Genomic DNA, 57,671 nt, shown 5'->3' on the forward strand with positions numbered 1-57,671 from the left:
GCTCCAGAAAGAAATCGGGAGCACAGCATCGGACATCAGGTTTCGGCTTGGAATGTGGGCTTCATGGAGCGCTTACGGTCGGCCTGCGGGGCAGGTCTTCTGCACGATGCCCCGCATACCGTTTACAGCGACTGTCGGTAAACCTCAGTCAGGCACGACATAACAATAACAACGGGCAGGGCCCAGGCGGTGTCCCGTGAGGAGAGGGCGATGGATAATAGCGGCTTGAGTGTTCAGACCCTGGCAGACATGGGCTTGAACCTGACCGAGTATGACAGCCTTATCGGCGAGTTTTACGACGGCTCGCTGGAGCCCAGGCTGATGGCCAAGACCCTGCGCCATGTGCGCAATCTGTACCAGGCCAACTATGTCATCCTGATCTTGCGCGTCCCCGAGCAACCTGACCTGGGCCTGATGATCGTAGTGGGTGACATTGAGCGCGAAGGCGAGGTGAGTTACTGGGCCTACCCACAAGCGCTCACGCCATTCAACAACCCGCCAATGGACCGGGTGTTCACTGTCGACGACCTGATGAGTGAGGAACAGTGGACCCGCTCGGCTTACTTCAAGACCTATGGCACCGTGCACGACACCTACCACATCATGGCTGCCGATATTTCCACGCCTGATGGCGGCAAGCTGCGCTTTCGCATTACCCGGCCAAAATCCGCGCCCAACTTCAGTGCCAGTGAACGCAGCCTGTGTGGCATGTTCATACCGCATTTGCGCCGTGCCATGCATGTGCACAACCTGATCGACCGCAGCGAGTCGATGACCGAGCTGTACTCGCAGGCGATCAGTCGCCTGTCGGTGGCCACCATTGTGCTGGATCAACAGGGCAAGGTCCTGAGCCTGAACCCGATGGCCAGCGAACTGCTGGAGCAGGCAGACGGCCTCAAACTGGTTGGCGGACACCTTGAGGCGACTTACCCCAGCGACAATCGCGAACTGCAGCGCCTGGTCCGCAACGCCTTTACCCGTGACACCGGCAATGTGCAGGAAGGCACGCAGGCTGAAGCCATGTCAGTCTCCAGGCCCTCGGGGCAGATCAACCTGGGGGTGGTGGTCGAGGCCATTGCGACCCAGGACTGGGCCGAGGGCAAAGGCACCCCAGGGGTGGTGGTATACATCCGCGACGCTGCAGGACGGTCCATGGCCAGCGAAACCCTGACCAAGCAGCTGTTCAACCTGACCCGGGCTGAAACCGCCCTGGCGATGGAACTGGCCAATGGCCTGTCCCTGGAAGAAGCCGCCGAGGCGTTGAATGTGCGTCGTAATACTGCAAGGGCACACCTGCGCTCGATTTTCTCGAAGACCGGTGTGCGCCGCCAGACCGAACTGGTGCGCATCATCCTCAACAGTGTGGTTGCCCTGGGCAAGCCAGGGCTGGCGTTATTGCCCGGCGCCAAGGCCAGCAGAAAAAAAACCGGATTGACGCAAAACAGTGCCTGAAAGCAGGCATTGTTAGTCCATGCGGAGGATGAGGACGGCAGCGGGTTCGGTGAAAATCCAGCGGGCATAGGATCGGGGATTTTCACACGAGGACAATAACAATGACCAAACTCGCTGCAATCAATGTTGACAGTATTCTGGCACCTCGCTTTGGCCGGGGCTGGCATTGCCTGGGTGATGCGGCCGACTACCGTGATGGCCAGCTCCATACACTGAATATTTTCGGCACACGCTTGCTGGCGTTTGCCACGGCCAGTGGCGAGATCAGCGTGATCGATGCCCATTGCCCGCACATGGGCGCCGATCTGTCACAAGGCACCCTGGAAAACGACCGGGTTGTGTGCCCCTTTCACCATTGGCAATACGACGCCAGTGGCAAGTGCGTCGAGATTCCATATTGCAAGCGCATCCCGCCCAAGGCCAAAACCCGCCGCTGGTTGACCTGTGAAGAAAACAACCTGCTGTTCGTGTGGAACAACCCTGAGGGCAAGGCCCCGGCAGACAATGTGGTGATCCCGCATTTGCCGGAGCAGGACAGCGATGAATGGCTGCATGACTGGCACATGGACAAACTGGTCATTGAGACCAATCCCCGGGAACTGGTCGACAACCTCGCGGACGCCCAGCACTTCGGCCCGGTGCATGGCACGCCGACCAAGTACTTCGCGAATATTTTCGAAGGCCATATTGCCCAGCAGATTTTCCACGGCGACTCGGACCGGCTGGGCGGGGACCTGGTTGCCGAGTCTGCCTATTACGGCCCGGCGACGCATTTTACCCGCATGCGCGCAGTGTTCGAGGGCATGGAAATTCACTCGATCCTGCTCAACTGCCACGTCCCGATCGACGCCAACAGTTTCGAGCTGCGTTTTGGTTGCATGGTGAAAAAGATCCCGGGCTGGAGCGAAGAGCAGAGCAGGGCGCTGGCCCAGGATTATGTGCTGCGTAATCGCGATGCTTTCTATCAGGACGTGGTGATCTGGCAGCACAAGATCCGGGTCGACAAACCGGTGCTGGCTGAAGGTGATGGTCCGGTCTATCAACTGCGCGACTGGTACGCCCAGTTCTTTATGGACGAAGACAGCGTGCCGGCATCGACTGCCGGGCGCAGTGAAATCATCACCGTCGACCATCGCTGATCAACTCCGGGCAGGAACGCGCAATGAACATGAGTGGCCGCAAGACAATGGCGATCATGCTGGCCGCCAGCTTCGCCTCGACCATTGGCGGCTTGCCGTTCAATACCTTGCCGATCCTGCTTGGCTCGATGGTTGACAGCCTGGGCTTCAGTGTCGAACGGGTCGGCCTGCTGGGTGCCGTTTGTTTTGCCGGCTACCTGCTGGGCACCCTGATGGCCGTCGTGCTGATCGACCGTTTGAACTGGCGCTGGCTGACGCTGGGCTGCGCCACTGGCGCGGCTGCAGCGTACTGGATGACGTCATGGCTGCCCGCCACGGCGCAGTTGCCGTTGTGGGCGCTGATTGGCTTTTTTGCCGCACTCATGACCTGCCTGGGCATGCGTATCATGGGCGAAATGGCCAACAAAGAGCGCGCCCTGGGCTTGCGCCTGGGCATTGAATTGGGGTTGGTGGCAGCCGTGTTATTCGCGCTGCCTTCGCTGGTCATCGCGTATTTCCACTACACCGGTGCCGTAGTAATGCTCGCAGCGATCATCCTGCTGCTGAGCCTCAGTGCCCTGGCATTGCCCAGGCGCGAGGACTTTATCGGAAGAGACACACCACCGCGGGATGGTTCGGTGTTGTCACGTTTTCAATTACCGCCAGCGGCTTATGCCGCGCTGGGGTTTTTCTTCCTGTTCGGCGCCGGGCAAATCGGCCTGTGGGCTTTCCTGGAGCGACTGGGCCATGGCCTGGCACTGCAACCGGGCGAACTGGGTATCGTTTTTGCCGTATTGAAACTGCTGGGAGGGGCCGCAGCACTAACTCTGGCCGCGGTCGGTGACCGCCTGGGCGTACGCGTGCCGCATCTCATCGTCATGCTGGTGCTGGGCACCGGGCTGTTGTTGCTGGGCAATGCCGAAGGCTTTGTGATGTATGCCGCGGGCGCATGGATCTGGGAAGTAGGTTTCACCTGGGGCTGCGTTTATCAGACAGCAGCAATTGCACGGCTGGACCGTAGTGGCCGCTCGATCATGCTGATCCCCGGCGCGTTTGCCTTGAGCTCCATGGCCGGGCCGGCACTGGCCGGGCAACTGGTGGGTCAGGGTTACACGATGCTGTTGTGGATAGCCGCTGCCTGTGCCGTGATTCCGGTACTGGCGTTCACCTGTTTGCTGGCCCGACGCTTGGATGGGGAGGGTGTTGCGGTCGAGCGGGTGGTGGTGGCGGTGTGAAACGCGATGATTGCTGGTTGGCGGCTTTGGCTGCAGCGGCTGTAAGCCTGTAATTTTCAGGCCCGTTGGTACCTATTCAGGTTAGAGTGCTCATCAATGAATCAATTGTTAAGTGAAGAATGAACCGTGCGCTGTTTGTTTCTCTGGATGGGCCCAAGGGCGCTGGAAAAACCACACTGCTGGAGGCCGTCACCAAAGCTCTGAGGGCAGACAACAAAAAGGTGATCCGGCTTTGCGAGAAAAAAAGCGATCCCTATCGAGGTGAAACAATGGCCCTCGTCAACAAACTCGTCAGAAATCCCGGCCGGGAATTAGAGTTGCGGGTTTGTGAACGCCTTGCTGACAGCCGTACCTGGATATCCCGGCACGTATTGGCTAAGCAGCCACCCGACAGCATCATCCTGATTGATCGCTGGTACCCCTCTGATGCCGCATTTCGCCGGATAATCCCGTTTGCAGAGATTCTGCAGTTGAACATTGATCGAAACGTGCAAGTCCCGGACCTGCATGTCGGGGTTGTCACCGACCCTGATATTTCATGGGCGAGGGCAGCGGCCCGCTCGCGAGGGCTGAACAGTACGGTGATCCATAAGCTGGAAGAACATGTTGCCTGTACCCAGGCGTTCGAGCGGGCGATTGCAGATCACGGCTGGGTTTTATGCCGTAATGAAGGAACCATCGAAGACGCAACGATGCAGGTGATTTCGCAGATCCATAGAGTGCTTCGATAGCCCGGTATTCACCGAAAGCAACTATTTGCAGTTGCCTGCCTTTCGATATCCTGCTGCCTGAGCCTCAGATTCGGAGTCAAAGGTTACTTGGTTTTTCGCTGACACCTGGCCATAACCAGGGCACCCCATCGAGAGGTGGTAAAGCTGGCTTTTGCGGTTACCAATGATCGAACTCACGCCACTCGCGCTCGCCAGGATCGGCTGTGCGGGTACACGAGTGGGTTGAGCAGGAATGGCACCGACTACCCCCTCACCGACGGTCTTGTACCCTTGCGTCCAGCGACGATCACCGGTTACGAAAGGATTGGAGTGCCCCATGATTGCTGCAATGCGGCGATCTCGCTCTTTCTCCCAGGGCGAAACCGGATATTGCTTGTCCCAGGCCATCAGTAGCTGTTGCTGCTGACGAGACATGTTCAGTTTATATCTGTCGAACATGTAAAAAGTTGTCCTCGCGACCAGGCCTTTGACCTCGTCACGCGGCTCCGCAGCACGTTGATTGAAATCAACCCGCGTCTTGCATTGCCCATATTGCGGCGCTACCCCGGTGGCCATGCCGTAGTTGAAATTACTACGGTCGCCGTTCACCTCGCCAACAGAGGGGTAGAGGTTGAACAGATCGGCTTCCATCGCCCGGAATACGGGATCATCATCCACACAATGTTCTCGACCACCGTTCTTCCAGCATTGACGTTGGTTACCGAATGTCCAGGCAGGAACAATGTGTTCCCATTCAGTGCGTTGCGCGCGACTCTGTTGTTTCCTGGTTTGAAGGCCGCAAGACTCCGCATCAATACGGCCCCCCGACTTGCCTACCCATGTCCATTTGCAGCCGCAATACAGCTCGCCCATGGCACTGTTCGCTTGGTCGAGGTAGATCTTCTGCTTTGCGATGACCTTTGCTTCGGAAAATGTCGATGGAGGGCTTGAAAAGGCGGGGGTAATTACCGAGAGGGTCAGCGCTACTACAGAAAACAGTTTTTTCATTGGACAGCTTAAGCGATTGATAGGAAACACATTGTACTCGAACGCCTGCAGCTTTTAGCCCGGAATGTATCCGGAATATTGTGCAAAGGCGCCCAACCACAGCTGGGCGCCATTTGAATCAGCCCGTGTGGTGACTCTTTGCAAGGCCGTAGACGGAGGTATTGATCCCTTCGAAGCGCGCTTTTAGCTGCAGCGCCAGATACAGCGAATAATGCCGCGACTGATGCAGGTTGCCACCGTGGAACCAGAGGTTTTCCTGCTGTGTCGGCTTCCACATGTTGCGCAGTTCGCCCTCGTAAGGGCCAGGATCATTCGTGGTGCCAGAACCCAGGCCCCAGCAGCGCCCGACTTTGTCAGCTACTTCCTGGGAAATCAGCTTTGCCGCCCAACCATTCATTGAGCCATAGCCTGTGGCGTAGACGATCAGATCTGCCGGTAGGCGGCTGCCATCGTTGAGTACGACGGCATCGGCTTCGATACATTCGACACCAAGGCCAGGTGCGCTCTTGAGCTTGATCGTGCCGTTAGCGATCAGTTCGCTGGCGCCGACATCGATGTAGTAACCCGAACCACGGCGTACATACTTCATGAAAAGGCCAGACTCATCGTCACCGAAATCGAGCATGAAACCAGCCTTGGCCAGGCGCTCGTAGAAGTCCTTGTCACGCTCCTTGATCGCCGCAAAGATGGGTTGATGAAAGCCTGGCATCACCTTGTACGGGATCGAGGCGAACAGCATGTCGGCCTTGTCCGTGGTCAAACCCGTCTCCAGGGCGTCTTCCGAGTAGAGCCCGCCGAAGACCAGCTCCATCAGACTGTCGGAACGCACGATGTGGGTACTGGAGCGCTGCACCATGGTCACCTCGGCGCCGTTCTCCACCAGGTCGGCGCAGATGTCGTGAGCCGAATTGTTCGCACCGATGACCACCGCGCGCTTGCCGCTCCAGGCGTCGCCACCGAGATGGCGGCTGGAATGATACTGCTGGCCATTGAAAACCTCGGCTCCCGGATAACGTGGCACATTGGGTACGCCAGACATGCCGGTGGCGAGAATCAACTGGGTCGGTTGTAGCGTCACAGGTTCGCCATCACGCTGTACTTCAACCTTCCAGGTGCCACTTTGCTCGTCAAAGCTGGCGCTCACGCATTCCGTACGCGGCCAGTAATTGAGCTCCATGACTTTGCTGTACATTTCCAGCCAGTCGCCAATCTGGTCTTTTGGGGTGAAAACCGGCCAATGATCGGGGAAGGGCAGGTAAGGCATATGGTCGTACCAGACAGGGTCGTGCAGACACAGCGACTTGTAACGTCCACGCCACTGATCGCCGGGTCGGTCAGCCTTGTCGATGATCAGGGTAGGCACGCCCATTCGCTTGAGCCGCGCAGCGAGCCCCAGCCCCCCCTGACCGCCGCCCACGATCAGGCAATAGGGTTGAGTGGTGATCCCCAGCGATGCTTCTTCATCGCGGCGGCGCTCCAGCCAGTTGCGCTTGTCAGCGTGGGCGTGACCATGACTGGCACCCATCGGACGACGGCGACCACTGGGTTCTTCAAAACCTTTGAGCTCGCGCATGGCCGTCAGCAGCGTCCAGCACAAACCATCCTTCAGCCGCACATAGCCTTTACCCCGCGCCGCTTGTGTTTCCAGGCTGATCCAGCCTTCGAGCACACCGTTATTCAGCGCCGCTTCACCTTCCACTTTCCACCGCTCGGGGCGAGTCTGGTCGAGGCGTGTTTCAAGCAGGTCGCGAATGGCAGGTTTGCCTTCCAGGGTCACCAGGTTCCAACTGAAAAGCAGCAGGTCGCGCCAGTGACACTCGCTGGCAAACAATGCCAGCGTGCCGTCCAGATCACGCTGGGCGAGACGTTCGTTGAGGCTCTCGACCCAAGCGGCAAGCTGAGCCGTAGGCGTGTGCAGGGGGGTTTCGACAGCGATGTTCATGGGGCTTCTCCCGATCTTGTTGTTTTAGTAACAACTTACCCAGAGCAAGGCCCGGGCCATCTCTATCAAAACCCCGTTGCAGAGCCGTTGCGGCATTACGGCTCAGATCTTGATCCGGATCTCTGTCACGTTTCTGGAAATGCTGATGACAGAGTGTCACCCGGTGCAAAAAGCGCTCGTTGCAATCTTTTCATATAAGCTGCCAACAGACCCGTGTCCTGACCGTAACGGAGAACAAGAATAATGAAGCCGGCCTTGATCAACGCCCATGCACAACAAGTGCTACAAGCCGTGCAGGGCACTGTCGCCAGCCACAGCCCTGGTGCTGACCTGGCCATTACACGCTCCTGGCGCCGCTGCCTGGACCAGTATCAGCTCGACCCTGCCAGTCGCCGCGCACCTAACGTGGTTGAGCATCCACGCTTGCAGGATCACCGCGCGCCACTGGAGCACATCATCGCCGTGGCGCATTGGCAGATGAGCAACTTGCACCAACAACTCGGGCGTGACGGCCATGTGGTACTACTCACCGATGCACGGGGGGTGGCCATCGACAGCGTGTTCAACGAATCCGAGCGAGCAGAGGTTCAGCGTTCCGGGTTGTGGCTCGGCTCGGTATGGAGTGAAGATTGTGAGGGCACCAACGGTGTCGGTACCTGCCTGGTCGAGCGACAGCACGTCACCATCCGCCGTGATGAGCATTTCCGTGGCAAGCACGTCGGACTTACCTGCTCGGCGAGCCCGATATTCGATGCGAGTGGAGAGCTGCTAGCCGTACTCAACCTTTCATCCGTGAGGGATGACCACAGCCTTCAGCAACACTTCCAGGCCATGGCATTGACCAGCTTGTCAGCCAGGCTGATCGAGAGCTCGTTTTTCCTGGGGCATGACCCGCATCGCTACTTGCTGCGCTTGCACCCTGAGGCTGGTTTCGTCGGGCTGCTGGGTGAAGGTCTGCTCAGTTTCGACGAGAGTGCCCGTATCTGTTCAATCAATCATGCTGCGCTGGATCTGCTGGGCCTCAGCCGTGACCAGGTGGTTGGGCAGCCTCTGACAATGCTGCTGGAAACACCTGTGGATCAGATAATGAGTCAGGCCAGCGCTCAGACGAGTGTCTGTTGGCCAATGCGGCTGGTGGACGGGCGCCTGATCTACGGACAGTTGCGGGAACCCGTGCACCGATCGCCTTTGCTAACGCCGCCAGCGCCCATCATCAACGACGTGCATGTATGCCTGGAAGACCCGCGTCTGCAACGCGGCTTTGCCCGCGCATTACGGGTTTTGGAGCGAGACGTTCCCGTATTTTTACAGGGCGAAACCGGTACCGGCAAAGAAGCTTTTGCGGCAGCGCTGCATCGTGCCAGCTCCAGAGCGGGCCAGCCGTTTGTGGCGATCAATTGCGCGGCCATTCCGGAAACGCTGATCGAAAGCGAGCTGTTCGGCTATCGTGGTGGCAGCTTCACCGGCGCACGCAAGGACGGGATGGTCGGTAAACTTGAGCAGGCCCATGGCGGCATTCTATTTCTCGATGAAATCGCCGATATGCCCCTGGCGCTTCAGACCCGACTGCTGCGAGTGCTGGAGGAGCGTCAGGTGATGCCGCTAGGTGGCGCGACAGCACGTCCCCTCGACGTACGCCTTATCAGTGCCAGTCACCAGGATCTGAACGCCGGTGTGGTCGGGGGGCGCTTTCGCGAAGATCTGTTTTATCGCATTGCCGGGTTCACCGTGCAGCTCCCACCGTTGCGTGAACGATCAGACAAGGGCAGTGTGCTCGACCTTCTGCTGCTCGAAGAGACAAAAGGTACAAGAATCCGGCTGGAGGCCGGCGTCAGAGAGCGCTTGCTGAAGCAACCCTGGCCGGGCAATGTCCGGCAGCTGCGTACGTGCCTGCGCACGCTAGTAGCGTTGTCATTGGAGGGGCGTGTCACTCTGGACGATTTGGCGGAGTTGCTGCCGGCAGTAGCAGTGCCAGTCGCGTTGGCCGAAGATCCGCTTGGCGTATCCGAACGGCAGACGCTACTGGCATTGATCGAGGCAGAACATTGGTATATCGCCCATGTTGCAGCCCGCCTGGGGATTAGCCGAAATACGCTCTATCGCAAATTGCGACACCACGGTATTGCACGGCCTGGTTGAAAGGAAAGCGACAGTGCCGCGCTTCCTGTCTCTGTGTACCTGCACCGGGGATACAAACGATAAATGTTCTCGAGCTTTCCACTCGATCAGCGTTTTTAATTCGATCTATAGTCTCTGTTCCTGAAAATGCTTACGGAACGTTCGATATGAGGCTTAAATCTGCCAGGTCCAATACGCGTTTTACACCCAGTCATCATGTTGAACGTGAAGTACATTACCTGTGCACCTGTAGCTCGCCGGATATACAGGACTTTCACGCGAGAATGATGCTTGATCTGTCTCGACGTGATGTCTATAGCGGTATCAAACCCAAAGGTGCACAACTTTCTGCAGTGCGCGCATCGACTGCCTCAGGACAAGGTACAAACGCTGAATCCAGCGCGAGCACGCTGTTGCTCAAGAATCTTCGCTTATTCAACGGTAGCGCTGTGCTTGACGATAACGTCTGCATCCTGATCAAGGATGGCGTGATCGACTCACTGCTACCCGCCAATACAGAGGTTGAAGGCGCCGTGGTTATCGATTGCGGGCGAAGAGTGGTGATGCCGGGATTGATTGATGCCCACTGGCACACTACGTTAGCGGGCATCACACAACTTGACGCGATGAGCGCAGACCCGGGCTATATCCATTTAGTCGCCGCCCGCGAAGCAGAAAGCACCTTGATGCGCGGCTTTACGACGGTTCGCGATCCTGGAGGACCTTCGTTCGCATTGAAGCGTGCCATTGATGAGGGTGTTATTGCAGGGCCTCGTATTTATCCTTCCGGCGCAATGATTTCACAGACCTCTGGCCACGGTGATTTCAGGATGCGATCAGAGATTCCCCGCAGCTCACTCAGACCACTGAGCGTGACTGAGCAACTGGGTGCTGCAGCCATAGCTGATGGCGATGCCGAAGTGCTCAGACGGGCCAGAGAACAGCTTATGCTTGGGGCATCACAGCTAAAATTGACGGCCGGTGGCGGCGTTGCGTCTACGTATGACCATCTCGATAGCACCCAGTTTCTGGAGTCAGAATTAAGAATGGCGGTTGAAGCCGCTGCCGATTGGGGCACCTATGTGATGGTGCATGCGTACACGCCCAGAAGTATCCAGCGTGCCATTCGCGCCGGTGTGAAATCGATCGAGCATGGCCAACTGGCGGATGAAGAAACCGCGCGCATGATGGCAGACAACGATATCTGGTGGAGTCTTCAGCCTTTTTTGCAAGATGAAGATGCTAATGTTTATCCTGATCCTGTACGGCGTGAGCGCCAGCGCGTGGTGGCTGAGGGCACCGCGAGAGCCTATGAGTTTGCTCAGCGCTTCAATATAAAAACGGCCTGGGGGACTGATGTTTTATTTAATCCGCAAAAGACATCCACTCAGGGAAGACAGCTTGCAAAGTTGACCCGGTTTTACGCTGCACACGACGTCGTGAACATGGCAACAAAGATGAATGGGGAACTGTTGGGGCTGTCGGGAGCCCGCAATCCATATCCCGGTAAAATTGGCCAGATAGAAGCAGGTGCATTGGCTGATCTGTTGGTTGTCGAGGGAGATCCCACGGTGAGCCTGGGGTTTCTGGAGGCCCCGGATGCAACTATCAGCATGATTATGAAAGGCGGGAAAATATATAAGAAGAACTTCTAATCATCCATCATAAACAGAGAGAGTCTTCATGATCACACTTCACCACCTCAACGCGTCCCGATCACTGCGTATTCTTTGGCTGCTTGAAGAAATGGGAGAGCCTTACACCCTGATTCGCTATCAGCGTGATCCTGCCACTCATCTCGCCCCGGCCTCACTGAAAGACATTCACCCGCTAGGCAAGTCACCGGTGATTGAGCTGGACGGACAGGTGCTGGTTGAATCCGGCGCCATCGTCGAATACTTGATTCGCCGCTTTGCGCCCCGGCTGGAGCCCGCGTTCAGCTCACCAGACTATCTTCAGTACCTGCAATGGATTCATTTTGCAGAAAGCTCGGCGATGGTGCCGGTGCTACTCAAGCTGTTCACCCAGTTTGAAATCAATGCAGGGACTCAGCTCAAGTTCCTGGACGGCTATACCCGGACTGAGTTCGATAAAGTACTGGGGTTTCTGGACAGTACGCTTGCGAACAGAACCTTCATTGTGGGGGACACATTGTCAGGGGCTGACTTCATGCTGGCTTTTGTTGCCATCACGGTGGTCGAGCAGATGAAGTGCGGGGCGCAGTACCCACATCTGCAGGCTTACCTGCAACGTCTGGCAGCACTGGACAGCTGGAAGCGAGCATTGAAGCTTGAGCATGAACTCGACGAATAGTTGAGAGGCGGCTGGTCATAGGGGGGGCTTGCTCGTGATGATCTTCAGAGCTGCGCATTTACCCAGTAACTACGCATCATCTTTAACGACCATCGCGAGCAAGCCCGCTCCCACAGAGGCTGGAGCAGATTGTATCCGGGCCCCACTGGAAGTATCCGAACGGCAGACGCTGCTGAGGGGGACCGAACCGATAGAGGTCGAGCAGGGCGCTGCCTGGGCGCCGATAGTGTCTTTTCATCAGGCCAGATTACAGTTTCCAGGGCAGGGCTGAATCGTCCTGGTTCAAACCCTGGACTTCACAAAGCTTCACATTTGCACGGCGGGAAAGCCGGGGGATATGGGTTAGCATCGCGGCGCAGCCTTGGGGCGCAAGCGTGGTAACAACAACGGCTTAAAACGGCTCACAACCGTTTGAAGACCGGGATCCCGGTAAAAAGGTCTCTTTATTGTGTCTAATGGCAACTCAAACCGTTGGTTAGTCCTCATGTCGGTCATTCTGGCTTTTATGCCGATTGTCCTGGATTACACCATTCTTCATGTCGCGGTTCCGTCACTGACCCTTGCGTTGCAAGCAACGGGCACCGAGATTCTGTGGATCATCGACATCTACCCGTTGTTGATGGCCAGCCTGCTGATTCCCATGGGCACGCTTGCGGACAGGGTCGGCCATCGCCGAATGCTGCTGGCCGGGCTGGGTATCTTCTGCGCAGGTTCGGTATTGGCCGCCTTTTCTCCCAATGTCGGATCGTTGATCGGGGCACGGGCGTTCATGGCCTTCGGCGGCGCCATGGTCATGCCCAGCGTCCTCGCGATTATTCGACAAACCTTTGAAGATCAGAGCGATCAAGCAGTAGCGCTGGGTATCTGGGGCGCTGTTGCCTCCACCGGAGCCGCCATCGGGCCCTTGGTCGGTGGTGCATTGCTTGAGCATTTCTGGTGGGGGTCGGTGTTCCTGATCAATGTGCCCGTGATGCTGCTGGTCATACCCTTGGTGATCGCCTACATCCCGCGACGAAGTGTGGTCGGCGATGGAAACTGGACCATCGGACAGTCCTTGATTCTGATCCTGGGTGTCATGGCAAGTGTTTACGCCCTCAAATCGGGCTTCAAAACCAACAACTCTGTTTTCGTAACCGGTGCCTGTTTTGTCTTCGGAGCACTGATGCTTGTCTGGTTTGTACGCAAGCAGCTTCACACCACGACCCCGATGCTGGATCTGAGCCTTTTTTCCATTCCGGCGGTCAGCACCGGTATCGTCATGGCCCTGGTAACCATGGGTGCGCTTGCCGGGTTCGAATTGCTGCTGGCTCAAGAACTGCAGTTCGTCATGGGGCGTACCCCCCTGGAGGCCGGTATTTTCATGATGCCGCTGATGATTGCGGCTGCAATCGGTGGGCCTCTTGCCGGGGTCATCCTGAAGGCGATTGGCCTGCGGTGGGTTGCGAGTTGCTCGTTGCTGGTGTCAGCGGCAAGTCTGGTCGGGTTGGCCCAGATACACCTGGGCAGCGGCGGGGTAGCCGTTATTGTGATGCTGGTGGCACTGGGGCTTTCCCTGAGCATTGGTTTGACCGCCTCGTCAGTGGCGATCATGAACAGTATTCCAATGGAGAAAGCGGGCTCTGCCGGAGCCCTTGAGGCCACGAGTTACGACCTTGGCACCGGATTGGGCATAACCGTTTTCGGTATTCTTCTCGTATCCACCTATGAAAAATCCATACAGCTGCCTGACGGCATTCCATCTGCCATGGCCGAGACAGCCGTCCGGTCTATTGGTGAAACGATGATTGCGGCCAAAACACTTGGAGGCATTCAAGGCCAGCAGCTTGCTGCAGCCGGGCAAAAAGCTTTTAGTGCCTCCCACAGCATGGTTTTACTGACGGCGGCTGCACTGGTCGGCGCATTGAGTCTGTTGGTCTGGTTTGTGTTGAAGCACCACAAAAGCAAATAGGGTCATGCCCGTGCAGGCAGTTGAAAAACTTGCCTGCACGGGAACAAAAGCTCTTCTGTTTACCCAGGTCGGCAATTGGGTGATCTCCCGAGTGTGCCAGCAAATCGCCGATTGGCAGCGGGCAGGTGAGGAGGGCATTCAAGTGACGGTCAACGTCTCCTGCCAGCAGACAGCTGATGAGACCTTCTCTAGATTCTCAGGTGACGAATGAGATTAATTTGACGACTCCCAGTTCGAATCTGAAAAGCCAATCAATAACGGGTTGTGCCAAATTACAATAGCTGTAGCTGCAGTTAAATTGCTGTATTGCTGGCGTCAAGTGATAGTGAGTTTGTACGAATAAGGGAGTGACCAGCAAAGCAATAGCAACACCCGCCACTGCATAAACCCTTGTCTTTAGCCAGCTACCACCAGCCAATCCAAATACTTCACCTATGAAAACCAAGATGCTTAAGATCAGACTAAAAATGGTCGTGGCCAACACAACAGGTACAACGACAGTATTATTTACTCTTCGCAAATCGTAGTGGGCAGTATCAAATTTCCTTACAAAGCCTTCATACATCCAGTTATCTTTGGGCAGCCCCCATGGTTGCTGCTTGACTTGCGCGTCAACTGCATCATTGAAGTACAGTGCCATAAGGTCTTTGCCTCTGGTCTTGTCCCCTGTCACGAAAAGGGGATCCTCAACCAAATAAAACATATTGACACTGAATAGCTTCGACTCAATTGTTCGAATGTTATCGCCGGAATATTCAGGGATGAGTACGTTTTTATAGCCGTTATCGCGCCACGCAAGACGCTGCACATAATAGGTGGAAATAGCGCGCTTGGTGGCGGCGGGGTACTTCTCAACCAAAGAAGTGCCAATATGAAATACCACAGCATTCTGGACGTTCCCCAAAACAAATCCAGATATTATGGCGGTAGCGATGATTGAACACAGGGTCTTTTCCAAATTAAACTCTAATTTAGACGCTACATATGCGGCAATCACAGCGCCAAGAATCGAAAAGGTAACAAAGCCACCCAAGTCTGATTTCTTGGACACTGACTGGCTCCAGTCATACATCCTTAGACTGAGCAACTCCTCGACGCCAGAGACAGCAGAGTGATCGCTAAGTGTGTGGATCAAGTGCAAATTAATAAGCATACCGAAAAGTGCAGCAACTGAAATTATAATTTTAGGCAGGGTTTTGATCATGCAATCTCAATCCTTAGTGATCGACTTGACTAGCGTGCTTATGGGTTTAGTGATTCTAGCAAGAATTGGCAGGTTTAATGGCGCTGTCGCGCTATCTCGATGACGGCGGCGTACCTATTTTGAAGGACGTCCTCATGCGCCTGTCGACTCAGCGGGCAAGTGAGATTGCGGAGCTGCTGCCGCATCAAAGGGTGCCCCGATATTTTATCGGGCTGAAACGAGTGGAGTTTGCTGTATCGGCAATGTCATCGTTGCCCAAGAGGCACGAGGTAAAGGTGTGGCGACCTTCATCGTGGAGACGATGACTGCTCTGGCGTTCGACCGCTATGACGCCACAGAGGTGCAGATCTCGTGCTTCAATGAAAATACAGCAGGCTTGCTGCTATATCCAAAACTAGGCTTCTTGCCCTTTGCTGTCGAAGAGAGAAGTTCTCTGGATAGTCGTAGATCAGCACTCATCCATATGACCCGCAGCAGAGCGGCCCGACCATAGCCTCACCTTGAAAGCCCGGTTAATGCGGCTGCTTTAGGTATTCAGCTCCCAACAGTCTCAATTGTGAGGCTCGGGGGGCTCTAGAGAATCTGCGGCTATTCAACGCCAGAATCGACTCGAAGTGGCAGACCAAGATGACGCCATCCAAATGAGCGTCTCGACTTTGGGCATAGGTATAGAAAGCCTGGATCGCAGGCAGATGTGCCGCCGCCGATGGTAAGCGAGGTGCCTGAGTTTGAGTTGGATGTAGATGAACAGAACGTGTCGGAACACGCTGACCTGAAGAAAAGCGGCAGTGAATCAGCTTCATCGGCAGCCACCTCATCGAAGTCTATGGTCCGTTGGGAGAGTGGACGTCAAAAGCGGATTCGTCGATTCAGTACCTTATGAACTTCATGAACATGATTTAACATAATATACATTATGCGAACCTTCGTATTGGGGCGTCAGGGTCAGTGGAGGCTGCTTTTCAACAGGCAGACAGGCATTATCGACCTCTGACCATCTTGGGATCAAAACCATGAACCGTGTACCAGGTACTGAAAACCAACGCTGGACTGTGACCTGCCAAGACGCTGCCGATGGCACTGGCGACATGATCGTGCCGTTGCCCGATGATCTGCTCAGCGAAATCGGCCTTGTCATTGGTGACACGCTGACCGTTGAAAAACAGCCTGACGGTTCGTTAACGCTAACGCCAATTCGGTCATAAGACTGATAACGTGAATCGACCAAGAATGGACATACGACTTATATGAGCGAACCGATCTACCACCATTATGTCTCGGCTGGATACCTGCGAGGTTTTGCGAAGTCCGGTAAGCACGATGTCGTTCACTGCGTTGATCTTGTTGTGAAAAAAGGATTTCCGCAAAGCGTAAAAAATGTCGCTGGTGAGGATCATTTCAACCGACTAGATGGTCACCCAGATCCCAATGTACTAGAGAGATCTTACGCCAATGAGGTCGAAGGACCTGGGATTGCAGCACTCACCAGAGTCGTTAATAGCTGTAGTTTTTCCAACAGCGCAGATCGTGAAGCAGTTCTGCTCCTTTTTTCGCTTTTTGCTGCGAGAAATCCACGAGACAGACAGCATTTGGAAAGCAGCATTGAGCCCCTCAACCAAATTCTAATGGCTTCAAAATCACGGGAAGGTTTACCCGCCCTAGAGATGAACAGCTCAAAGCATGCCTACTTTGAATTGGGGCTTATACGTGGAATTCATCAATGTTTACTAGAGCGCAAATGGCGTTTTCTGCAAACAAGCAATGGATCACCTGGGTTCATTACCTCCGATTATCCAGTAAATCTGGTAGCTCACCCTAATCGACCTGACGACGGATGGGGTTTGGGATTCGCACTAAAAGACGTGAGTGTTTTCATCCCTTTGAGCCAAAATATCGCCGTTCTAGGCGACTATGAGGCAAGCGAACGAGTAATACCGTTAGAAAGAAAAGAGGTTGCAGCCTTCAATAGTCGGATTATAGGCAACGCGACAAGACAAATTTATGCGCACAGCGATGCATTCGAATTTATAGGTTTGGACGGACGTTTATTAACGGGGAAGGATCTGCCTAAGGTGATCTAAATCCTGCCTTATTATAACCGTATGGAATAGCTATACTAAATGGTTGTTTAGTTTAGTTATAATAGGAGTTTTTGAATATCCGAACAAAACGCCCGTCCCGCCCGGTAAGTATCCCTCTGAAACCTGGCTGGCAAATCGACCTGATGCCCAGACCGAACAACGGCGAATCAAGCCGGTTCGAGCATTTATCCTCCCCCTGCTTACCCCTCCGGACTGCTACTGCCGCATGGTGAAATGCCCGCTCCGACAGGCTCAGCGGATCAGGACTACCCTCCACTCGCCCGGATTTACGACTGGCTCCACTCTTAAGCCTGCCTAGACCTCATGCCCGAAAGGCTTCAACTGCTGCTCAAACACCGCTACACCGCCCAGGTCGCGAAGGGTTACCGTGAGACTCTTGTCACGAGCATCAATGTTGACCTCGCCGAAGAACTGCAGCCCTGCCAGGGGCGAGATGTTCGGTTCAGTCGGTGCCTTCTCGAAGACCACCTGCGGGCCAAAGGTCATGTCCAGAGCACAAGACGGAAAACTGCCCGCATTTAAAGGTCCGGCGACAAATTCCCAGAACGGCTCAAATTGCTGGAACGCTGCTCGATCAGGATGATAGTGGTGAGCTGCACAGTAGTGCACATCGGCAGTTAGCCACACAACATCACGGACCTGTCGTTGGCGCAGGAAATCCAGTAACTCGCCAATCTCCATTTCTCGTCCCAACGGTTTGCCATTGTCGCCGTTGGCTATTGCCTCCCAGCGCGGTACTCCGGGCGACATTTCGCCATCCGCCACGGCCAGGCTAAGCGGCATATCGGCAGCGATCACTTTCCACTGGGCCGTTGAATGTGCCAGCGCCTGCTTGAGCCAGTCGAGTTGCGTACGCCCGAGAAACGCCGTCTGTGGGCCCGGGACAGCGGACAAGTTGGCGTCATTGCTCCCTCGGTAACTGCGCATGTCCAGCACAAAGAGCTCCAGTAAAGGTCCATAAGGGAGGCTCCGGTAGATGCGACCGCCCTTATCGCCAGGCTGAGGACGCATCGGGGAGTACTCGAGCCAGGCTTGCCGTGCCGGACCGAGCAGATCCCTGATGGCGGCACTGCCATAGCGTGAGTCAAGCTGTTTGCCTGACGACCAGTTGTTGGTCGTTTCATGGTCGTCCCACTGCCATATCTGCGGCACCTCGGCATTAAACCGCCGCACGTTCTCGTCCATCAGGTTGTATCGGTAGTTACCCCGGAAGTCGTCGACAGTCACCGCGACATGGCTTTTGGCTTCAGTGGTCAGGTTGCGCCAGACGCGACCATTTTCCACGACCTGTTGGGCCGGAACCGGGCCGTCTGCGTAGATAGTGTCGCCACTGTGCAAGAAAAAATCCGGCAAGCGTCGACGCATGGCGTCGTAGATGCGCATGCCGCCTATGTCAGGGTTGATGCCGAACCCTTGACCGACCGTATCACCACTCCATACAAAACGAATGTCCCGCGGCTGCCCTGGCACACTGCGCAGGTGCCCGAACCACGGTTCGCCCGCTGTTCCGGTGCGGGCGTCCTCGAACCAGGCGCGATAAAAGATGGATTGATCGGCGGGCAGCCCTCTGAGTTCCACCCGGGCGGTGTAGTCAGTGCCTGCATGTGCCTGCGCCGAAGCGGCGCGCCGGGGCTGAGCAAAAGTGCTGGTGGTGTCCCACTCAACCACCAGTTTGGCTGGCCGGTCACTACGGCTCCAGACCATCGCGCGGTCACCCAGTAGATCCCCGGATTGCACGCCATCTGTCATCTGGGGACTGTCCTGGACATTCGCCAGAATAGCCGGCGCGAGGCTGGGCAACACAAGTCCCGCAGAAAGCGTTTGGATCAGGCTGCGACGGCGGACTGGAAACTGTGACATGGATGATCTTCTCGAGTGGAAGGAGTCACTATTTAAGCCCCTGCCAATGACAGCCATGTTTCAGAGCAGCACAGCCACGTGCCGGCTATGCTGGATGTCTGATGGCACTTTCAGGCAGTGCAGATTGCCAAGGCGGTTGCACTGCCCCTCTGTGTTTGGCTGTTGATCTTGAGGGACGCACCATGATCCGCCCCACTGAGCAAGGCCCGATCAATGCTTGCGATGCAGCGCAGAGAACCCGCCCCAGCAACTACCCCGAGCCCTTCGCGTCCCTGATGCAGGGCCGCACCAAACGGCCTCTGGGTGATCTGTTCAACTTGAAGAATTTTGGCGTCAACCTTGTACACCTGCCGCCAGGCAGTCTCTCCGCCCTTCATCACTCGCACTCATTACAGGACGAATTTATCTATGTCCTGGAGGGTCATCCGACCTTGTTCAGAGGTGATGAAAGCGTGCAACTGGCTCCGGGGATGATTGCGGGCTTCCCCGCCAAAGGGCTTGCCCACCATCTGGAGAATAAAACTGACACCCTCTGCGTGGTTCTTGAAGTAGGCGACCGTAGTGTCGGAGATAGCGTGACTTACCCGTCAGACGATATACAGGCGGTGACGGCAGTCGACGGCACATGGCACTTCGTCCATAAAGATGGCAGCCCCTATGGCTGAAGGGCATCTGCGCGCCCTTTGCCCTCCCCCTGACATCCCCTCTTATCGGACTCTCGACACTGACAATTTGTCGCAGGCCCGGGTTTTTGTTAAAGTTATAAAACTAACCGTTTAGTACATAACTGTTTCGGACGTTTCCCGGTCTGTCGACCTGGCCTGTTCAAGGCCTCGACGACGTGCAGAAACGCCGACACGTCTGCGCCTGCCTTGCAAGCCGCTACAGTTAAACGCTATGCCCTCCTCCCAACCGTTCATGCATCAATAGGGTCATGCACAATGAATAACGCTCAACCTTCGGCAGCCGCAAGCCGTTGGCCCATCTGGGTCGCCGCTTTAGGCGTGCTGGTTTTCGGTTTGCTCTATGTCGCCGGTGGCGGCTACCTGGCCACGCTCGGTGGTAGCCTGTACTTCCTGCTTGCAGGCCTGGGTATGGTCGCTTCGTCCGTGTTGCTGTTCAAGCGACGCCTGGCTGGTGCCTGGCTGTTTGCTGCCATCATGCTCGCCAGTGTTATCTGGGCCCTGGCGGATGCCGGGCTGGTGTTCTGGCCGCTGGTTTCACGTCTGTTTGCCCTGGCTGTGCTCAGCCTGGTCGTGGCGCTGGCTTACCCTTCGCTGCGCAAGGCCAATGGCCTGAGCGGCAACGCCGGTTATGCGCTGGGTGCAGTGCTGGCCGTGGCCATCGCCGCCGGCTTCTGGGGGATGTTCCAGCCTCACGCCTCGATCGCACCGACCGGTGACGGCCCGGGCCTGACCAAGGTTGACCCGGCCAAAGCCCAGAAAGACTGGGCACACTACGGCAATGACGAAGGTGGCAGCCGCTTTGCTGCTCTGGATCAGATCAACCGTAGCAACGTGTCCAAGCTGGTACCGGCCTGGACCTACCAGACCGGCGATGTGGCCATCAGTGATGGCAATGGCGCAGAAGACCAGATGACCCCGCTGCAAGTGGGCGACAAAGTGTTTATCTGTACGCCACACAACAACCTGATCGCGCTGGACGCCGATACCGGTAAAGAGTTGTGGAAGAACAACATCAATGCCAAGGCCGCCGTCTGGCAGCGTTGCCGTGGCCTGGCGTACTTTGATGCCAGCGCCCCAGTCGCAGCACCCACCGATGGCAGCACCCCGGCCGCAGCCGTCACCGTTGCCCCGGGCGCGGCGTGCCAGCGTCGCCTGCTGACCAATACCATCGATGCACGCCTGATCGCGGTAGATGCCGACACCGGCCAGTTCTGCCCGGATTTCGGCAGCAATGGCCAGGTTGATCTCAAGGCCGGCCTGGGCAATGTGCCCGACTCCTACTACCAGTTGTCGTCGGCACCGTTGATGGCAGGTACCACGGTGGTGGTTGGCGGTCGCGTGGCTGACAACGTCCAGACCGATATGCCAGGTGGCGTGATCCGTGGTTTCGACGTAGTGACCGGCGCCATGCGCTGGGCCTTCGACCCGGGCAACCCGCAGGACAAGCAAGCACCGGCAGAAGGCAAGACCTACGTTCGCAGCACGCCGAACAGCTGGGCACCGATGTCCTATGACCCGCTGATGAACACCGTATTCTTGCCGATGGGCAGCTCGTCCACCGACATCTATGGTGTCGAACGTACCGAGCTGAACCACAAGTACGGTGCATCGGTACTGGCACTGAACGCCACCACTGGTGAAGAAAAATGGGTGTATCAGACCGTCCACAATGACTTGTGGGACTTCGATCTGCCGATGCAGCCAAGCCTGATCGACTTCGCCAAAGCGGACGGCAGCAAGGTCCCAGCGGTAGTGATCGGCACCAAGGCCGGGCAGATTTTTGTCCTCGATCGCCACACCGGCCAGCCGCTGACCAAGGTTGAAGAAGTACCGGTCAAGGCCTCGAACATTCCGGACGAGCCCTACTCGCTGACCCAGCCAAAATCCGTGGGCATGCCACAGATTGGTGCGCAGACCCTGACTGAATCGGACATGTGGGGTGCAACCCCGTTTGATCAGATGCTGTGCCGTATTTCCTTCAAGAAGATGCGTTACGAAGGTCTGTACACCGCGCCGGGCACTGATGTGTCGTTGAGCTTCCCGGGTTCGCTGGGTGGCATGAACTGGGGCAGCCTGTCGACTGACCCTGTACACGGCTTTATTTTCGTCAACGACATGCGCCTGGGCTTGTGGGTGCAGATGGTTCCGCAGCAAAAAGACGCCAAGGCCTCTTCTGGCGGTGAAGCGCTGAACACCGGCATGGGTGCCGTACCGCTCAAGGGCACGCCTTATGCGGTGAACAAAAACCGCTTCCTGTCGGTAGCCGGTATTCCGTGCCAGGCCCCGCCTTTCGGTACGCTGACCGCCATTGACATGAAGACTCAGAAGGTCGCCTGGCAAGTACCGGTCGGTACCGTGCAGGACACCGGCCCGATGGGGATCAAGATGGGTCTGCAACTGCCGATCGGCATGCCGACATTGGGCGGTACCCTGTCGACACAAGGTGGCCTGGTGTTCATCGCTGGCACTCAAGACTTCTACCTGCGCGCTTTTAACTCGGCCAACGGTGAAGAAGCCTGGAAAGCCCGTTTGCCTGTTGGCAGCCAGGGCGGTCCGATGACCTTTGTTTCGCCTAAAACCGGCAAGCAATACATCGTGATCACCGCTGGTGGTGCCCGTCAGTCGCCGGATCGCGGTGACTACGTGATCGCTTACGCACTGCCTGACAGCAACTAAGCACTGCCCTCCCCTGTGGGATCGGGCTTGCTCGCGATAGCAGCGCCTCGATCCTTCAGACAGACCGGGTTGCCTGCATCGCGGGCAAGCCCGGCTCCCACACTGACCGCGCTAACTTTTTACTATGGGAGCGGGCTTGCTCGCGATAGCAGCGCCACGATCCTTCAGACAGACCGGGCTGCCTGCATCGCGGGCAAGCCCGGCTCCCACACTGACCGCGCTAACCTTTTACTGTGGGAGCGGGCTTGCTCGCGATAGTAGCGCCTCGGTCCTTCAGACAGACCGGGTTGCCTGAATCGCGGGCAAGCCCGGTTCCCACACTGACCGCGCTAACTTTTTACTGTGGGAGCGGATTTGCTCAGCAACACCCGCGTCACCCTCCGCTCTTCTACCTCGACTACGGTCAAGGTCCAGCCTTCCCACGTCAGCTTGTCGCCAATCATCGGCAGACGATCCAGTAAACTCATGACCATACCTGCAAGTGTCTGATAGTCATCCGTGGCCTTGGCTGCAAAACCGATGTGCTGGCGAATCTGGCTCAGGTTCAAGGCGCCGCTGACCAGATAACCCTCCTCCTGGGCAACGATATTGGGCCCCTCTATCTCGCTGGCATCCGGCAGTTCACCAGCGATCGACTCAAGAATGTCAGTCATGGTCAGCAGGCCGATGAAGTCACCGAACTCGTTGATGACAAACGCAATGTGCGTCGACTCTTTACGCATCTGTTCCAGAGCGTTGAGAATCGTGAAGCTGTCCAGCAGATTGATGGCCTTGCGCGCCATCGCCTCCAGATCCGGTTCATGCCCCGCCAGCAGCTCCTTGAGCAGCTCCTTTTTATGCACAAAGCCCAAGGGTTCATCTACCCGGCCATCCCGGATCAGGGGCAGCCGGGAGTACGATGAATGCATCAGCTTTGTACGGATGGTCTCTGCCGAATCAGCCAGATCGATATGATCGATCTCGGCACGGGGCGTCATCACCGTGCGAATCGACCGTTCCGCCAGTTGCAATACGCCACTGATCATCACGCGCTCGCGTCGATGGAAGACGTTCTGCTGACTGCCACCGTCAAGCATGTCGGCAATCTCTTCGCCCACTTCATCAGCACTCAGGGTGCGTCCGCCAAGCAAGCGCATCACCGCATGGGCGGTGCGCTCGCGCATGGGCCGCAGGCCCTGCACGCTTTTCTTGCGGCGCGCACGGGCAATCTGGTTGAGTACTTCGATCAGGATCGAGAAGCCGATGGCGGCGTACAGATAACCTTTCGGGATATGAAAGCCCAGGCCCTCGGCAGTCAGGCTGAAGCCGATCATCATCAAGAAGCCCAGGCACAGCATGATCACCGTAGGGTGACTGTTGACGAAGTGGGTCAACGGTTTGCTGGCGATGATCATCAGGCCGATCGAGAACACCACGGCGATCATCATCACCGACAGATGTTCAACCATGCCTACCGCGGTAATCACTGCGTCCAGGGAAAACACCGCGTCTAGCACGACAATCTGCGCCACAATCGGCCAGAACATGGCATAGCCCAGCGCCGATGAGCGCTCGGCCACATGCCCTTCCAGGCGCTCATGCAACTCCATCGTGGCCTTGAACAACAGGAACAAGCCGCCGAACAGCATGATCAGGTCGCGCCCCGAGAACGCTTTGTCGAAGACTTCGAACAAAGGCTGCGTCAGCGTGACCATCCACGAGATGCTGGCCAGCAGGCCCAGGCGCATGACCAGGGCCAGCGTCAGGCCGATGACCCGGGCACGGTCGCGCTGCTCCGGCGGCAGTTTGTCGGCGAGGATGGCGAGAAACACCAGGTTATCAATACCCAGTACCAGTTCCAGCACAATCAGGGTCAACAGGCCGAGCCAGGCCGTGGGATCTGCAATCCATTCCATAGGTATCAGTCAATCTCACGAAGGTGCTGGGTTAACGGCGAGCGCGCACAGACAAGCGCATCAGCAGAGGTGCTGGCGCAAAATAGAGGGCGGGGAATGGGTAACACGTGCTCGATTGCGAGGATCAAGCCTGGGGCAAGCGCAGATTCAAAACTGCGACTGGGTGGTTCCTGAAGGGTGTTCATACAAGCCTTTAGTGAATTGGGGATGCAATCCTACAGCGATTAAACTCATTTCCTGTTAGCGGACTTATTACAAAATTTAACAAGTTCTCCCTCCTCCGCCTTGCTCGACCTGACTGGCGAACCATTGCAGCACCGCCGGACACGCCGGATGCAAGTCTGCAGCAGGTTGCAGGCACAACGAATAGTTACCACCGGTTTTCAACGGTTCACCAAACGGAATCACCAGTGCCCCGCGTTGAATGGACTCCGCCGCCAGGGTCATGTCCGTGACCGCCACCCCCAAGCCACGCGCGGCAGCATCGAGGGCCAGCTCATCGAGATTGAACGGGATATGCCGATAGCTGTGCAGCGGCTTGCCGTCATTGGCGGCTAGCCAGTCGTGCCAGGCTTGCTGGTCGGCCGAGCGATGCAACAGCGCAAAGCGCAGCAGATCTTCCATCGACGCCAGCGGCCCCAGGCTGGGTGCACACACTGGCACCAGAGCCTCATCGAATAAAGCCATGCAGGCCGGGTCAGTGGAGGGTCGGGGCAAGTACAGGATGTAGGCATCGCTGTCGCTGGCCGGTTCGACAACCTCGGTGGCGACCGTTTCAATCGACAAGGCTATGTCCGGGTGCTGCAAGTAAAAGTCACTGAGTTTGGGCAGTAACCAGCGCACGGCCAGCGATACATGCATGCGGATACGGAACGGTCGCTTTTGCGGCGACAAACGATCTTCCAGCAGCTTTAACTGTTCAAGAATGCCGCGGGCACTGGCCAGCACCTGTTCGCCTTCGACGGTCATGCGCACGCTGCGACTGGTTCTGACAAACAACGTCACACCAAAGTGAGCTTCCAGTTGCTGGATTTTCCGGCTGATAGCGCTTTGGGTCAGACACAGCGTCTGCGCCGCCTGTGTGAAGCTGCCCGATTCAGCCACCTCTACCAGTGCCTGCAAACCCTGCAACGAGGGTACGTGACGAACCTTATCCATGTGTTTTTTGCATCAATCAATGAATTAATAGCGTTGGTTATATCACTTGGTACCGCCTAAATTCCATTCATAACCAGCGCCAGCAACGGCCAGCCATGCAATTAGCGCATGTATTCAAAGGCCGGGCAGCCCCCTGACCGGCAAATGAGGTGAAACGTGAAGAATGAATGTGGCTGGATTGCCCTGGCAGGAAGCTCCCCCCTCCGTGATCACCTCAAAGGCATCGAGAAAGCCGACTGGTTGATTATCGGTGCGGGCATTACCGGCCTCAGTGCGGCCCATTCCCTGGCGCAATTGCACCCGCAAGCTCGCATTCTGATTGTCGACAGGCAACGTGCAGCCCAAGGTGCATCGGCACGCAACTCCGGTTACGCGGTGGCCCATGAAAACCCGGCGGATGACGAGCTGATCGGCAAGGGTGGATTTGCCGGCTATGCCGTGGACTCGACAATCGGCCAGGCGGCCGGTGATGAAGTACGCATGCGCATTGCGCGCCACGGCATCGACTGCGAGTACCGGGATTCGGGTTACTACTTCGCCGTCAACGACCCGGGCAAATTGACCCAGGTTGAGGCCAAGCTCAAGACCCTGCATGCAGTCGGCGCATCTGCACACTTTCTGGAAGGCGCGCAACTGGCGCAGACACTCGGCACCCGCCATTACCAGGCGGCCATCTGGTGCGGCAATGGCAATGCGTTGTTGCAGCCGGCGAAATACGTCAAGGGTCTGCTGGATGCCTTGCCGGCCAATGTCAGCCTTTTTGAAAACACCGACATCATCGGGCTTGAACGCCTGAGTGGCGGACGCATTCGGGCCAAGGGTATCCAGGGCAGCATTGAAGCCGCACAGGTACTGGTATGCCTGAATGCCTTTATCCCCCGCGCCGGGATCGACAACAGCGCAACCTTCCCGATGGAGCTCAGCGCCAGCCTCACCCGCCCCCTGAGCGACAAGGAGTATCAGGCCATCGGCAGTGTCGAGCCCTGGGGCGTGCTGTCGACGAGGCCGCTGGGCGCGACGGTGCGACTGACTCCGGATCGGCGGGTAATGATCCGCAATACCGCGGAATACCGTACGCGCGATTTGTCCGGCAGTGACTTGTCACTGCGTCGAAAACACCATGCACTGGGCCTGCAACGTCGCTTCCCCGGGCTCGGTGAGCAAGACATCCGCTACACCTGGACCGGCCATCTGAGCGCTACCCGCAGTGGCCAGCCGTACTTTGCCAAGGTCGAGGAAGGCATCTATGCCGTGGCGGGCTGCAATGGCTCCGGGGTTGCTCGCGGCACGCTGTGGGGCCGTCTGCTCGCAGAGCTGGCCTGTGGCGCCAGCTCGTCCCTGCTGCAGTCGGTCATGGACAGAGCGCAGCCGGGCTGGTTGCCGCCACGGCCATTTTTTGACGTCGGTGCAGCGCTGCGCATGCGCATGGAAGCCCTCAGAGCCAAAACAGAAATCTGAACACTCTCACACCACAAAAGAATAAAAGCTCCTTGAAAAGGTGATTGAACATGAACATCAGCCCGGTTTCCCTTGCGGTCATGCTCGCAGCGTTTTCGGCCGTCAGCCACGCCGACGAGAGCGTGAATATTTCCAACTGGAACGGCTATATTGCCGACGACACCCTGACCACCTTCACCAAGGAAACAGGGATCAAGGCGACCTACGATATTCACGACAGCAACGAAGTGCTGGAATCCAAGTTGATGACCGGTAATACCGGCTATGACGTGGTCAGCCCTTCGAACCACTTTATGTCCCGCCTGATCAAGGCCGGTGCCATCCAGAAACTGGACAGGAGCCAGTTGCCAAACTGGAAGAACCTGGACCCGGTGTTAATGAACAAACTGGAAGCCAACGATCCCGGCAATCAGTACGGCTACCCCTACATGTGGGGCACGGCGGGGATCGGCTACAACGTCGAGAAGATCAAGGCGATTTTTGGTACCACGGATGTCACCCGCTCCTGGAGCCTGTTTTTCGATGAAAACAACATCAAAAAACTGAGCCAGTGCGGTGTGGCGATTATCGATAATCCGACGCAAGTGTTGCCGATCACTCTCAACTATCTGGGCTTGCCGCACCATAGTCATGAGCCTGAGGACTACAAGAAAGCCGAAGCGGCGCTGCTGAAAATACGACCTTATGTTCAGTATTTTCATGCATCCAAATACATCAGTGATCTGGCCAACGGCAATATCTGTGCGGTCATCGGCTTCAACGGTGATGTGGTACAGGCTGCGGCAAGTGCGCGGGAAGCCGGGAACGGGATCGACATTGCGTATTCGATCCCAAAGGAAGGTTCGACGTTATGGCTGGACATGGTGGTCATGCCCAAGAGCGCGCCCCATGAAAAAAATGCCTACACCTACATGAACTACCTGCTGACCCCGCAAGTGATTGCCACTATCAGCAACCATATCCACTACGCCAACCCCAACCAGGCGGCAGACCCGTACCTGGCGCCGGACGTGAAACAGGACCCGGCGATCTACCCGTCCAGTGAAGTGATCGACACCCTGTTCACCGTGGAAGACCTGCCGGCCAAAATCGCCCGCCTGAGCACCCGTTTGTGGACCAAGCTCAAGACCAATACGTGATATTCAATGGTGTGTGCTCGGCTGCCTTGGCCCGGCAACCAGCCACGCCAGCATGCCCAGCAACGGCGCGAAGATGATAATGGCAATCCACATCAGCCGGCTGCTTGACCGTGCCCCGCTTTTCATCACCCCGCGGATTGCCCAGAGCTCCAGCAGCACCAGAATAATTGCCAGTACCACCCATATGGTTTCGATTTGCATGCGCGACCTCCTGTGGTTGTTAAACGTTAGGCGGGGAGATGGCGCGAGGGTTCATTAATTCTTAAAACCGCCAGCCCTTGCGCTTACAACAGGAAGCGGTCGGTCACATTGCGCCGCTCGTTGTCATCGCGCACGTCATAGCTGACGGTGGTGGCAATGTTGGCGTGGTGCGCCAGCTTCTGTGCGATCGACACGTCGTACTCTTCAATCACCCGGGTAATGAACGAGCGACGAAAATCATGGGGCATGATGTCGACCCCTACCTGCCTGCCCCGCTGCTTGGCGATGTAATAGATCGCATGTTTGGTCAGGCGATCACGAGTGATGTGGTTGCCGCGGCGGATGCGATTGAACAAAAAGGTGTCATCACTGACCCCGTCCGGCAGGTTCGCCCGGCGGAACGCCAGCCACTCTTCCAGTTTTTCGAAAGCCCAGGCCGGTGCAAACTTGATCAGTTCCTTGTTGCCCTTGCCCAGCACCTGCAAGCTGCGCTGTTCTACATCGACCTGCCACAGGTCCATATTCACCGACTCGGACTTGCGCATCCCCGAGCCATACAGAATTGCGATGATCGCCGCGTCCCTGAGCCCTTGCGGACGGGGGTCTGCGGCACAGACGTCCATCAGCTCGCGAATCAGATTGCGCCGCAGGTTACGCCCCTTGACCAGCCGCGAACCGCCTCCCGCCTTGACTGCGCGTATCTTGAGCAAATGATCCTGAGTGATCAGGTTTTGTTGCCAGGCCTGATTCATCACGCCGCGAATGGCGTTGACATAGAGCGATGAGGTATTTGGCGCGTAACCGTCTTCACGCAACGCCGCCACCAGTGCGGTGATATGCCCCGGTTGCAGTTGATGCCAGGGGAATTCATCAATCGCCACGTCTTCAGCGCCCAGGCGGTCTGCCGCTTCCTGCAAGACATAACGCATGGTCTGGCGGCTGGACGGCGCCAGCCGCTGAAGATAAAGCGCCACAGGCGTTTGCACCGGGTTTAACACCAAGGAAGAAAGCGGCGGTAGCGGGGAGTCAATCGTAGACAAAACCAATCTCATTACAGGCAGAAACAGTTCGCAATATACCCCATGCGGCGGGGATTTCCGCGTTTAGCGCATTAACGCCAACCTACTCGCGAATTGCATGACCTGGGCGCGGCATACATGCATTCTGCACGAATAGAAACGTCAGCTTTAAAACTTAACTAATTGATTTTTATTAATTTTATATCGTCCGTTCAAGTTGGTACAGCTAATGCAATATTCACCCCTGAGGGTCGCATGCATAAAGGCCCATCCCTATCCGTGAAAGAGACAGGTGAGTGAATATGAATGCCATCGATTTGCTGTTGGAAGACCACAAACGAGTCAAGGCCATCTTGAGCCAGCTCAGCGACTCCACCGAGCGCGCCGTGAAAAAACGCACTGAACTGCTCAACAAACTGGAAATGGAAATTACTATCCACACCCGCCTTGAAGAGGAAATCCTCTACCCGGTCTTCAAGAAAGCCGGTGGTAAAGAGCAAGCCGTCATGTACCACGAAGCGAAGGAAGAACACCGCACTGTGGACTCCCTGGTATTGCCTGACCTTAAGAAAACTGCCCCCGATTCTCTGGAATTCTCCGGTCGTGCAAAGGTGGTCAAGGAACTCCTCGAGCACCATATCGAAGAGGAAGAAACCGAGATGTTTCCCCAGGCCCGCAAGTTGCTCGGTAAAGCGGTGCTCGATGAGCTGGGAAAACAGATGGAAGCGATGAAAGCCGAATACAAAAAGTCCCTGAACAGCAAGCCCCTGGCGGCGTGATGGCACCAGCGCCCGGCAGGTTCAGCCCTGGGTAAAGCCTCGCGCCAGCATCACTGCAACCCCCAGCAACATGCAGGCTGTAGCCCGTTGCAACAACACTTGTCGCGACGGGCTTTGCAGCACCCGGCGAATACGTTGACCGAAGTAACAATACAGGCAACCACTGGCAAACTGCAGCAGCAAAAAAGCCAGCCCCAGTACCGCCAGATCCAGCATTCGGGAATCACTGCCCTGCCCGGCGAACTGCGGGAATACGGCGCTGAACATGACGATGGTTTTCGGGTTGGAGAAACCGGTGAGCAGGCCCTTGCCAAAGCGCCCTGTAAAATCGTTGTGCAGTGTGTCGGGACTGTCCAGTTTCAACCCGGTGCTGGTCCACTGCCGGTACGCCAGGTACAGCAAGTACGTAACCCCCACATACTGGATCCCGCGACTGATTAACGGGTTGCCCTTGATCAGTTCGGCGAAGCCTACGGCAAATACAAGAATCGACACCAGATACGCTGCGCTGGCTCCCAGTTGTACCGGCATGGAACGCTTGAGCCCCTGCTGCATGCCGAACCCCATCAAGAGCAGGGTCATGGGCCCGGGGCTGAAGGTCATGGTGGCGCAAAACATCAGAAAATACAGAAATGAAGCGAGTGTCAGTTGCGTGGCCATGACGGTGGTTGAATCCAGAAATTACGGTCGCGCAGTCTAGGCAGGCCCTGCTGGCTATTGGCAGAGCAAGCACTGACAAACTTTACCGACCTTTACTGGTAGCATGACCGGTAAAGTACGAGGCCCTGCATGCACTTACCTACCGTTGCGTTTCAACCCGGCCTGTCCAAGGTCCAGCAGATTGTTGATGCCTTGAGCCAGGCCATTGATCAGGGTCTGCTCAACCCCGGCAGCAAACTGCCTTCGGCACGCGAGATGACTGCTCACTGGGGCGTCAGCAAATTCACCCTGATCGAAGCCCTGGATCGCTTGCGCGGGCAGGACAGAATCACATCCAGTCAGGGCCTGGGCTACTTTGTTGCGACGAAAACGCTGCAGAGCGGACGCGCCACTGCCCTTGACCTGCTGCCGCAAGACTTGCACAGCGTCTTGCGCCGCTCCCTGACCGGTGCCAGCGGTGCCCTGCGCCCCGGCAGCGGGCATTTACCGGAAAGCTGGCTGGAAGCCAGCGCCCTGCGTGGCAACATGCGCCAGCTCAGTCGCTCGCCAGCCCTGCGACTGACCGGTTATGGTGACCCGGCGGGCTATTTGCCGCTGCGTCAGGCCTTGCAGCAGAAACTGTTGAGCCAGGGCCTGAATGTGGGGGTCGAGCAGATCATCACCACGGCCAATACCGTGCTGGGGCTCGACATGCTGCTGCGCTTGCGCGTGCGCCCCGGCGATACCGTGCTGTTGGACATGCCCTGTTATTTCAATTTTCACGCCAACCTGGCCTTGCATGGCGTGCGCGTGATCACTGTGGAGCGCACTGCCCAAGGGCTGGACCTGCAAGCGCTGCAAACCCTGTTCAGCCAGCACCGGCCAACGCTTTACCTCACCACCGGGCTGCTGCATAACCCCACCGGGCACTCCTTCACACCCGGACAGGCCTACGGACTGCTCGAGCTGGCCAAGCGTTATGAGTGCGCCATTATCGAAGATGATCTTTATGGCGACCTGCACCCAGAACCGCCCCCTCGACTGGTGGCGCTGGCAGGCGTGGAGCAAGTGACCTACCTGAGCGGTTTTTCGAAAACCCTCAGTGCCAACCTGCGGGTGAGCTTTGTCGTGGCCTCTGCGCAGATGGCCGCCGAGCTGACCCAGATGAAACTGATGTGCGGCGGGATTACTTCGGAAATGCTTGAGCAACTGGTGTGCTCGATGCTCAATGACGGCACTTATCACAAACACCGCAAGCGCGTGGTGCAAGGCCTGCAGGCCAGTGGTGCAAGGGTTTCGGGCTGGTTGCAGGGCCTGGGCTTCAGGTTGAGCGCGCCCTACGCCGGCGGCATGTTTATCTGGGCCACATTGCCTGCCGGGCTGGATGGCGAAACCCTCGCCCAGCAGGCGCTTGCCCGTGGCCTGGTGCTCGCGCCCGGGATCCTGTTCGGTTTTGATCCGCAACTGCGCCGCTGCATGCGCTTCAACGTCGCCCACACCGACACGCCTGCCGTCATGGCTGGCGTCGAGGCATTACTGGCTAACCCAACCTGAGCGGATCAACCAGCCCGGCAGCAATGGCCATGCCCACCAGATCGGGTAAATGCCGGGCCTGCATGCGCTTCATCACCCGGGAGCGATACAGGTCGATAGTCTTGGCACTCACCCCCAGCAGCGCGGCAATTTCACGGGTGGTGCAGCCCTTGACCAAAGGCATGAATACATCTTGCTCACGCGGTGTCAGGCTTTGCAGACGGGCCTCAAGTTCGGTCTGTTCCTGGCTGGCGCTTTGCTGCGCGGTATCGCCACTCAGGGCCTGCTGTACGCTGTCGAGCAACAACTGCTGGTTATAGGGCTTCTCGATAAAATCATGGGCACCGGCCTTGAAAGCCCGTACCACAATGGGCACATCGGCATGCCCGCTGACAAAGATCACCGGCATCCTGATCCCTCGTTCACGCAATGCCTGCTGAACATTCAGGCCGCCCATGGCCGGCATGCGGATATCCAGTACCACACAGGCACACAGGGTCGGGTCGCAAGCGTCAAGAAAGGCCTGCCCGCTTGTAAACGCCAGCGCATTGAGGCCCACGGACTCGAGCAACCAGACCGTCGAGTCGAGCATGCCTTGATCGTCATCCACCACATACACCACAGGCCGGGTTTGGGTTGTCATCGTTACTCTCTTGTCGTGTTGAGTGAAGCCATCAATGGCAGGCAGCAGCACATCAGCAAGCCGCTGGTTTGTGGTCGGGCATTGAGTTCACCGCCAAAGCCTTCGACGATGCTGCGGCTCATCGACAAACCCAGCCCGAGACCTTCTGCCTTGCTGGTGTAAAACGGTGTGAACAACTGCTCAAGCTCCCCGGCGCTTACCCCCGGCCCCTGATCCTGCACGCTGATTTGCAGGGTGGCGCCATCAAGGGTTTGAGCCTGCAGGATGATCCGCGAAAGCTGACCCGGTAATTGCTCGTTGTTTGCATCTATGGCATTGCGCAACAGGTTGAGCAGCACCTGCTCCAGCAACACCCGGTCGGCGTATACCCATGGCAGGGACTCCGGCAACTGCAGCTCGATAGTGACATTTCGTTCCCCGGCCTCCCAGGCACACAGGCTGACGGCCTGGCGCGCCACCTCACTGATATCCAGCGCTTGCAGGTTACGCCGGCCCTTGCGCAAAAAACCGCGCAGGCGCTTGATCACTTGCGCGGCGTGATTGGCATGCAGGTTGATCCGCTCCAGTCCCTGGGCCACACGCTCGACTGCGGCAGGATTACTGTCCAGGCTTTGCAGGTAACGTTGGCTGGCATTGGCGTAATTGACCACTGCCGCCAGCGGTTGATTGATTTCGTGGGCAATCCCCGATGCCAGTTCGCCCAGTGTGACCAGGCGCGCGGTATGGGCCATTTCATCCTGATGATGGCGCTGCTGGGCTTCGCGCAGTTCACGCTCGCGCATATCCCGTGCCACCAGCGAGAAAAACCGCTCTCCGGCAGTCGAGCGATGAGCCAGCAGCAGTAACGACACCGGCACCGAAGGCTCGCCATTCAAGGGCAACAAACGGGTCTCGTGACTCCACAAACCCTGCGCCTCTGCACTGTGCCAGCCGTTGCTCTCCAGGGTAGCCAAGACTTGCGCGGTCAAAAAATCAGCCAATGCGGGCATGCCTTCTGCAGGCAGCAGACCCAGCAGACGCCGTGCCGCCGGGTTGAGGTACGACACCCCGCCAGCCGGGTCGATAAACAGCACCGGATCAGGGTTGGCTTCCACCACTTCAGCCAGACGCCGCTTGTTCTCTTCAGCCTGGACGCGGGCCGTGATATCCCGCGACACACTGACCACTTCGACGACCGCCCCGGTGTAGGTTTCACGAATTGCCCGGCTGGCTGTTTCAAACCACAGGTAATGCCCTGCCTGATGGCGAATGCGGTAGGTCATGGTGTGATAGCCGTCGAGTTGCAGGGCATCACGGGCCTGACGCAGCGCCAGCTTCAGGTCGTGAGCATGAAACAGGCGCTGGGCCAGGGTCCCGCGCAGCGTTTCGGGCCAGTAGCCAAGCAGGGTCCAGGACGCCGGCGAGGCATCCAGAAAACGCCCGTCAGGCGTATGGCGCGAGATAAGGTCCGTGGTGTTTTCGGTAATCAGCCGGTACAGGCGTCGGGCTTTGGCCGCCTCTCGCCCGGCCAGCAGTTCTGTACTCGCTTCACGCCCGCGGGCCAGCACACACTGGCTGTCGGGGTCGGGAATAAGCGTCCAGAGCCAGACCTGCTGAGCACTTTGCGCCTCTACCTGCTCGATGGCTCTGCCCTGCTTGAGGCAGGCGCGTACCAGCTCCGGCAGATTGCCCGGCAACAGAGCGCGCGCCTGGCTCAACGCCTTGCCCGCCAGCAGGCGGATCAGTGCGTCGTTGGCTGCCAGCGCCAAGCCGTCTCTATCAAGCACTACAGAGGGTTGAGGGTCATGGGGAAGCAGCGCGATCGGCATTGGGCATCCAGGACTTGAGCGAATTTTTCTTTATATAGTACAACTACTATATTGCTTAGGTATTACTTCCATATCAAACCCGGAGTGAGCTATAAGTCAGACCGGACATAAAACTGACCCGCTCGCCATCGGCAGAGCAGGCAGCCATAGAGCTAACAATCAGCCACCGGAATGACCTTCATGTCGATTTTTGAGCACGGCCTTGAGCCGACTGCCGTAAACCATATTGCCCTGTCTCCGCTGAGTTTTATCGAACGTACAGCCAGCGTCTACCCCGATTACCCTGCCGTGATTCACGGCGCCATCCGCCGCACCTGGGCGCAGACCTACAGTCGTTGCCGCCGCCTGGCTTGTGCCCTGGCCGGGCGCGGGATTGGCCAGGGCGATACGGTAGCGGTGATGCTGCCCAATATCCCGGCGATGCTTGAAGCGCACTTTGCCGTGCCCATGATCGGCGCGGTGCTCAATGCCCTCAATGTTCGCCTCGATGCTGAAGCCATTGCCTTTATGCTCGCCCACGGCGAAGCCAAGGTGCTGATTGCCGATCGCGAGTTCCATGACGTAGTGCATGCGGCCGTGGCCATGCTCGATCACCCGCCGCTGATCATTGATGTGGATGACCCCGAATACGGTGAAGGCCAGCCGGTCAGCCAGTTGGACTATGAAGCGCTGCTGGCCGAAGGCGATCCCGAGTTTGATTGGCAATGGCCCGCAGATGAATGGCAGGCCATTGCCCTCAATTACACCTCCGGCACCACCGGCAACCCCAAGGGCGTGGTGTATCACCATCGCGGTGCTTACCTCAATTCCCTGGGCAACCAGATGGTCTGGGCCATCGGCAATCACCCGGTGTATTTGTGGACCTTGCCGATGTTCCACTGTAACGGCTGGTGCTACCCATGGATCATCACCGCGCTGGCTGGCGTGCATGTGTTCCTGCGCCGGGTTGACCCGCAAAAGATCCTCACGTTGATTCGCGAGCATCAGGTCACCCATCTGTGTGGTGCACCGATTGTGCTCAACGCCCTGGTCAATATGCCCGAGTCCGCCAAGGCTGCCATCGACCACCCGGTGCATGCGATGGTCGCAGGTGCTGCGCCACCGGCCAAGGTGATTGGTGCCGTGGAAGAAATGGGCATCAAGGTCACCCACGTCTATGGCCTGACCGAGGTGTATGGTCCGGTGACGATTTGTGCCTGGCATGAAAAGTGGGATGCGCAGCCTCTGGCCGAACGCGCGCAGATCAAGTCCCGCCAGGGCGTGCGCTACCCGACGCTGGAAGGCGTGATGGTGGCCGACCCGAAAACCCTGGTACCGACGCCCCGTGACGGCGAGACCATGGGCGAGATTTTCATGCGCGGCAATACGGTAATGAAGGGCTATCTGAAGAATCCCAGCGCCACGGCCGAAGCCTTCGAAGGCGGCTGGTTCCACACCGGTGACCTTGCCGTGTGCCACCCGGACGGCTACGTCGAAATTCGCGACCGGCTCAAGGACATTATCATTTCCGGTGGCGAGAACATTTCCACCATCGAGGTCGAGGGTGTGCTCTACCGACACCCGGGCGTCATGGAGGCGGCCGTGGTGGCGCGGCCCTGTGAAAAGTGGGGTGAAACGCCTTGCGCCTTTATCACTCTCAAGGCCGATCATCAGCAGGTGCGCGAGGCCGAGATCATTGCCTTTTGCCGCGATCACCTGGCCGGGTTCAAAGTGCCGCGTACGGTGGTGTTCACCCTGCTGCCCAAGACCTCCACGGGCAAGATCCAGAAGTTCGTGCTGCGTGATATGGCCAAAGCACTGTAACTGCCCCCTATAGACCCACTGTGGGAGCGAGCTTGCTCGCGAAGGTGTCGCCTCGGTTACCCAGACAGGCCGCGGCGCCCAAATCGCGAGCAAGCCCGCTCCCACAGAATGCCTTCAGCTGCAAAAAACGAGGTTTTTCATGCCTGAATTCAACGCCCCCCTGCGCGATATGCGCTTTGTCCTGCACGAAGTCTTCGAAGCCCCCGCACTCTGGGCCAGGCTGCCAGCCCTGGCCGACCACGTCGACGCCGATACCGCCGACGCCATACTTGAGGAAGCCGCCAAGGTCACCGGCCAACTGATCGCCCCGCTCAACCGCAGTGGCGACGAAGAAGGCGCACACTGGCTGGCGGGCCAGGTCACCACACCTGAAGGCTTCAAGTCAGCCTACAACACCTACATCGAAGGCGGCTGGGTAGGCCTGTCGGGCAATCCTGAATTTGGCGGCCTGGGCATGCCGAAAATGCTCGCCGTGCAATTTGAAGAAATGCTCTACGGCGCAAACTCCAGTTTTGCCCTTTATTCGGCGCTAACCAGCGGTGCTTGCCTTGCCATCGATGCCCACGCCAGCGAACCCCTCAAAAGCCGTTACCTGCCACCGATGTACGAAGGCCGCTGGGCCGGTTCCATGTGCCTGACCGAGGCCCATTCCGGCACCGATCTGGGGATTATCCGCACCCGCGCCGAACCGCAGTCTGACGGCAGTTTCAGCCTCAGCGGCAGCAAGATATTCATCACCGGCGGCGATCAGGACCTGACCGCAAACATCATCCATCTGGTGCTGGCCAAGCTGCCGGATGCGCCAGCAGGGCCCAGGGGCATTTCGTTGTTTCTGGTTCCCAAGGTGCTGGTAAATGACGATGGTTCACTCGGACAAGGCAATGCGGTGAGCTGCGGCTCCATCGAGCACAAGATGGGGATCAAGGCTTCGGCAACCTGCGTGATCAACTTTGACGGCGCACAGGGATGGTTGATCGGTGAAGCCAACAAGGGCCTGGCCGCGATGTTTACCATGATGAACTACGAGCGTCTGTCGATCGGCATCCAGGGCATTGGCTGCGCCGAGGCCTCCTACCAGAATGCCCGCACCTATGCCCGCGAGCGCCTGCAAAGTCGTGCCCCGACCGGAGCCGTGGCACCGGAGAAGATTGCCGACCCGATTATCGTCCACCCCGATGTGCGACGCATGTTGCTTAGCATGAAGGCCATGACCGAAGGTGGACGGGCATTTGCCAGCTATGTGGGCCAACAACTGGATCTGGCCAAGTTCTCTACCGAGCCGCAGGAGCAGCAGCAAGCCACTGCGCTGGTAGCCTTGCTGACCCCAGTGGCCAAGGCCTTCTTTACCGATACCGGTTTCGACAGTTGCGTGCTGGGCCAGCAAGTCTTTGGTGGTCATGGCTATATCCGCGAATGGGGCCAGGAACAGCTGGTTCGCGATGTGCGCATTGCGCAGATTTATGAAGGCACCAACGGCATTCAGGCGCTGGATTTGCTGGGCCGAAAAGTGATCGCCAATGGCGGTGCAAGCCTGCGCCTGTTTACCGCACACATCCGTGACTTCGCGACCCGGCCCGGCAAGCCTTATGCCAGCGAACTGCTGGACGCAGTGCAGCGTCTTGAGGACGTCAGTGACTGGCTGCAGGCACGGGCCAGGGCCAACCCCAATGAAACAGGCGCCGCCTGTGTCGAATATCTGCACCTGTTCGGTTATGTGGCGTATGCCTGGCTATGGGCACGCATGGCCGATGTGGCGCAGCGCTCGCGGAGTACCGACCCCGGGTTTTATGACACCAAGCTGGCGACCGCACAGTTCTATTTCTCCCGCTTGTTGCCTCGCACACTGAGCCTGGAGCACGGAATACGGGCTGGCAGCGAATCACTGTTCGAGATCGATGCCGCACATTTTTAAACGCCCGCCAATAAAAACGGCGGCCTGTTCAGGGCCGCCGCAGGCTGTTGCGCACTTGAACCGGGCCTAAACGCTCAGTTCGTCCAGCAACAACACTTCGCGATGCGCCAATAGATCGCCCACGGCCTGGGCCATCGCCTGGTAGTGCGGGGTGGTTTTATGATGCTCAGATGTGCCTGCGTCGATTCGGCGACTTTGCCTGCCTGCTGGATGGCGAGCTTTACCTCTTTCTGTTTGCCTGCCGCGCTGACGGACTGGAACCGGCACTGGGCAATGTTTGCCGCCTGCCCTGGCGCGACATGTTCAGCCAGCGCCGCATGCTCAGCGGGTTGTCCGATCTGCCGGCTGACGCCTTTATTAAAGCTGGCGCCGTGCCTGCACACTTGCATATCCCCGTCGAGACCCATGCGACGCAAGCGGTATCTGCTACGGGTGAACGTGCGCCGTTAAATCCGCAAAGATTCACCCTGCCTATCAGTGAGCCACAGTCATGACGTTCCTTGAGCTAATCGATGTCATTGCATTGACCTGTGTGGTGACCGTACTGCTGACGCTGTTCTGGCAACGCATGCGGATGTACTTGAAAAGTCATTTCGAGCAGTACCTCTCTCCCCGCTATTTGAAATCGTGCGGCGTTCGCCGTCGCATGCCAGCCAGCCCTGCTCAGAGAACGCCTGATGAGTCTGTTTAAGTCTGACGCACCGGCGCACAAAATTGCCGGATCCTGGAGCGGCCTGGGCGCCTGGAACCTGTATTTCCTGGCCAAGTTCCTGCTGGCCTGGACGGGGCATCTGAACATCCAGATTTTGCCCAACCTGATATTTGCTGCCGTTTTGCTGATTCCGATCGCCAACCCGGCGCTACGCCGTTTGCGCACCCTGATTGCCATTCCGGTGGCCGTGGCCCTTCTGTACCAGGACACCTGGTTCCCGCCCTTCAGCCGCCTGCTGGCACAACCCGGGGTGTTGAACTTTTCGTTCGACTATATCGTCGAGCTGCTGGGGCGTTTTATCGACTGGCAAGTGTGCGCCCTGTTGCTGTTGCTGTTTGTCGGCTACCTGTTCCTGAACCAGTGGCTGCGCCTGACCACCCTCACCCTGCTGGGCTTTGCCTGGTTGGGCATGGGCAATCTGCAGTGGTTGTTGCCACCTTCCGTGCAACCGCAAATGGCCGGCGCACAGACTGCCACGGGCGCGCCGACCGTCAGCGCAGGCGAGCCCGACGACGCGACGCTCAATGGCTACCTGGAGAAGTTCTATCTCAACGAATCCACGCGCAAGGTCGAGTTCAAGGAACCGGCAGTCAAGCCGCCCCCGTTCGATCTGCTGGTGATCAATATTTGTTCCATGGCCTGGGACGACCTGGATGCCGTGGGCTTGCGTGACAACCCGTTGTTCAGCCAGATGGACGTGATATTCGACAACTTCAACTCGGCCACCGCCTACAGCGGCCCCGCAGCCATTCGCTTGCTGCGCGCCAGTTGCGGCCAGACCTCCCATGCGCAGTTGTACAAACAACCGGCGGATCAGTGCCTGTTGTTCGATGACTTGCGCAAGCTGGGCTTTTCCAATGAGCTGATGCTTAACCACACCGGTGAATTCGACGGTTTCCTGCAGGAAGTGCGTGAACAGGGCCAGTTGCCTCCTCCGGCTCTGGGTGTTGTACCCGCAGGCCTGCCGCGTACCTATGTCGGTTTTGATGGCTCGCCGATCTGGCGCGACCGTGATGTGCTGAGCAAGTGGTGGCAGCACCGCATGACTGAAGACTCACCCAATATGGCGCTGTTCTACAACACCACCAGCCTGCACGACGGTAACCGCCAGGTGCAGTCCGATGGCGGCACCCAGGCCGCTGACTACCGCAGCCGGGCGCAGATCCTTCTCGACGATCTTAATGCCTTCCTTAAAGAGCTGGAAAAAAGTGGCCGTCGCGTCGTGGTAGCCATCGTCCCTGAGCATGGCGCAGCGCTGCACGGTGACCGCATGCAGATAGCCGGCATGCGCGAAATCCCCAGTGACTCCATCACCCATGTACCGGTGGGTATCAGGCTGATCAATATGGGCGACAACGCGCAAACCCAGCCTATCCACGTCAGTGAACCCAGCAGCTACCTGGCCGTGGCAGAAATCATAGCTCGCCTGTACGCCGATCCGGCGCTGAGCAATGGCCAGACCGTGGACTGGTCCAGGCTGCTCACCGATCTGCCGAAAACCGCGAAAGTATCGGAAAACTCAGGGACCGTAGTACTCGACTACAACGGCAAACCTTATGTGCGAATCAAGGAGAACGGCGGATGGCTGCCTTACCCACAGCGGTTCAAATAAGCGCCGATATCCTTTCGCGCAAAGAACGGGCCGATGATATTGCCCGGCTTAAATCCATGATGGAGCTGCATGCCCTGGAATATGTCGATGTGTCGGCATACATGGAGCTGTTGCAGGCCTTTGAGCGCTGGCCGTTGCTGGCCTATCTAGAGGCGCAGTACAAGCAGCCCCCGTTGCTGGCCAAGGACACGGAGCAAACCCCATGATCAGCATGAGTTTGCGTGGCGTGCGGGGTGGCGTGGGCACCAGCTCAACCCTGGCGGCCCTTGGCCATGCGCTGCATGAGCTGGGGCAGAAAGTGCTGCTGGTGGACATGTGCCCGGAGAACTCCCTGGGCCTGCACTTCAATATGGACCTTGCCCCCCGTGAAGGCTGGGCGCGGGCGACCCTTGACCGGCAACCCTGGCACGAACACGCCTGGGTGGTAGAGCCAGGCCTGTGCGTGCTGCCCTATGGCCAATTGAAGCCGAGCGAGCTTTTTGCCCTCGATGCCCTGCTGATTGAACAGCCAAAGCTCTGGAGCCAGCGCCAGGCTGCGCTGGCGAACGCGTTTGACTGGATACTCTTCGACCTGCCGCAACGCTTGCCTGGGCATATGACCAACCCGCACTGCGCACTCTCGATGATGGTTACCAACGCCGATGCTGCCTGCCATGTGCTGTTGCAACCGCAGCTGACGCAGACCCCGCTGTTTCTGGTCAATCGCTTCGATGCCGCCAGCCAGTTGCAGCGCGATCTGCTGCTGATCTGGCAACAGCGTTATGCCCATGCACTGGTGCCAGTCAACCTGCATGCCGATGAAGCCATGGCCGAGGCCCTGGCCAGAAGCGAGCCTGCCGGGCGCTATGCGCCCTCCAGCCTGATTGCCCTGGACATTATCAGCCTGGCCAGTTGGTGCCTGCTGCGCGGCAGGAGGCTTGAATGATCAGGCGTTGGTTCCCCTATACACGATTGCGGCGGGAGCAGAACTGCACCCGTTTTACCGCCTTCACCCTGGCGCTGATTCAAGCGCTGGGCTGGATCTTCCTGCGCCTTGAATCACCCCGCTGGCAAGCCTTGCGCGAACAGCACCGGCGCCTGTATCCGCACCTGGCGGACAAGCCCTCGACCATCGGTGACCCGCTACGCTACACGGTGCAAACCCTGTGGCTACTGCTGGTGCGAACGCCCAACCAGGACCAGATCGGCCGGCAACGCTTCCGCCAGCGCACGGCCAGCTTTTTCTCGGCCTTGCTGATGATCGTGCAACGGCCATGGAACCTGCTGTCCAATGCCTTTGCCCGCTTGCCCACCACCCTCAGCCCGCAAGTCACCAAAGGCTCGCACTGGTGGGACAACATTCAATGGCCGCTGCGCAAGGGCCTGTATATCGCCATGGGCGTACTGGCCCTGGCGTTGATTGTGCTGTGCATTACCGAACCGTTCGGTTTCCTTGCGCAACTGGTGTTTGTCGTCTTGCTGTGGATGCTGGCCATGCTGGTCCGGCGCATGCCGGGGCGCTTCCCTACATTATTGCTGATCGTGCTCTCGGTCATCGTGTCGTGCCGTTATCTGTGGTGGCGCTATACCTCGACCCTGAACTGGAACGACACCTTCGATCTGGTCTGCGGCCTGACCTTGCTGGTGGCCGAAACCTATACCTGGCTGATCCTGTTGCTGGGTTATGTGCAAACCTCATGGCCGCTCAATCGCAAACCGGCACAGCTGCCGGCAGACACCGATCAGTGGCCGGTAGTGGATCTGCTGATTCCCACCTACAACGAAGAATTGTCGGTTACCCGTGGCACGGTGTATGCGGCGCTGGGTATCGACTGGCCGAAAGACAAGCTGCGCATCCATTTGCTCGATGACGGTAACCGCCCAAGTTTCAAGACCTTCGCCGAGGAAGTGGGTATCAACTACATCGCCCGCACCGACAACCGTCACGCCAAGGCGGGTAACCTCAACCATGCCCTGAAATTGCTCGACGGCGATCTGGTGGCGATTTTCGACTGCGACCACATGCCTGCCCGCTCCTTCCTGCAATTGACGGTTGGCTGGTTTCTGCGCGATCCGAAACTGGCGCTGGTGCAAACCCCGCACCACTTCCTCTCGCCGGATCCGTTCGAGCGCAACCTGGGTACTTTCCGTAACCGCCCCAACGAATGCGAGCTGTTCTACGGACTGATCCAGGACGGCAACGACATGTGGAACGCCGCGTTCTTCTGCGGCTCCTGCGCCATACTGCGGCGTACCGCAATTGACTCCATCGGCGGTTTTGCTGTCGAAACCGTGACCGAAGATGCCCATACCGCCTTGCGTCTGCACCGCAATGGCTGGACCTCGGCCTATCTGCGTATTCCGCAGGCGGCGGGGCTGGCGACCGAGAGCCTGTCGGCGCATATCGGCCAGCGCATCCGTTGGGCGCGGGGCATGGTGCAGATTTTCCGCACTGACAACCCGCTGTTGGGCAAGGGCCTGACGATCTTCCAGCGCATCTGCTACACCAACGCCATGATGCACTTTCTGGTGGGACTGCCGCGGCTGGTGTTCCTCACTGCGCCCCTGGCATTCCTGTTCTTCCACGCTTACATCATCTACGCCCCGGCGGCGATGATCCTGTTGTATGTGCTGCCGCACATGATCCACGCCAGCCTGACCAACTCGCGGATGCAAGGCGCCTACCGCCAGACATTCTGGGGCGAGGTGTATGAAACCGTGCTGGCCTGGTACATCGCACGGCCGACCACGGTGGCCTTGTTCAGCCCGTCACGGGGCAAATTCAACGTCACGGCCAAGGGCGGCATGATGGAGGAAAACCAGTTCGACTGGCAGACCGCCAAGCCCTATCTGATTTTGTCGGTGTTGAACATCCTCGGCCTGGGCTTTGCCGTCTGGCGCCTGTTCTATGGCCCCAGGGATGAAATCTTCACCGTGATCGTCAGCGTCCTGTGGGTGATCTACAACCTGCTGATCATCGGGGCTGCGGTTGCAGTTGCCGCGGAAGTACGCCAGGTGCGCAACACCCACCGGGTACTCGCGCGCTTGCCGGGGGCGGTGAAACTGGCTGACGGGCACAGCTACCCTTGTGAGCTGGTGGACTACTCCGACGGTGGCGTCGGCCTGCAACTGAGCCAGGCTCTGCAATTGCCCGTCGGCACGCCGGTTTCACTGATTCTGCAACGCGGCAACCGCGAGTTTGTATTCACCGGCACCCTGACCCGTTCCAGCGAACGTTTTATTGGTCTCAGCTTTGCCCGGTTACCGGCCGAAGAAAAAATTGCCTTCGTGCAATGCACCTTTGGCCGCGCCGATGCCTGGCTTGATCACAACAGCGGTTTTGAAGCCGACAAGCCGATCCAGAGTCTCAAGGAGATCCTGGCCCTGGGCATCAAGGGTTATTACCGCCTGTATGAATACCTGCCGGCGTGGGTCCGCGTGTTGGCAAAACCTTTCCTGCACATCTTTCAGTGGCTGGGCAGCTTTTTGCCGCGCATGCCCACCTCCACCCCTCTTATTTCCCGGCCAGTGAGCAGATCATGAGTCGTATAACCAAAAAAACCATTTTCGCCAGCCTAGCGCTGATGACCTTCGCCTCACAGCTGATGTCGGCCCCCCTGCCTTTGCCGGGGAGCTCACCAGTGGCCGAAACGCTGCCAAAACCTGCATTTGCACAAACCGATCAGGTACTGCCAAGCTGGCCGGTGACCTATACCTTTGAGCAACTGGGGCGCCCCGGTGACTCCCTGCTGCTGGGTATCAACAGCGCCGACCAGGTGGAATTCGGCATGCGCCGGGACCGCATTGCCAGCGACGCCAGCCTGCAGCTGGAATACACGCCCTCGCCTTCGCTGATCCCGACGGTTTCCCATATCCGGGTTTACCTCAACGATGTGCTGATGGGCGTGCTGCCGATCGAGAAGGACCAGTTGGGGCGTAAAACCACGCAAAAGATGGCCCTTGATCCGCGACTGATTTCGGACTTCAACCGCGTACGCCTGGAGTTTGTCGGCCATTACACCGAATTCTGCGAAGACCCGGCCAACAGCACCCTGTGGGTCAATATCAGCCGTGGCAGCAGCATTACCCTGCAGGAACAGGCGCTGAGCCTGCAAAACGATCTGGCGTTTTTCCCGCTGCCGTTTTTCGACCCGCGCAACAGCGGCAAACTCGAACTGCCGTTTGTCTTCGCGGCCAACCCGACCCTGGGCGAACAGAAAGCCGCCGCGATTCTGGCTTCCTACTTCGGTAGCCAGTCCAACTGGCGCGGGGCCAATTTCCCGGTCGTGTTCGATACCCTGCCAGGCGTGCAAGACAAGGATGCCGTCCAGCCCACCGTGGTGTTTGCCACCAACGATCACCGCCCTGCATTTATGAGCGATCTGGAGAAATTCCCGGCCGTGACCGCGCCTGTGGTCGAAATGATCAACCACCCTGATGCGCCTTACAGCAAAATCCTGCTGGTCATGGGTCGCAACGAAGAAGACCTGGCTACAGCCGCCAAGGCCCTGGCCCTGGGCGGCAACCTGATGCGCGGTTCCCGTGTGACCATCGACAAGGTCCAGGAACTGCAACCGCGCAAACCCTACGATGCTCCGGCGTGGATGCGTACCGACCGCCCTGTGCGTTTTGCCGAACTGGTCAGTTACCCGCAACAACTGCAAGTCAGCGGGCTGGTGCCACGCGCCATCACCCTGGACGTCAACCTGCCGCCTGACCTGTTTGTCTGGCGCAACCAGGGTATCCCGCTGCGCACCCAGTACCGCTACACCGCGCCGTCGGCCAATGATGATTCGCGCTTGAATATCAGCCTCAATGACCAGTTCCTCACCAGCCTGCCATTGCTGCGCAAAGACACCAGCAACCTCGAAGAACTGCGCCTGTCGGTGCTGTCCAACGACTCAGCCAACGTCAATGACAAACTGATCGTGCCTTCGCTGAAAATTGGCGACCGTAACCGTCTGCGTTTCGACTTCAACTTTGCCAGCACCATGGGCAGTTCACAGAAAGATCGCTGCCAGACCATCCTGCCGGCCAACACCCAGGCAATTATCGATGAGGACTCCACCATCGATATGTCCGGCTACTACCACTACATCAGCATGCCGGACCTCAAAGCCTTTGCCCGCAGTGGTTTCCCGTTCAGCCGCATGGCCGACATGTCCGAATCCATCGTTGTCGTACCCAAAGACACCACACCGACACAAATCAGCACCCTGCTTGAAACCGTGGCCAGCATTTCTGCGCGTTCCGGCTACCCGGCGTTCGGCTTGCGCCTGACCGATGACTGGCAATCCGCCTCCAAGGAAGATGCCGACCTGCTGGTACTGGGACAAATGGCACCAGACCTGCGCGATAACCCGGACTTGAGCGTATTGCTGCAACGCCAGCGTGACATGCTGGTACAGCCACATGGCACCACCGGTATTGATGCCAACATTCGTCGCACGCCGTCGACCGACGCACGCAACGTGCCAGCCAACAAGGTGGAAGTCACAGCGCAGGCCCCGATTGCAGCTATCCTGGGCATGCAGTCCCCGACCCATAACCAGCGCAGTGTCGTGGCAATGTTGGCCAATGACGATGCAGACTACAACTTGTTGCGCGAAGTCCTCGGTGACAGCGGCAAGCTGGACGCAGTAGCGGGCTCCGCGGCACTGATCCGCAGCAGCGGTGTTTACAGCCAACTGGTGGGTGACCAGTACTTTGTTGGCAACCTGCCATGGTACATGTTGCTGTGGTACCAGCTCTCCGAGCACCCGGTGCTACTGACCGTGCTGGCCGTGATCAGCGTTCTGCTCAGCGCCTTCCTGCTGTGGCGTGCCTTGAGCTGGGCGGCCAACCGTCGCCTGAACAAGCATGACTAACGCCATGAAGCGACTGGCGGCACTTACCCTGAGCTCGACCCTGGGGCTATTGCCTCAGGTGGCGAGTGCGCAATCCTGTGACTGGCCCGCCTGGGACAGTTACAAGAAGGCCATGATGAGCAGCGACGGGCGGATTATCGATGGCTCGTCGGCGCAAATGATCACCACCTCGGAAGGTCAAAGCTACGGGTTGTTTTTTGCCTTGCTGGGCAACGACAAAAAGAGTTTTGCGAGGATTCTCGAGTGGACCCGCAATAACCTCGCCGGTGGCAGCCTTGAGGCTCATCTGCCAGCCTGGCAATGGGGTCTGGCAAAAAACGGCAAGTGGCAGATCCTGGACAGCAACAATGCCAGCGATGCCGACCTGTGGATCGCCTACAGCCTGCTCGAAGCCGGCCGGCTGTGGCAGTGGCCCGAGTATGTCGCGCTTGGGCAGAACATGCTCTGGCGCAGCGCTGCGCAAAGCCTGCGCAAGCTGCCCGGGCTGGGCCTGATGCTGTTGCCCGGGGATGTGGGTTTTGACAGCCCCAAGGGTTGGCGCCTGAACCCCAGCTATTTGCCACCGCAACTGTTGGCCCGTTTTGCGCGTATATCACCGATCTGGGCCGAACTGGCGAGCAACCAGCAACGCATGCTGATAGAGACTTCGCCCAAAGGCTTTGCCCCGGACTGGCTGCAGTGGAAAGCCGGTGGCGGTTGGGCACCGGACAGCAAGGAGGGTTCGCTGGGGGACTACGATGCCATTCGCGTCTACCTGTGGGTTGGCATGCTGGCCCAGGACGCGGCCGGTCGCCAGCCACTGCAACAACATTTTGCGCCCATGGCCAACCTCACCCAAACCCTGAGCTATGTGCCAGAAAGCGTCAATGCCGTTACCGGCAAATACACCGGCACGGGGCCGGTAGGGTTTTCCGCCGCCATGCTGCCGTTACTGTCCAGCCTGGACTCCCCCGCGCTGGCGGTTCAACAGGAACGGATCAAGCAACAACCGCCTGCGGCCGATGCCTATTACAACCAGTCACTGCTGCTGTTCGGCCAGGGCTGGGATGAACAACGCTATCGCTTTGACAAGGATGGGCAGCTTTTACCTTCGTGGATCAAAACATGCCAAAAATAACAACGTGGGCGTTCCTGCTCGGTGGGTTGTCCACTGCAGCCATTGCACAGCCGAGCACGGTGCAGGAGCAGCAACAATGGCTGCTGGAGCAGGTTCGGATCGGCGAAGCCATGTACCGCGAAGACCTGGTGCGTGACTCGCTGGCACGGCTGCAATTGATCTCACCCAACAACCCGCAAGCGTTGGTGGCGTCGATACGCCAGGCATTGCTGGAGAAAAACCCGGAGCTGGCCAGGCAGCGTCTGGCCCAGTTGCAAAATGTTGCCCCTGATTCGGCGGCACTGCGTCAGGCCCAGAGCCTGATGAAGCTGCAAGACCCACAAAGCCAGAAAGACCTGCAACAGGCGCGCCTGTTTGCTGCGGCCGGTCGTCCTGAAGAAGCCGTGGCGATTTTCGAGCGACTGTTTGGCAATGCCCCGCCGGATTTTGCCACGGCACTGGAATACCTGCGCATCCGCAGCAATATCCAGGGCCAGCGTGCACAGGTCATCGAGCAACTGCGCAGCCTGGACAAACAGTACCCGGGTAACCCCGGCCTGCGTCAAACCCTGGCCGACCTGTTGTTCCGCGAAGACCGTGCGCCAGAAGCCCTGATCGTCCTGCAGCAACTGGCCAAAGACCCGGTCGCCAGTAATGCTGCGGCTGAGCGTGAATACACCTACCTCAGCACATTGCCGGTGGATCGCACATCGGCACAGGCCTGGCAGGGCTTTATTGCGCGCTATCCAAATTCGCCGCTGATTGGCGAGGCCAATAAAAACCTGCAAAAGCAGCAAAGCCTGCTGAATGACCCGGCATGGACCGCCGGCGCCCAGGGCAAGCAAATGATCGACCAGTCGCGCAGCCCGGCAGCCGCCGAAGGCCTGCTGCGCCGCGCTCTAAAACAATACCCCGACGACCCGACCCTTTACGGTGCCCTGGGCATGGCGCAGTTTCGCCAGGGCCGCTATGCCGAAGCCAACAGCAACTTTGCCACCGCTCGCAGCAAAGAACAGGACACATCCAATATCAGCAAGTGGCAAGACCTGATGGACGCCAGCCGCTACCGCATGCTGCTCAGTCAGGGCGACAAGGCCCTTGAACAACATAACCCGGCAGCGGCGCGCACGGCCTTTACCCAGGCACGCAAGGCCAAGCCCGGCGATGCCGACCCACTCATAGGCCTGGCCAGCGTGGCCCAGGCCGAGCACGACGATATCCAGGCCGAAGCCTTGCTGTTGCAGGCCCGTCGTCTTGAGCCCGGCAATGGCAGTGCGGTGCGTGGGCTGATGCGTCTGTACAGCGCGCAAGACCCGCAAAAGGCCAAGGCTTTCCTTGATCGCCTGCCGCCTGCCAGCCAGAAGGAATTTGCCAGCCTGCGCCAGAGCATCGAACTTGACGAACTGAACCGTCAGGCCGATGCCGCTACCGAGCGCAAGGACTGGCCGCAAGTGGTCGCCTTGCTCAGCAAAATCCGTAACCTCAGCCCCGATGAGCCTTGGGTCACTTATCGTCTGGCCAACGCCCAGCGCGAAATCAACCAGCCGGGCGCCGCTGATGACAGCTTCAAACAGCTGATGACTCGTCAGGGTCGCAACCCTGAAGCGCTTTATGCCTACGCGTTGTACCTATCAAGTACCGAGCGCGATGCCAGTGCCTTGAGCGTTCTGGAACAACTGCCCAAGGCGCAATGGAGCGACTCCATGCGTGATCTTGATACGCGGCTGCAACGCAATGTACTGGTGGCCCGGGCTGAAAGTCTGCGCGCCGCCGGGCAAGAGCCGCAAGCGATTGCCCTGTTGATGCAGAACTCGGACAACGACGATCTGATGACCATCGCTGGCTGGGCCCAGGAGCGTGGTGACTATGAACAGGCGCAAAACCTCTACAGCCAGGTGCTGAAAAAAGAACCGGGCAACATTGATGCGCGCCTGGGCCAGATCGAACCCTGATTGCCAGCAAACAGCTGCCTTCGGCTCGTCAGCAACTGACACAGTTTACCCCTGCCCCCGGCACGCCATTGACCCCTTCACAGCAACGTCGGGTAGCCAATGCCTGGGCCGCCGTGGGTGAGCCTGAAAAGGCCCAGGCCATCTATGCCCAATTGTTGCAATCACCGCAGGCTGACCCGCTGATGTATCGCGACGCGGCGCGGCTGATGTCGGCCAGGGAGCCGCAAAAGGCACTGGACTACTATGCCAAAAGCATGGCCGCCGCAGGGCTGATTACCCCTGAGCAAGGCAACCCCCGGGACAATCGCGCCATGACCATGGCCAGTCGTGAAAAGGACGATGACGAGTGGCTGGCCCGTAGCTTGCGCAGTGATGTGGACGAACTCTACCAGCGGCAAAATCCGACAGTTCATCTGTATACCGACTACGGCTGGCGTTCGGACGATGCTTCCGCCGGCACTTCGGACACCGACACCCGAACCACCATCCTGCAACTGGACCTGCCGGTGGCCGATGGCAGCGGTTTTCTGCGCGCAGAACAGTTGAATATGGATGCAGGAAAATTCGATGCCGACCCGGACGGACTCGTGCGCGAGAACTACGGCACCTGTGCTGTGGAGGTCAATCGCAAGGGTACCAATGGCCCTGACTTCTCTGGCTGCGATGAACGCTCGCAATCGGTCAACGGCACGATGATGGCGGCGGGCTGGAAAAACGAGGTGTGGAACATCGATATCGGTCGTACACCGGATAACTTCAAGGTACCCAACTGGCTGGGCGGCGTGGCCTACAGCAGCAAGATCGGCTCACTGGGCTGGACCCTGACCGGTTCACGTCCAACGGTGTGACCTTGAGCCTGAGCCACGACGAAGGGGGCGTAGACGGTGTATGGGCCAGTTTCGGCCAGCACTGGTTGCGCGGCAAAAACGTCGAAGACAACCACAAGAGCACGGCCATGGCCGGTTATTACTACCGTCTGGTGGAGCGCGCCGACGAACGTTTGCGCACCGGTCTGACACTGATGTATTGGGGGTATGACAAGGACTCGAGTGAATACACTCTCGGCCAGGGCGGTTACTACAGCCCGCAGAAGTACTATTCGATTGGTGTGCCGCTGAACTACGCCTTCCGTACCGCCAACTGGTCGGTGGCATTGGAAAGCTCGGTGAGCTGGTCGTATGCGAAAACCGATGCCAATGACCTTTACCCGCTGGACGGACTGAACAGCAAACTGCTGCAGCGGCTCGATGATGCTGGCTACCAGCTTGCCGACGGTCTGGGGCAGACCTCGGGCGGCAGCAGCACTGGCATTGGTTACCGCGTACAGGGGCTGGTAGAGCGCAGGCTGTCGGATCATCTGGTACTGGGCGGCGGAGTGCTCTATCAGCACAGCGATGACTATGCCCCGAGCCGGGCGATGCTCTACCTGCGTTATACCTTCGACGTGTGGCAGGGCAACTTGCCGATGCCGGTGCAACCGTTGATTCCGTATGCCGATTTCAGGTAATTGGCAAATCAGTGTGGGAGCGGGCTTGCTCGCGATCGGAGCGACGCGGTTTAACAGATAGACCGCGCCGTCTGCATCGCGAGCAAGACCGCTCCCACAGTGAAAATCAGCGTTTTACCGGCGTGCGCATGGTCACAAACTCTTCAGCAGCCGTCGGGTGTACGCCGATGGTTTCGTCAAAGTGCTGTTTGGTCGCCCCGGCCTTCAAGGCAATCGCCAGTCCCTGCACGATCTCCCCCGCCTCCGGCCCGACCATATGGCAACCGAGCACCTTGTCGGTGTCAGCATCCACCACCAGCTTCATCAACGTACGCTCCTGGCACTCGGTGAGTGTCAGTTTCATCGGGCGAAAGCTGCTTTCGAAAATCTGCACCTTGTGTCCCGCCTCAATGGCCTGTTCTTCGCTCAAACCCACCGTGCCGATGTTAGGCAGGCTGAACACAGCCGTCGGGATCATTTGGTAATCCACCGGCCGATATTGCTCGGGCTTGAACAGGCGGCGCGCCACGGCCATGCCTTCGGCCAGCGCCACGGGCGTCAACTGCACGCGACCGATCACATCGCCAATGGCCAGGATCGATGGCTCGGCACTCTGGTACAGATCATCCACTTCGACAAAACCGCGCTTGTCGAGTTTGACCCCGGTGTTCTCCAGGCCCAGGTTATCGAGCATCGGCCGACGGCCCGTGGCGTAGAACACACAATCGGCGATCAGCTCGCGACCGTCCTTGAGTGTGGCTTTGAGGCTGCCATCGGCCTGCTTGTCGATCCGCTCGATATCGGCATTGAACTGTACGTCCATGCCGCGCTTGATCAGTTCTTCGTGCAAGTGCTTGCGCACTGCACCATCAAAACCGCGCAGGAACATCTCGCCACGATAGAGTAAGGACGTTTTCGCACCCAAACCGTGGAAAATCCCAGCAAACTCGACGGCGATATAGCCACCGCCCACCACCAGCACACGCTTGGGCAGCTCTTTGAGGAAGAATGCCTCGTTGGAACTGATTGCATGTTCATGGCCCGGGATGTCGGGAATCTGCGGCCAGCCGCCGGTGGCGATCAGGATATGTTTGGCGGTATGACGCTGACCGTTGATTTCAACTTCATTGGGGCCGGTTATTTTCGCGTGACCTTCGATCAGGGTCACACCGCTGTTGACCAGCAAGTTGCGATAAATACCGTTGAGACGATTGATCTCGCGGTCTTTGTTGGCGATCAGGGTCGCCCAGTCAAAGTCGGCCTCACCCAGGCTCCAGCCAAACCCCGAGGCTTGCTCGAAATCTTCAGCAAAGTGCGCGCCGTACACCAGCAGCTTTTTCGGCACGCAGCCAACGTTCACGCAGGTACCGCCCAGATAGCGGCTTTCTGCTACAGCCACTTTTGCGCCAAAACCTGCGGCAAAACGTGCAGCACGCACGCCACCAGAACCCGCACCAATGACAAATAGATCAAATTCGTAGGCCATTTCTCTCTCCTAGGCAGGCCATCAGCATAATCGCTCCTGCGCGATTGACCAGCGCTGGAAGTTGCCGACAGCAAAAAAACGAAAAAGCCACCCGAGGGTGGCTTTCTCTTGAAGCGATCTACAACGGGCCGCTATCAGTAAGCTTTGCCGGTTTTGTAGAAGTTTTCAAAGCAGAAGTTGGTTGCTTCGATGTAGCCTTCGGCGCCACCGCAGTCAAAGCGCTTGCCCTTGAACTTGTAAGCAATCACGCAACCGTTTTGCGCCTGCTTCATCAGCGCGTCGGTGATCTGGATTTCACCGCCTTTGCCCGGTTCGGTCTGTTTGATCAGATCGAAGATATCCGGAGTCAGGATGTAACGGCCGATGATGGCCAGGTTGGAAGGTGCATCTTCCGGAGCTGGTTTTTCAACCATGTTGCGCACGCGGTAGAGGTCGTCACCAATCAGGTCGCCAGCGATCACGCCGTACTTGTTGGTTTCTGCCGGATCAACTTCCTGGATCGCGATAATGGTGCAGCGGTACTGATTGTACAGCTTGACCATTTGTGTCAGGACGCCGTCGCCTTCCAGGTTGACGCACAGGTCGTCTGCCAGAACCACGGCAAAGGGTTCGTCGCCGATCAGCGGGCGGCCAGTCAGAATTGCGTGGCCCAGGCCCTTCATTTCGGTTTGACGGGTGTACGAGAACGAGCATTCGCTCAGCAGGCGGCGGATACCGACCAGGTACTTCTCTTTATCAGTACCCTTGATCTGGTTTTCCAGCTCGTAGCTGATGTCAAAGTGGTCTTCCAGGGCGCGCTTGCCGCGGCCCGTCACGATGGAAATTTCAGTCAAGCCAGCGTCCAGTGCTTCTTCAACCCCGTACTGGATCAGTGGCTTGTTCACCACCGGCAGCATTTCTTTTGGCATGGCCTTGGTCGCTGGCAAAAAGCGAGTGCCGTAACCGGCTGCTGGGAACAAGCATTTCTTGATCATATGAGTCCTTTAAAGGGCTGTACGTTCCAAATTTGGCGCAGTCTAATCAGGCAGCATCGACGTTACAATGCTTCTCGATAGCAAACTGATGCCAACCTAGATAAATATTTAGCCCGTTAGTTCCTTTGCGATTGAATTTGATTGGCGCCCATCGTGTTTACCACTACCCGTGATGCCCTTGCGCTATTATCACGCCATTAATCCAGCCAATCAGGCAGCTTTTCGATGTCAGCAACAATCAGCGTTAACGGTTATGAGATCAAACCCGATGAATCGGGCCAATGGTGCGTGTTTGCTGCCTCGGGTGAAAACGTTGCCGGACCATTCAGCTCGCAACAGGCCGCAGCAGAAGTCGCCTCGGTATTTCAGGACCAACCTGAGCCAGCAGCCCGCCGCAGCAAAAAATAACAGCAACTCCACTTATGTGATGGTTACCCGGATGAAGAAAGTTCTGACACTGCTCGCATTGGTGACTCTGGGTGGGTGCGCGACGGCATCCAGCACTTACCTGGCCGATGGCAAACAAGGGTTGAGCATAGACTGTTCTGGCGAGGCCATGTCCTGGGCCAAGTGCTATGAGAAAGCCGAGGCCTCATGTGCCGGTACTGGCTATACCATCATTGCCACGGATGGTTCGCCTGCGCTTGCGCAAAGCGAGAAAACCCTGGGCGCAGATGTAGGTAATTTTAAAAGTCGCACTGTCGTAGTGGCCTGCAAGTAAGGGATACCGCTAAAGCGCATGACTTTAGCGGTAACTGCAATTACCGGGTGCCCTGGCCGACCAAAACGCCATTCACGGTTTGCCCATAAACGTTGACGCCGTCATTGGCATGGAACTTCAACCGGGTTTTTTCCACTGAACCTTCGACCAGTCGAGGGTCCTGTGGCCGTTCGTGGGTGTTGATGTACGCCGCCACATCCCAGGCCTGCTCGTCACTCAAGCTGTTGGCCTTGCCCAGTGGCATGTTGTGCTTGATAAACGATGCCGCGGTATTGATCCGGTGCATGCCGGCTCCCCAGTTGTAGGAATCCTTGCCCCACAATGGCGGCATCACATAGTCCTCCCCCACCTTTTGCCCCTGCCCGTTGTCACCATGACAGACGGCACATTGGTCCTTGTACAGCGCAGCACCACGGCTCAGGTTGTACCCAGCCTTGGGCTCGGGCACATCGGGATACCCTCGTCCCGGCAACTCAACCCCCGTAGGAGCCTTGGTCGACAACCAATAGGCATAGGTTGAGAGCGCCGTGATCTCGCGGCTATCGGCAGCCGGTGGCGTACCGCCATTCATGCTGAACTGAAAGCAGCCCTGCAGGCGTTCGGCAAAGGTATTGACCTTGTCGTTTTTCTTGCGGTACGCCGGGTACATGGGGTACGCCCCCCACAGCGGGGCTGAGTTGGCCAGACGACCCTGATCAAGATGGCAGTTCGTACAGTTAAGGCCATTGCCGACAAACTTCGGGGCCTGGCGTTTGGTGTCAACAAACAGGGCATAGCCGTCCATCACCATTTTGCCGTAGGCGTTGTCGGGCAAATCGCTTTGTTGCGGCGGCTGAAAGTAGGTGATGTTATCGGCAGGTGCAGGCACCTTGATCTGCGACTGGTCTTCCATCGCAATGGGCGCTGCATGGACCGCGCTGCCAAGGAGGAAGGATGCCGCACAGGTTGATATCAGACGCTTCATGGTTTGACCTCCTTGTGCCCTACAGTGCTGAAATAGTCGGCAACCGCCTTGATTTCGTCTTCGCTCATGGCCTTGGCGATATGACCCATCAGGTCATTGGGATCGTTGCGCCGGGTGCCATCGCGCCAGGCATTGAGCTGCGCCGTCAGGTACAGCGCCGGTTGATTGGCCAGGGGCGGGAAGGCACTTCCCACCCCCACCCCACCCGGGCCATGACAGCTGACGCACTCGGGTATCTGACGCTCCCAGGCGCCGCGCAAGGCCAACTTTTCTCCAGGGCCTGAAGGCATGGTGCTGAGGTTGATGGCAGGCACCGCAGGGGCCGGCATTGCTGCAATGCTGGCGGTGACTGCGGCAATTTCCTGGTCGCTCAGGGCCTTGGCCAGAGGTTGCATCACCGGGCTGACCCGTTTGCCACTTTGAAAGTCGTGCAGTTGCTTGCTCAGGTAATCGGCAGAAAGACCGGCTAATCGCGGAAACCCGGCAGGTGCCAGCCCCATGCCATCCGCACCGTGGCACGCCACGCAGGCCGTGGCACCCGGTTAGGCACCGCCCTGCAGGTAGATGTTGGGGGTCGGTTGTGCCTGGGTATTGCTCACGGCGAGCAGCATGAGGCTGCTCAATAGCGTTCGCTTGAGTGGAATCATGACCAGCTCCATTATTGTTATATGCTTAGGCCTATAAAATATAAGCCTACAGATCCTAGGAGAATTCTTACCTGGTCACAACACTGCTTCGGATCCAATGGTAAAGCAGGACAAAAAAAACCTGACGTTCGCAAGGCAAACGTCAGGTTGGGGTCTTGCCGCCGGTTGACTGAGATAAGGCGTCAGTCACCAGAAATACAGTGAGTGGCGGCTTTGCGAATATCGCCCGGGCGCACCGGTACATTGGACATGCTTTCGTACACCTTGATACTGCTGCCGCCGGAGCGCTCTTCAATATCAATGACCGCCGTTGGATTGGAGGTCAGCTTTTGCGGGACGATAATCCGAAAACCGTCTTTATGCGGTTCAATCTGAGGTGCCCTGCGTGTGCTGGACAGTTGTTGCACCACACATTGAGCATAGGCGTCGGGCTTCTTGCCCGAAATCACACTCATGGTGGGCAGCGTCTGCTCAATATCGGTAACGGATGCACAGCCACCCAAGGCCAGCAACGCCGCTAATACGCCCCACTTCATAGACATTCTCCGTTAAAGACACTACGACAATGGATATGCGGAATTTCTCCCGGGCCATAGTGAATAAATACTCAATAGTGGCGGATTATCCACGTTTTACGTCAAACTCACCCGCATCACGGCATAATACTCGGCTTTAGCCCCCCTGATAGGGCTGAAGCACATGCTATCGTGCTGATTATTCAGCAGATTCACGTTTTTGGAGACACCATGAAATTTATTCACCAGCGCGAGCACCTCAACGAAGACGACATCGTCGTCATTGAGTGCTCCCAGCCTTGCAACATCCGCCTGATGAGCGATGCGCACTTCCGCAGTTTTAAAAATGGTGGCCGCCACTCCTACCATGGCGGCGCCTTCAAGGACTTCCCGGCCCGCATCACCGCGCCGAGCACCGGTTTCTGGAACATCACCATCGATACCGTGACCAGCCGTGCCATCAGCGTAACCCGCAAGCCAAGCTTCAAGCCGACCATTAAAATCGTGCGTCGCTCAAGCTCCAAACTTCGCTAAACCCAAAGCAGGAATTACCGTGCAAACCACCAAGTACGTGATCAAGTACAAGCTCAACGGCGAGCGTCGTTTCGAGTTTGCCCAGCTCCAGTCGGGATCGGAACAAGAAGCTCGCGCAGCACTTGAAAAGATCCATGGCGATGCTGACGAAGTAATTACCGACATCAAGGCAAGCAAGGCACTTTAAGCCGTGGACTTGTTTGCCGAGCAGGACCTGCAGCAGCCCGCCCGTGTCGAGCGTATCAGCGACCAGGCGTTTGCGCTTCGCGGGTTTGCCTTGCCCAAGGCCAAGGAGCTGCTGGCAGCCCTTGATAGCGTTCTGCTGCAGGCACCCTTGCGCCAGATGCAGACGCCCGGTGGCTACACCATGTCCGCCCGACTGAGCAGTTGCGGTGCTCTGGGCTGGACCACTGACCGCGATGGTTACCATTACAGTCCGCTCGATCCGCTAAGTGCCCGACCCTGGCCAGCCATGCCCGGCGTCTTCCTGGCGCTGGCTGCAGCGGCGGCCAGCAGCGCAGGCTTTAGCGGTTTTGTCCCTGATTCCTGCTTGATCAATGCCTATGCGCCAGGCGCAAAAATGTCGCTGCATCAGGATAAAAACGAGCGCTGCCATACCGCACCGATTGTTTCCATTTCTCTGGGGCTGCCGGCGATTTTTCAGTTTGGCGGTTTCGAACGAAGTGACCCGACTCAACGAATAGCATTGTTTCACGGCGACATCATGGTCTGGGGCGGCGTTGACCGCCTGCGGTATCACGGAGTAA

Annotated in this window: 48 protein-coding genes and 3 pseudogenes (1 of these 51 running past the window's edge); 35 read left to right on the top strand and 16 right to left on the bottom strand. The window is 57.9% G+C overall.

Features of this window, described 5'->3' with window-relative positions:
* The first annotated feature begins 210 nt into the window (after positions 1-210).
* The 4 genes from GHO03_RS08530 to GHO03_RS08545 all read left to right on the top strand — a co-directional run bounded on the left by GHO03_RS08530 (position 211) and on the right by GHO03_RS08545 (position 4,536).
* Positions 211-1,452, top strand: a complete 1,242-nt coding sequence (locus GHO03_RS08530) for a helix-turn-helix transcriptional regulator (protein ID WP_095023913.1) — start codon at positions 211-213, stop codon at positions 1,450-1,452.
* A 101-nt stretch (positions 1,453-1,553) separates the two neighbouring features.
* Positions 1,554-2,591 (top strand): Rieske 2Fe-2S domain-containing protein, encoded by a 1,038-nt coding sequence (locus GHO03_RS08535; protein WP_095000229.1) that lies wholly within the window; start codon positions 1,554-1,556, stop codon positions 2,589-2,591.
* A 23-nt stretch (positions 2,592-2,614) separates the two neighbouring features.
* Positions 2,615-3,805, top strand: coding sequence for an MFS transporter (locus GHO03_RS08540; RefSeq protein ID WP_095000228.1), 1,191 nt, complete (start codon positions 2,615-2,617; stop codon positions 3,803-3,805).
* Positions 3,806-3,924: 119 nt separating this feature from the next.
* Entirely contained in the window at positions 3,925-4,536 is a 612-nt protein-coding gene (locus GHO03_RS08545) for a dTMP kinase (protein WP_095019163.1), read from the top strand.
* Between the two features lie 21 nt (positions 4,537-4,557).
* Here GHO03_RS08545 and GHO03_RS08550 read toward each other — a convergent pair whose 3' ends face one another.
* Positions 4,558-5,523 carry an endonuclease gene (locus GHO03_RS08550; RefSeq protein WP_095038801.1) on the bottom strand — a complete coding sequence of 322 codons (966 nt, stop codon included), beginning with the start codon at positions 5,521-5,523 and terminating at the stop codon, positions 4,558-4,560.
* A 118-nt stretch (positions 5,524-5,641) separates the two neighbouring features.
* Entirely contained in the window at positions 5,642-7,465 is a 1,824-nt protein-coding gene (locus GHO03_RS08555; protein ID WP_133144619.1) for an NAD(P)/FAD-dependent oxidoreductase, read from the bottom strand.
* Positions 7,466-7,708: 243 nt separating this feature from the next.
* Between GHO03_RS08555 and GHO03_RS08560 the strand changes: the two genes are divergently transcribed.
* The 5 genes from GHO03_RS08560 to GHO03_RS08580 all read left to right on the top strand — a co-directional run bounded on the left by GHO03_RS08560 (position 7,709) and on the right by GHO03_RS08580 (position 14,055).
* Complete coding sequence (locus GHO03_RS08560; protein ID WP_153381007.1) at positions 7,709-9,604, top strand: sigma-54-dependent Fis family transcriptional regulator; 1,896 nt, start codon at positions 7,709-7,711, stop codon at positions 9,602-9,604.
* A 263-nt stretch (positions 9,605-9,867) separates the two neighbouring features.
* Complete coding sequence (locus GHO03_RS08565; RefSeq protein WP_153399624.1) at positions 9,868-11,238, top strand: amidohydrolase family protein; 1,371 nt, start codon at positions 9,868-9,870, stop codon at positions 11,236-11,238.
* Positions 11,239-11,266: 28 nt separating this feature from the next.
* Complete coding sequence (locus tag GHO03_RS08570; RefSeq protein WP_095000222.1) at positions 11,267-11,896, top strand: glutathione S-transferase family protein; 630 nt, start codon at positions 11,267-11,269, stop codon at positions 11,894-11,896.
* Between the two features lie 484 nt (positions 11,897-12,380).
* The gene (locus GHO03_RS08575; RefSeq protein ID WP_095032299.1) at positions 12,381-13,844 is read left to right on the top strand and encodes an MFS transporter; all 1,464 of its coding nucleotides are present in this window, start codon (positions 12,381-12,383) and stop codon (positions 13,842-13,844) included.
* 4 nt (positions 13,845-13,848) lie between these two features.
* Positions 13,849-14,055 carry an EAL domain-containing protein gene (locus GHO03_RS08580; protein ID WP_095024668.1) on the top strand — a complete coding sequence of 69 codons (207 nt, stop codon included), beginning with the start codon at positions 13,849-13,851 and terminating at the stop codon, positions 14,053-14,055.
* On the opposite strand, the gene GHO03_RS08585 is transcribed toward GHO03_RS08580, so the two are convergent.
* The gene (locus GHO03_RS08585) at positions 14,041-15,048 is read right to left on the bottom strand and encodes a hypothetical protein (protein WP_095032298.1); all 1,008 of its coding nucleotides are present in this window, start codon (positions 15,046-15,048) and stop codon (positions 14,041-14,043) included. The genes GHO03_RS08580 and GHO03_RS08585 overlap by 15 nt on opposite strands.
* Positions 15,049-15,250: 202 nt before the next feature.
* Here GHO03_RS08585 and GHO03_RS08595 point away from each other — a divergent pair.
* The 3 genes and pseudogenes from GHO03_RS08595 to GHO03_RS08605 form a co-directional block, all read left to right on the top strand.
* A pseudogene (locus tag GHO03_RS08595) lies at positions 15,251-15,541 on the top strand (GNAT family N-acetyltransferase); the annotation flags it as partial.
* Positions 15,542-16,061: 520 nt separating this feature from the next.
* Positions 16,062-16,253: an AbrB/MazE/SpoVT family DNA-binding domain-containing protein gene (locus GHO03_RS08600; RefSeq protein WP_153399634.1), complete on the top strand. Its 192-nt coding sequence runs from the start codon at positions 16,062-16,064 to the stop codon at positions 16,251-16,253.
* A gap of 42 nt (positions 16,254-16,295) precedes the next feature.
* The gene (locus GHO03_RS08605; protein ID WP_153399636.1) at positions 16,296-17,129 is read left to right on the top strand and encodes a DUF4238 domain-containing protein; all 834 of its coding nucleotides are present in this window, start codon (positions 16,296-16,298) and stop codon (positions 17,127-17,129) included.
* A gap of 315 nt (positions 17,130-17,444) precedes the next feature.
* On the opposite strand, the gene GHO03_RS08610 is transcribed toward GHO03_RS08605, so the two are convergent.
* On the bottom strand, positions 17,445-19,010 hold the full coding sequence (locus tag GHO03_RS08610) for an alkaline phosphatase (protein WP_153399638.1): 1,566 nt from the start codon (positions 19,008-19,010) through the stop codon (positions 17,445-17,447).
* A gap of 182 nt (positions 19,011-19,192) precedes the next feature.
* Here GHO03_RS08610 and GHO03_RS08615 point away from each other — a divergent pair, with 182 nt between their 5' ends.
* Together GHO03_RS08615 and GHO03_RS08620 are read left to right on the top strand one after the other, a co-directional pair.
* Positions 19,193-19,675, top strand: coding sequence for a cupin domain-containing protein (locus tag GHO03_RS08615; RefSeq protein WP_095019149.1), 483 nt, complete (start codon positions 19,193-19,195; stop codon positions 19,673-19,675).
* A 276-nt stretch (positions 19,676-19,951) separates the two neighbouring features.
* Positions 19,952-22,372, top strand: a complete 2,421-nt coding sequence (locus GHO03_RS08620) for a glucose/quinate/shikimate family membrane-bound PQQ-dependent dehydrogenase (RefSeq protein WP_138737977.1) — start codon at positions 19,952-19,954, stop codon at positions 22,370-22,372.
* Positions 22,373-22,701: 329 nt separating this feature from the next.
* Here GHO03_RS08620 and GHO03_RS08625 read toward each other — a convergent pair whose 3' ends face one another.
* The gene (locus tag GHO03_RS08625; RefSeq protein ID WP_153399639.1) at positions 22,702-24,267 is read right to left on the bottom strand and encodes a TerC family protein; all 1,566 of its coding nucleotides are present in this window, start codon (positions 24,265-24,267) and stop codon (positions 22,702-22,704) included.
* A 261-nt stretch (positions 24,268-24,528) separates the two neighbouring features.
* The gene (locus GHO03_RS08630; RefSeq protein WP_095019146.1) at positions 24,529-25,425 is read right to left on the bottom strand and encodes a LysR substrate-binding domain-containing protein; all 897 of its coding nucleotides are present in this window, start codon (positions 25,423-25,425) and stop codon (positions 24,529-24,531) included.
* Between the two features lie 156 nt (positions 25,426-25,581).
* On the opposite strand from GHO03_RS08630, the gene GHO03_RS08635 reads away from it, so the two are divergent.
* Positions 25,582-26,883, top strand: a complete 1,302-nt coding sequence (locus tag GHO03_RS08635; protein WP_372241719.1) for an NAD(P)/FAD-dependent oxidoreductase — start codon at positions 25,582-25,584, stop codon at positions 26,881-26,883.
* 50 nt (positions 26,884-26,933) lie between these two features.
* Positions 26,934-28,022, top strand: coding sequence for a polyamine ABC transporter substrate-binding protein (locus tag GHO03_RS08640; RefSeq protein WP_095023382.1), 1,089 nt, complete (start codon positions 26,934-26,936; stop codon positions 28,020-28,022).
* 3 nt (positions 28,023-28,025) lie between these two features.
* Here GHO03_RS08640 and GHO03_RS08645 read toward each other — a convergent pair whose 3' ends face one another.
* On the bottom strand, positions 28,026-28,223 hold the full coding sequence (locus GHO03_RS08645; RefSeq protein WP_095000205.1) for a PLDc N-terminal domain-containing protein: 198 nt from the start codon (positions 28,221-28,223) through the stop codon (positions 28,026-28,028).
* 83 nt (positions 28,224-28,306) lie between these two features.
* A complete protein-coding gene (xerC, locus tag GHO03_RS08650; protein ID WP_178110299.1) occupies positions 28,307-29,275 on the bottom strand; it encodes a tyrosine recombinase XerC in 969 nt (322 codons plus the stop codon).
* A 269-nt stretch (positions 29,276-29,544) separates the two neighbouring features.
* Here xerC and GHO03_RS08655 point away from each other — a divergent pair, with 269 nt between their 5' ends.
* Entirely contained in the window at positions 29,545-30,021 is a 477-nt protein-coding gene (locus GHO03_RS08655) for a hemerythrin domain-containing protein (protein ID WP_095019143.1), read from the top strand.
* A gap of 21 nt (positions 30,022-30,042) precedes the next feature.
* On the opposite strand, the gene GHO03_RS08660 is transcribed toward GHO03_RS08655, so the two are convergent.
* Positions 30,043-30,681, bottom strand: a complete 639-nt coding sequence (locus GHO03_RS08660; protein ID WP_095000204.1) for a LysE family translocator — start codon at positions 30,679-30,681, stop codon at positions 30,043-30,045.
* A 129-nt stretch (positions 30,682-30,810) separates the two neighbouring features.
* Between GHO03_RS08660 and GHO03_RS08665 the strand changes: the two genes are divergently transcribed.
* Complete coding sequence (locus GHO03_RS08665) at positions 30,811-32,214, top strand: PLP-dependent aminotransferase family protein (protein WP_095019911.1); 1,404 nt, start codon at positions 30,811-30,813, stop codon at positions 32,212-32,214.
* Here GHO03_RS08665 and GHO03_RS08670 read toward each other — a convergent pair.
* Both GHO03_RS08670 and GHO03_RS08675 read right to left on the bottom strand, forming a co-directional pair.
* Positions 32,201-32,836, bottom strand: a complete 636-nt coding sequence (locus tag GHO03_RS08670; protein WP_095000202.1) for a response regulator transcription factor — start codon at positions 32,834-32,836, stop codon at positions 32,201-32,203. The genes GHO03_RS08665 and GHO03_RS08670 overlap by 14 nt on opposite strands.
* Before the next feature lie 2 nt (positions 32,837-32,838).
* The gene (locus GHO03_RS08675) at positions 32,839-34,644 is read right to left on the bottom strand and encodes a PAS domain S-box protein (protein ID WP_095026232.1); all 1,806 of its coding nucleotides are present in this window, start codon (positions 34,642-34,644) and stop codon (positions 32,839-32,841) included.
* A 180-nt stretch (positions 34,645-34,824) separates the two neighbouring features.
* Between GHO03_RS08675 and GHO03_RS08680 the strand changes: the two genes are divergently transcribed.
* The 12 genes and pseudogenes from GHO03_RS08680 to GHO03_RS25520 all read left to right on the top strand — a co-directional run bounded on the left by GHO03_RS08680 (position 34,825) and on the right by GHO03_RS25520 (position 51,084).
* Entirely contained in the window at positions 34,825-36,447 is a 1,623-nt protein-coding gene (locus GHO03_RS08680; RefSeq protein WP_095000200.1) for an acyl-CoA synthetase, read from the top strand.
* Between the two features lie 139 nt (positions 36,448-36,586).
* Positions 36,587-38,359 carry an acyl-CoA dehydrogenase C-terminal domain-containing protein gene (locus GHO03_RS08685; RefSeq protein WP_095024656.1) on the top strand — a complete coding sequence of 591 codons (1,773 nt, stop codon included), beginning with the start codon at positions 36,587-36,589 and terminating at the stop codon, positions 38,357-38,359.
* A gap of 170 nt (positions 38,360-38,529) precedes the next feature.
* Positions 38,530-38,853, top strand: coding sequence for a BcsE family c-di-GMP-binding protein (locus GHO03_RS08690; protein WP_256668463.1), 324 nt, complete (start codon positions 38,530-38,532; stop codon positions 38,851-38,853).
* Positions 38,850-39,050 carry a cellulose biosynthesis protein BcsF gene (gene bcsF, locus GHO03_RS08695; RefSeq protein WP_095000196.1) on the top strand — a complete coding sequence of 67 codons (201 nt, stop codon included), beginning with the start codon at positions 38,850-38,852 and terminating at the stop codon, positions 39,048-39,050. Before GHO03_RS08690 ends, bcsF begins: the two co-directional genes overlap by 4 nt.
* Entirely contained in the window at positions 39,037-40,683 is a 1,647-nt protein-coding gene (gene bcsG / locus GHO03_RS08700; RefSeq protein WP_153380281.1) for a cellulose biosynthesis protein BcsG, read from the top strand. The genes bcsF and bcsG overlap by 14 nt, the downstream gene beginning before the upstream one ends.
* On the top strand, positions 40,653-40,889 hold the full coding sequence (gene bcsR / locus GHO03_RS08705; protein WP_153399642.1) for a cellulose biosynthesis protein BcsR: 237 nt from the start codon (positions 40,653-40,655) through the stop codon (positions 40,887-40,889). Before bcsG ends, bcsR begins: the two co-directional genes overlap by 31 nt.
* Positions 40,886-41,608 carry a cellulose biosynthesis protein BcsQ gene (gene bcsQ, locus GHO03_RS08710; protein ID WP_095000193.1) on the top strand — a complete coding sequence of 241 codons (723 nt, stop codon included), beginning with the start codon at positions 40,886-40,888 and terminating at the stop codon, positions 41,606-41,608. Before bcsR ends, bcsQ begins: the two co-directional genes overlap by 4 nt.
* Positions 41,605-44,205, top strand: coding sequence for a UDP-forming cellulose synthase catalytic subunit (bcsA, locus tag GHO03_RS08715; protein ID WP_153399645.1), 2,601 nt, complete (start codon positions 41,605-41,607; stop codon positions 44,203-44,205). Before bcsQ ends, bcsA begins: the two co-directional genes overlap by 4 nt.
* A complete protein-coding gene (gene bcsB / locus GHO03_RS08720; RefSeq protein WP_153399647.1) occupies positions 44,202-46,529 on the top strand; it encodes a cellulose biosynthesis cyclic di-GMP-binding regulatory protein BcsB in 2,328 nt (775 codons plus the stop codon). The genes bcsA and bcsB overlap by 4 nt, the downstream gene beginning before the upstream one ends.
* 4 nt (positions 46,530-46,533) lie before the next feature.
* Positions 46,534-47,646 (top strand): cellulose synthase complex periplasmic endoglucanase BcsZ, encoded by a 1,113-nt coding sequence (bcsZ, locus tag GHO03_RS08725; protein WP_095000190.1) that lies wholly within the window; start codon positions 46,534-46,536, stop codon positions 47,644-47,646.
* The gene (locus GHO03_RS25515) at positions 47,634-49,577 is read left to right on the top strand and encodes a tetratricopeptide repeat protein (protein WP_256668465.1); all 1,944 of its coding nucleotides are present in this window, start codon (positions 47,634-47,636) and stop codon (positions 49,575-49,577) included. The genes bcsZ and GHO03_RS25515 overlap by 13 nt, the downstream gene beginning before the upstream one ends.
* 317 nt (positions 49,578-49,894) lie before the next feature.
* A pseudogene (locus GHO03_RS25520) lies at positions 49,895-51,084 on the top strand (cellulose synthase subunit BcsC-related outer membrane protein).
* A 106-nt stretch (positions 51,085-51,190) separates the two neighbouring features.
* On the opposite strand, the gene gorA reads toward GHO03_RS25520, so the two are convergent.
* Entirely contained in the window at positions 51,191-52,549 is a 1,359-nt protein-coding gene (gene gorA, locus GHO03_RS08735) for a glutathione-disulfide reductase (RefSeq protein WP_095000188.1), read from the bottom strand.
* Between the two features lie 134 nt (positions 52,550-52,683).
* Entirely contained in the window at positions 52,684-53,523 is an 840-nt protein-coding gene (gene galU / locus GHO03_RS08740; RefSeq protein ID WP_016780941.1) for a UTP--glucose-1-phosphate uridylyltransferase GalU, read from the bottom strand.
* Positions 53,524-53,748: 225 nt separating this feature from the next.
* Here galU and GHO03_RS08745 point away from each other — a divergent pair, with 225 nt between their 5' ends.
* Positions 53,749-53,931, top strand: a complete 183-nt coding sequence (locus GHO03_RS08745) for a hypothetical protein (protein ID WP_095000187.1) — start codon at positions 53,749-53,751, stop codon at positions 53,929-53,931.
* Between the two features lie 31 nt (positions 53,932-53,962).
* A complete protein-coding gene (locus GHO03_RS08750) occupies positions 53,963-54,244 on the top strand; it encodes a hypothetical protein (protein WP_095000186.1) in 282 nt (93 codons plus the stop codon).
* A 40-nt stretch (positions 54,245-54,284) separates the two neighbouring features.
* Here GHO03_RS08750 and GHO03_RS08755 read toward each other — a convergent pair whose 3' ends face one another.
* The 3 genes and pseudogenes from GHO03_RS08755 to GHO03_RS08765 form a co-directional block, all read right to left on the bottom strand.
* A complete protein-coding gene (locus tag GHO03_RS08755) occupies positions 54,285-55,208 on the bottom strand; it encodes a c-type cytochrome (RefSeq protein WP_095000185.1) in 924 nt (307 codons plus the stop codon).
* Positions 55,205-55,855, bottom strand: a pseudogene (locus GHO03_RS08760) (cytochrome c). The gene GHO03_RS08755 and the pseudogene GHO03_RS08760 overlap by 4 nt, the downstream one beginning before the upstream one ends.
* Positions 55,856-56,037: 182 nt before the next feature.
* Positions 56,038-56,391: a hypothetical protein gene (locus GHO03_RS08765; protein WP_095000183.1), complete on the bottom strand. Its 354-nt coding sequence runs from the start codon at positions 56,389-56,391 to the stop codon at positions 56,038-56,040.
* Positions 56,392-56,601: 210 nt separating this feature from the next.
* On the opposite strand from GHO03_RS08765, the gene GHO03_RS08770 reads away from it, so the two are divergent.
* The 3 genes in view from GHO03_RS08770 to alkB are tightly spaced (at most 19 nt apart) and all read left to right on the top strand, a layout consistent with a single transcriptional unit that may run on beyond the window.
* On the top strand, positions 56,602-56,904 hold the full coding sequence (locus tag GHO03_RS08770) for a DUF1883 domain-containing protein (protein ID WP_048379727.1): 303 nt from the start codon (positions 56,602-56,604) through the stop codon (positions 56,902-56,904).
* Positions 56,905-56,923: 19 nt separating this feature from the next.
* Positions 56,924-57,091 carry a hypothetical protein gene (locus tag GHO03_RS25105; protein WP_095000182.1) on the top strand — a complete coding sequence of 56 codons (168 nt, stop codon included), beginning with the start codon at positions 56,924-56,926 and terminating at the stop codon, positions 57,089-57,091.
* Positions 57,092-57,094: 3 nt separating this feature from the next.
* Positions 57,095-57,671 carry the 5' portion of a DNA oxidative demethylase AlkB gene (gene alkB, locus GHO03_RS08775; RefSeq protein ID WP_095018547.1) on the top strand. 74 nt of this gene lie beyond the right edge of the window, so 577 of the gene's 651 nt are visible here — the first part of the coding sequence; its start codon is at positions 57,095-57,097; the stop codon falls past the right edge of the window.

The organism is Pseudomonas sp. FSL R10-1339, from assembly GCF_009600545.1.
Classification (GTDB): domain Bacteria; phylum Pseudomonadota; class Gammaproteobacteria; order Pseudomonadales; family Pseudomonadaceae; genus Aquipseudomonas; species Aquipseudomonas bubulae.

Excerpts from the sequence above, each read along its gene's own strand:
- GHO03_RS08530 (WP_095023913.1), top strand. The coding sequence starts at position 211 with ATGGATAATAGCGGCTTGAGTGTTCAGACCCTGGCAGACATGGGCTTG.
- GHO03_RS08535 (WP_095000229.1), top strand. The coding sequence starts at position 1,554 with ATGACCAAACTCGCTGCAATCAATGTTGACAGTATTCTGGCACCTCGC.
- GHO03_RS08540 (WP_095000228.1), top strand. The coding sequence starts at position 2,615 with ATGAACATGAGTGGCCGCAAGACAATGGCGATCATGCTGGCCGCCAGC.
- GHO03_RS08545 (WP_095019163.1), top strand. The coding sequence starts at position 3,925 with ATGAACCGTGCGCTGTTTGTTTCTCTGGATGGGCCCAAGGGCGCTGGA.
- GHO03_RS08550 (WP_095038801.1), bottom strand. The coding sequence starts at position 5,523 with ATGAAAAAACTGTTTTCTGTAGTAGCGCTGACCCTCTCGGTAATTACC.
- GHO03_RS08555 (WP_133144619.1), bottom strand. The coding sequence starts at position 7,465 with ATGAACATCGCTGTCGAAACCCCCCTGCACACGCCTACGGCTCAGCTT.
- GHO03_RS08560 (WP_153381007.1), top strand. The coding sequence starts at position 7,709 with ATGAAGCCGGCCTTGATCAACGCCCATGCACAACAAGTGCTACAAGCC.
- GHO03_RS08565 (WP_153399624.1), top strand. The coding sequence starts at position 9,868 with ATGATGCTTGATCTGTCTCGACGTGATGTCTATAGCGGTATCAAACCC.
- GHO03_RS08570 (WP_095000222.1), top strand. The coding sequence starts at position 11,267 with ATGATCACACTTCACCACCTCAACGCGTCCCGATCACTGCGTATTCTT.
- GHO03_RS08575 (WP_095032299.1), top strand. The coding sequence starts at position 12,381 with ATGTCGGTCATTCTGGCTTTTATGCCGATTGTCCTGGATTACACCATT.
- GHO03_RS08580 (WP_095024668.1), top strand. The coding sequence starts at position 13,849 with ATGCCCGTGCAGGCAGTTGAAAAACTTGCCTGCACGGGAACAAAAGCT.
- GHO03_RS08585 (WP_095032298.1), bottom strand. The coding sequence starts at position 15,048 with ATGATCAAAACCCTGCCTAAAATTATAATTTCAGTTGCTGCACTTTTC.
- GHO03_RS08600 (WP_153399634.1), top strand. The coding sequence starts at position 16,062 with ATGAACCGTGTACCAGGTACTGAAAACCAACGCTGGACTGTGACCTGC.
- GHO03_RS08605 (WP_153399636.1), top strand. The coding sequence starts at position 16,296 with ATGAGCGAACCGATCTACCACCATTATGTCTCGGCTGGATACCTGCGA.
- GHO03_RS08610 (WP_153399638.1), bottom strand. The coding sequence starts at position 19,010 with ATGTCACAGTTTCCAGTCCGCCGTCGCAGCCTGATCCAAACGCTTTCT.
- GHO03_RS08615 (WP_095019149.1), top strand. The coding sequence starts at position 19,193 with ATGATCCGCCCCACTGAGCAAGGCCCGATCAATGCTTGCGATGCAGCG.
- GHO03_RS08620 (WP_138737977.1), top strand. The coding sequence starts at position 19,952 with ATGAATAACGCTCAACCTTCGGCAGCCGCAAGCCGTTGGCCCATCTGG.
- GHO03_RS08625 (WP_153399639.1), bottom strand. The coding sequence starts at position 24,267 with ATGGAATGGATTGCAGATCCCACGGCCTGGCTCGGCCTGTTGACCCTG.
- GHO03_RS08630 (WP_095019146.1), bottom strand. The coding sequence starts at position 25,425 with ATGGATAAGGTTCGTCACGTACCCTCGTTGCAGGGTTTGCAGGCACTG.
- GHO03_RS08640 (WP_095023382.1), top strand. The coding sequence starts at position 26,934 with ATGAACATCAGCCCGGTTTCCCTTGCGGTCATGCTCGCAGCGTTTTCG.
- GHO03_RS08645 (WP_095000205.1), bottom strand. The coding sequence starts at position 28,223 with ATGCAAATCGAAACCATATGGGTGGTACTGGCAATTATTCTGGTGCTG.
- xerC (WP_178110299.1), bottom strand. The coding sequence starts at position 29,275 with ATGAGATTGGTTTTGTCTACGATTGACTCCCCGCTACCGCCGCTTTCT.
- GHO03_RS08655 (WP_095019143.1), top strand. The coding sequence starts at position 29,545 with ATGAATGCCATCGATTTGCTGTTGGAAGACCACAAACGAGTCAAGGCC.
- GHO03_RS08660 (WP_095000204.1), bottom strand. The coding sequence starts at position 30,681 with ATGGCCACGCAACTGACACTCGCTTCATTTCTGTATTTTCTGATGTTT.
- GHO03_RS08665 (WP_095019911.1), top strand. The coding sequence starts at position 30,811 with ATGCACTTACCTACCGTTGCGTTTCAACCCGGCCTGTCCAAGGTCCAG.
- GHO03_RS08670 (WP_095000202.1), bottom strand. The coding sequence starts at position 32,836 with ATGACAACCCAAACCCGGCCTGTGGTGTATGTGGTGGATGACGATCAA.
- GHO03_RS08675 (WP_095026232.1), bottom strand. The coding sequence starts at position 34,644 with ATGCCGATCGCGCTGCTTCCCCATGACCCTCAACCCTCTGTAGTGCTT.
- GHO03_RS08680 (WP_095000200.1), top strand. The coding sequence starts at position 34,825 with ATGTCGATTTTTGAGCACGGCCTTGAGCCGACTGCCGTAAACCATATT.
- GHO03_RS08685 (WP_095024656.1), top strand. The coding sequence starts at position 36,587 with ATGCCTGAATTCAACGCCCCCCTGCGCGATATGCGCTTTGTCCTGCAC.
- GHO03_RS08690 (WP_256668463.1), top strand. The coding sequence starts at position 38,530 with ATGTGCCTGCGTCGATTCGGCGACTTTGCCTGCCTGCTGGATGGCGAG.
- bcsF (WP_095000196.1), top strand. The coding sequence starts at position 38,850 with ATGACGTTCCTTGAGCTAATCGATGTCATTGCATTGACCTGTGTGGTG.
- bcsG (WP_153380281.1), top strand. The coding sequence starts at position 39,037 with ATGAGTCTGTTTAAGTCTGACGCACCGGCGCACAAAATTGCCGGATCC.
- bcsR (WP_153399642.1), top strand. The coding sequence starts at position 40,653 with ATGGCTGCCTTACCCACAGCGGTTCAAATAAGCGCCGATATCCTTTCG.
- bcsQ (WP_095000193.1), top strand. The coding sequence starts at position 40,886 with ATGATCAGCATGAGTTTGCGTGGCGTGCGGGGTGGCGTGGGCACCAGC.
- bcsA (WP_153399645.1), top strand. The coding sequence starts at position 41,605 with ATGATCAGGCGTTGGTTCCCCTATACACGATTGCGGCGGGAGCAGAAC.
- bcsB (WP_153399647.1), top strand. The coding sequence starts at position 44,202 with ATGAGTCGTATAACCAAAAAAACCATTTTCGCCAGCCTAGCGCTGATG.
- bcsZ (WP_095000190.1), top strand. The coding sequence starts at position 46,534 with ATGAAGCGACTGGCGGCACTTACCCTGAGCTCGACCCTGGGGCTATTG.
- GHO03_RS25515 (WP_256668465.1), top strand. The coding sequence starts at position 47,634 with ATGCCAAAAATAACAACGTGGGCGTTCCTGCTCGGTGGGTTGTCCACT.
- gorA (WP_095000188.1), bottom strand. The coding sequence starts at position 52,549 with ATGGCCTACGAATTTGATCTATTTGTCATTGGTGCGGGTTCTGGTGGC.
- galU (WP_016780941.1), bottom strand. The coding sequence starts at position 53,523 with ATGATCAAGAAATGCTTGTTCCCAGCAGCCGGTTACGGCACTCGCTTT.
- GHO03_RS08745 (WP_095000187.1), top strand. The coding sequence starts at position 53,749 with ATGTCAGCAACAATCAGCGTTAACGGTTATGAGATCAAACCCGATGAA.
- GHO03_RS08750 (WP_095000186.1), top strand. The coding sequence starts at position 53,963 with ATGAAGAAAGTTCTGACACTGCTCGCATTGGTGACTCTGGGTGGGTGC.
- GHO03_RS08755 (WP_095000185.1), bottom strand. The coding sequence starts at position 55,208 with ATGAAGCGTCTGATATCAACCTGTGCGGCATCCTTCCTCCTTGGCAGC.
- GHO03_RS08765 (WP_095000183.1), bottom strand. The coding sequence starts at position 56,391 with ATGAAGTGGGGCGTATTAGCGGCGTTGCTGGCCTTGGGTGGCTGTGCA.
- GHO03_RS08770 (WP_048379727.1), top strand. The coding sequence starts at position 56,602 with ATGAAATTTATTCACCAGCGCGAGCACCTCAACGAAGACGACATCGTC.